The sequence below is a fragment of the Nocardia sp. NPDC055053 genome (genome assembly GCF_053608285.1).
The window spans coordinates 1-55,690 of record NZ_JBSGVD010000027.1 but is presented as its reverse complement, the minus strand read 5'-3'; the positions used below and the strand labels follow the sequence as shown (position 1 = coordinate 55,690).

Annotated in this window: 55 protein-coding genes (1 of these 55 cut by a window edge); 28 read left to right on the top strand and 27 right to left on the bottom strand. The window is 69.2% G+C overall.

What is annotated here, in order from left to right; all coding sequences use genetic code 11:
- Together ACWF82_RS24765 and ACWF82_RS24760 are read right to left on the bottom strand one after the other, a co-directional pair.
- Positions 1-1,319 carry the 5' portion of a hypothetical protein gene (locus tag ACWF82_RS24765; RefSeq protein ID WP_452504800.1) on the bottom strand. It extends 193 nt beyond the left edge of the window, so 1,319 of the gene's 1,512 nt are visible here — the first part of the coding sequence; it begins with the start codon at positions 1,317-1,319; its stop codon lies beyond the left edge, outside the window.
- Positions 1,316-1,531 (bottom strand): hypothetical protein, encoded by a 216-nt coding sequence (locus ACWF82_RS24760; protein WP_452504798.1) that lies wholly within the window; start codon positions 1,529-1,531, stop codon positions 1,316-1,318. Before ACWF82_RS24760 ends, ACWF82_RS24765 begins: the two co-directional genes overlap by 4 nt.
- A gap of 332 nt (positions 1,532-1,863) precedes the next feature.
- On the opposite strand from ACWF82_RS24760, the gene ACWF82_RS24755 reads away from it, so the two are divergent.
- The 3 genes from ACWF82_RS24755 to ACWF82_RS24745 all read left to right on the top strand — a co-directional run bounded on the left by ACWF82_RS24755 (position 1,864) and on the right by ACWF82_RS24745 (position 3,942).
- Positions 1,864-2,535 (top strand): TetR/AcrR family transcriptional regulator, encoded by a 672-nt coding sequence (locus ACWF82_RS24755; RefSeq protein ID WP_452504796.1) that lies wholly within the window; start codon positions 1,864-1,866, stop codon positions 2,533-2,535.
- Positions 2,536-2,876: 341 nt separating this feature from the next.
- Positions 2,877-3,593, top strand: a complete 717-nt coding sequence (gene gntA, locus ACWF82_RS24750) for a guanitoxin biosynthesis heme-dependent pre-guanitoxin N-hydroxylase GntA (RefSeq protein WP_452504794.1) — start codon at positions 2,877-2,879, stop codon at positions 3,591-3,593.
- A gap of 118 nt (positions 3,594-3,711) precedes the next feature.
- Positions 3,712-3,942 carry a hypothetical protein gene (locus ACWF82_RS24745; RefSeq protein WP_452504792.1) on the top strand — a complete coding sequence of 77 codons (231 nt, stop codon included), beginning with the start codon at positions 3,712-3,714 and terminating at the stop codon, positions 3,940-3,942.
- A 909-nt stretch (positions 3,943-4,851) separates the two neighbouring features.
- Here the strand turns inward: ACWF82_RS24745 and ACWF82_RS24740 are convergent.
- The 3 genes from ACWF82_RS24740 to ACWF82_RS24730 all read right to left on the bottom strand — a co-directional run bounded on the left by ACWF82_RS24740 (position 4,852) and on the right by ACWF82_RS24730 (position 6,998).
- Positions 4,852-5,466, bottom strand: coding sequence for an NERD domain-containing protein (locus ACWF82_RS24740; protein ID WP_452504790.1), 615 nt, complete (start codon positions 5,464-5,466; stop codon positions 4,852-4,854).
- Positions 5,467-5,625: 159 nt separating this feature from the next.
- On the bottom strand, positions 5,626-5,898 hold the full coding sequence (locus tag ACWF82_RS24735; RefSeq protein WP_452504788.1) for a MoaD/ThiS family protein: 273 nt from the start codon (positions 5,896-5,898) through the stop codon (positions 5,626-5,628).
- Positions 5,899-5,900: 2 nt separating this feature from the next.
- The gene (locus ACWF82_RS24730; RefSeq protein WP_452504786.1) at positions 5,901-6,998 is read right to left on the bottom strand and encodes an exo-alpha-sialidase; all 1,098 of its coding nucleotides are present in this window, start codon (positions 6,996-6,998) and stop codon (positions 5,901-5,903) included.
- Between the two features lie 280 nt (positions 6,999-7,278).
- Between ACWF82_RS24730 and ACWF82_RS24725 the strand changes: the two genes are divergently transcribed.
- Positions 7,279-7,824 carry a hypothetical protein gene (locus ACWF82_RS24725; RefSeq protein ID WP_452504784.1) on the top strand — a complete coding sequence of 182 codons (546 nt, stop codon included), beginning with the start codon at positions 7,279-7,281 and terminating at the stop codon, positions 7,822-7,824.
- Between the two features lie 46 nt (positions 7,825-7,870).
- On the opposite strand, the gene ACWF82_RS24720 is transcribed toward ACWF82_RS24725, so the two are convergent.
- Both ACWF82_RS24720 and ACWF82_RS24715 read right to left on the bottom strand, forming a co-directional pair.
- Complete coding sequence (locus tag ACWF82_RS24720) at positions 7,871-9,220, bottom strand: lipase family protein (protein WP_452504845.1); 1,350 nt, start codon at positions 9,218-9,220, stop codon at positions 7,871-7,873.
- Positions 9,221-9,402: 182 nt separating this feature from the next.
- Positions 9,403-10,026 carry a TetR/AcrR family transcriptional regulator gene (locus tag ACWF82_RS24715; RefSeq protein ID WP_452504782.1) on the bottom strand — a complete coding sequence of 208 codons (624 nt, stop codon included), beginning with the start codon at positions 10,024-10,026 and terminating at the stop codon, positions 9,403-9,405.
- Positions 10,027-10,204: 178 nt separating this feature from the next.
- Here ACWF82_RS24715 and ACWF82_RS24710 point away from each other — a divergent pair, with 178 nt between their 5' ends.
- Entirely contained in the window at positions 10,205-10,939 is a 735-nt protein-coding gene (locus ACWF82_RS24710) for a glucose 1-dehydrogenase (RefSeq protein WP_452504780.1), read from the top strand.
- Positions 10,940-11,067: 128 nt separating this feature from the next.
- On the opposite strand, the gene ACWF82_RS24705 is transcribed toward ACWF82_RS24710, so the two are convergent.
- The 5 genes from ACWF82_RS24705 to ACWF82_RS24685 form a co-directional block, all read right to left on the bottom strand.
- Positions 11,068-13,029 (bottom strand): UvrD-helicase domain-containing protein, encoded by a 1,962-nt coding sequence (locus ACWF82_RS24705; protein ID WP_452504778.1) that lies wholly within the window; start codon positions 13,027-13,029, stop codon positions 11,068-11,070.
- A 116-nt stretch (positions 13,030-13,145) separates the two neighbouring features.
- Positions 13,146-14,567: a WGR domain-containing protein gene (locus ACWF82_RS24700; RefSeq protein WP_452504776.1), complete on the bottom strand. Its 1,422-nt coding sequence runs from the start codon at positions 14,565-14,567 to the stop codon at positions 13,146-13,148.
- A gap of 573 nt (positions 14,568-15,140) precedes the next feature.
- Positions 15,141-16,043, bottom strand: coding sequence for an aminoglycoside phosphotransferase family protein (locus tag ACWF82_RS24695; protein WP_452504774.1), 903 nt, complete (start codon positions 16,041-16,043; stop codon positions 15,141-15,143).
- Positions 16,044-16,113: 70 nt separating this feature from the next.
- A complete protein-coding gene (locus tag ACWF82_RS24690; protein ID WP_452504772.1) occupies positions 16,114-17,436 on the bottom strand; it encodes a cryptochrome/photolyase family protein in 1,323 nt (440 codons plus the stop codon).
- A complete protein-coding gene (locus ACWF82_RS24685) occupies positions 17,433-17,981 on the bottom strand; it encodes a lipocalin family protein (protein WP_452504843.1) in 549 nt (182 codons plus the stop codon). The genes ACWF82_RS24690 and ACWF82_RS24685 overlap by 4 nt, the downstream gene beginning before the upstream one ends.
- 137 nt (positions 17,982-18,118) lie before the next feature.
- On the opposite strand from ACWF82_RS24685, the gene ACWF82_RS24680 reads away from it, so the two are divergent.
- From ACWF82_RS24680 to ACWF82_RS24655, 6 genes are all read left to right on the top strand, one after another.
- Entirely contained in the window at positions 18,119-18,499 is a 381-nt protein-coding gene (locus ACWF82_RS24680; protein ID WP_452504770.1) for a hypothetical protein, read from the top strand.
- A 35-nt stretch (positions 18,500-18,534) separates the two neighbouring features.
- Positions 18,535-19,377: a MerR family transcriptional regulator gene (locus ACWF82_RS24675; protein ID WP_452504768.1), complete on the top strand. Its 843-nt coding sequence runs from the start codon at positions 18,535-18,537 to the stop codon at positions 19,375-19,377.
- A gap of 89 nt (positions 19,378-19,466) precedes the next feature.
- On the top strand, positions 19,467-20,777 hold the full coding sequence (locus tag ACWF82_RS24670) for an NAD(P)/FAD-dependent oxidoreductase (RefSeq protein ID WP_452504766.1): 1,311 nt from the start codon (positions 19,467-19,469) through the stop codon (positions 20,775-20,777).
- Complete coding sequence (locus tag ACWF82_RS24665; RefSeq protein WP_452504764.1) at positions 20,774-21,496, top strand: DUF1365 domain-containing protein; 723 nt, start codon at positions 20,774-20,776, stop codon at positions 21,494-21,496. Before ACWF82_RS24670 ends, ACWF82_RS24665 begins: the two co-directional genes overlap by 4 nt.
- Complete coding sequence (locus tag ACWF82_RS24660) at positions 21,493-22,734, top strand: class I SAM-dependent methyltransferase (protein ID WP_452504762.1); 1,242 nt, start codon at positions 21,493-21,495, stop codon at positions 22,732-22,734. Before ACWF82_RS24665 ends, ACWF82_RS24660 begins: the two co-directional genes overlap by 4 nt.
- A gap of 61 nt (positions 22,735-22,795) precedes the next feature.
- The gene (locus tag ACWF82_RS24655) at positions 22,796-23,788 is read left to right on the top strand and encodes an SDR family NAD(P)-dependent oxidoreductase (RefSeq protein WP_452504759.1); all 993 of its coding nucleotides are present in this window, start codon (positions 22,796-22,798) and stop codon (positions 23,786-23,788) included.
- Positions 23,789-23,848: 60 nt separating this feature from the next.
- Here ACWF82_RS24655 and ppnP read toward each other — a convergent pair whose 3' ends face one another.
- From ppnP to sucB, 6 genes are all read right to left on the bottom strand, one after another.
- Positions 23,849-24,160 (bottom strand): pyrimidine/purine nucleoside phosphorylase, encoded by a 312-nt coding sequence (gene ppnP, locus ACWF82_RS24650; RefSeq protein WP_379307253.1) that lies wholly within the window; start codon positions 24,158-24,160, stop codon positions 23,849-23,851.
- A 73-nt stretch (positions 24,161-24,233) separates the two neighbouring features.
- Positions 24,234-25,256 (bottom strand): lipoyl synthase, encoded by a 1,023-nt coding sequence (lipA, locus tag ACWF82_RS24645; protein WP_452504757.1) that lies wholly within the window; start codon positions 25,254-25,256, stop codon positions 24,234-24,236.
- Positions 25,253-26,005, bottom strand: coding sequence for a lipoyl(octanoyl) transferase LipB (gene lipB, locus ACWF82_RS24640; protein ID WP_452504755.1), 753 nt, complete (start codon positions 26,003-26,005; stop codon positions 25,253-25,255). The genes lipA and lipB overlap by 4 nt, the downstream gene beginning before the upstream one ends.
- Before the next feature lie 53 nt (positions 26,006-26,058).
- Entirely contained in the window at positions 26,059-26,562 is a 504-nt protein-coding gene (locus ACWF82_RS24635; RefSeq protein WP_452504753.1) for an N-acetyltransferase family protein, read from the bottom strand.
- Complete coding sequence (locus ACWF82_RS24630; protein WP_452504752.1) at positions 26,562-27,467, bottom strand: TIGR01777 family oxidoreductase; 906 nt, start codon at positions 27,465-27,467, stop codon at positions 26,562-26,564. The genes ACWF82_RS24635 and ACWF82_RS24630 overlap by 1 nt, the downstream gene beginning before the upstream one ends.
- Positions 27,468-27,485: 18 nt before the next feature.
- Complete coding sequence (gene sucB / locus ACWF82_RS24625; RefSeq protein WP_452504750.1) at positions 27,486-29,237, bottom strand: 2-oxoglutarate dehydrogenase, E2 component, dihydrolipoamide succinyltransferase; 1,752 nt, start codon at positions 29,235-29,237, stop codon at positions 27,486-27,488.
- A 258-nt stretch (positions 29,238-29,495) separates the two neighbouring features.
- Between sucB and ACWF82_RS24620 the strand changes: the two genes are divergently transcribed.
- Positions 29,496-29,840: an oxidoreductase gene (locus ACWF82_RS24620; RefSeq protein WP_452504748.1), complete on the top strand. Its 345-nt coding sequence runs from the start codon at positions 29,496-29,498 to the stop codon at positions 29,838-29,840.
- Here ACWF82_RS24620 and ACWF82_RS24615 read toward each other — a convergent pair whose 3' ends face one another.
- Both ACWF82_RS24615 and ACWF82_RS24610 read right to left on the bottom strand, forming a co-directional pair.
- Complete coding sequence (locus ACWF82_RS24615) at positions 29,841-31,352, bottom strand: leucyl aminopeptidase (RefSeq protein ID WP_452504746.1); 1,512 nt, start codon at positions 31,350-31,352, stop codon at positions 29,841-29,843.
- Positions 31,353-31,361: 9 nt separating this feature from the next.
- Entirely contained in the window at positions 31,362-32,174 is an 813-nt protein-coding gene (locus ACWF82_RS24610) for a TetR family transcriptional regulator (RefSeq protein ID WP_452504744.1), read from the bottom strand.
- A gap of 89 nt (positions 32,175-32,263) precedes the next feature.
- On the opposite strand from ACWF82_RS24610, the gene ACWF82_RS24605 reads away from it, so the two are divergent.
- The 7 genes from ACWF82_RS24605 to ACWF82_RS24575 all read left to right on the top strand — a co-directional run bounded on the left by ACWF82_RS24605 (position 32,264) and on the right by ACWF82_RS24575 (position 40,350).
- Positions 32,264-32,875, top strand: a complete 612-nt coding sequence (locus tag ACWF82_RS24605; RefSeq protein ID WP_452504742.1) for a GNAT family N-acetyltransferase — start codon at positions 32,264-32,266, stop codon at positions 32,873-32,875.
- Between the two features lie 207 nt (positions 32,876-33,082).
- On the top strand, positions 33,083-33,874 hold the full coding sequence (locus ACWF82_RS24600) for a hypothetical protein (RefSeq protein ID WP_452504740.1): 792 nt from the start codon (positions 33,083-33,085) through the stop codon (positions 33,872-33,874).
- Positions 33,871-34,956, top strand: coding sequence for a hypothetical protein (locus ACWF82_RS24595; protein ID WP_452504738.1), 1,086 nt, complete (start codon positions 33,871-33,873; stop codon positions 34,954-34,956). The genes ACWF82_RS24600 and ACWF82_RS24595 overlap by 4 nt, the downstream gene beginning before the upstream one ends.
- The gene (locus tag ACWF82_RS24590) at positions 34,953-36,434 is read left to right on the top strand and encodes a hypothetical protein (protein ID WP_452504736.1); all 1,482 of its coding nucleotides are present in this window, start codon (positions 34,953-34,955) and stop codon (positions 36,432-36,434) included. Before ACWF82_RS24595 ends, ACWF82_RS24590 begins: the two co-directional genes overlap by 4 nt.
- On the top strand, positions 36,431-37,732 hold the full coding sequence (locus ACWF82_RS24585; RefSeq protein ID WP_452504735.1) for an AAA domain-containing protein: 1,302 nt from the start codon (positions 36,431-36,433) through the stop codon (positions 37,730-37,732). The genes ACWF82_RS24590 and ACWF82_RS24585 overlap by 4 nt, the downstream gene beginning before the upstream one ends.
- Before the next feature lie 231 nt (positions 37,733-37,963).
- Positions 37,964-39,973 carry a nitrate- and nitrite sensing domain-containing protein gene (locus ACWF82_RS24580; RefSeq protein ID WP_452504733.1) on the top strand — a complete coding sequence of 670 codons (2,010 nt, stop codon included), beginning with the start codon at positions 37,964-37,966 and terminating at the stop codon, positions 39,971-39,973.
- The gene (locus ACWF82_RS24575) at positions 39,970-40,350 is read left to right on the top strand and encodes a DUF742 domain-containing protein (protein WP_452504731.1); all 381 of its coding nucleotides are present in this window, start codon (positions 39,970-39,972) and stop codon (positions 40,348-40,350) included. The genes ACWF82_RS24580 and ACWF82_RS24575 overlap by 4 nt, the downstream gene beginning before the upstream one ends.
- Here ACWF82_RS24575 and ACWF82_RS24570 read toward each other — a convergent pair.
- A complete protein-coding gene (locus ACWF82_RS24570; protein ID WP_452504729.1) occupies positions 40,347-42,302 on the bottom strand; it encodes a GMC family oxidoreductase in 1,956 nt (651 codons plus the stop codon). The two genes, ACWF82_RS24575 and ACWF82_RS24570, sit on opposite strands and share 4 nt — an antisense overlap.
- A 110-nt stretch (positions 42,303-42,412) precedes the next feature.
- Positions 42,413-42,841, bottom strand: a complete 429-nt coding sequence (locus ACWF82_RS24565) for a carboxypeptidase-like regulatory domain-containing protein (protein ID WP_452504727.1) — start codon at positions 42,839-42,841, stop codon at positions 42,413-42,415.
- A 210-nt stretch (positions 42,842-43,051) separates the two neighbouring features.
- On the opposite strand from ACWF82_RS24565, the gene msrA reads away from it, so the two are divergent.
- Entirely contained in the window at positions 43,052-43,567 is a 516-nt protein-coding gene (gene msrA / locus ACWF82_RS24560) for a peptide-methionine (S)-S-oxide reductase MsrA (protein WP_452504725.1), read from the top strand.
- A 75-nt stretch (positions 43,568-43,642) separates the two neighbouring features.
- Positions 43,643-44,500 carry a hypothetical protein gene (locus ACWF82_RS24555; RefSeq protein WP_452504723.1) on the top strand — a complete coding sequence of 286 codons (858 nt, stop codon included), beginning with the start codon at positions 43,643-43,645 and terminating at the stop codon, positions 44,498-44,500.
- A 52-nt stretch (positions 44,501-44,552) separates the two neighbouring features.
- Here the strand turns inward: ACWF82_RS24555 and ACWF82_RS24550 are convergent, their stop codons facing one another.
- The gene (locus tag ACWF82_RS24550; protein WP_452504721.1) at positions 44,553-45,644 is read right to left on the bottom strand and encodes a DUF1152 domain-containing protein; all 1,092 of its coding nucleotides are present in this window, start codon (positions 45,642-45,644) and stop codon (positions 44,553-44,555) included.
- A gap of 82 nt (positions 45,645-45,726) precedes the next feature.
- Here ACWF82_RS24550 and ACWF82_RS24545 point away from each other — a divergent pair, with 82 nt between their 5' ends.
- The 4 genes from ACWF82_RS24545 (at position 45,727) to ACWF82_RS24530 (ending at position 49,065) form a co-directional block, all read left to right on the top strand.
- Positions 45,727-46,470 carry a GntR family transcriptional regulator gene (locus ACWF82_RS24545; RefSeq protein WP_452504719.1) on the top strand — a complete coding sequence of 248 codons (744 nt, stop codon included), beginning with the start codon at positions 45,727-45,729 and terminating at the stop codon, positions 46,468-46,470.
- 169 nt (positions 46,471-46,639) lie between these two features.
- Positions 46,640-47,506 carry a hypothetical protein gene (locus ACWF82_RS24540; RefSeq protein ID WP_452504717.1) on the top strand — a complete coding sequence of 289 codons (867 nt, stop codon included), beginning with the start codon at positions 46,640-46,642 and terminating at the stop codon, positions 47,504-47,506.
- Entirely contained in the window at positions 47,500-47,709 is a 210-nt protein-coding gene (locus ACWF82_RS24535) for a hypothetical protein (RefSeq protein ID WP_452504715.1), read from the top strand. Before ACWF82_RS24540 ends, ACWF82_RS24535 begins: the two co-directional genes overlap by 7 nt.
- Positions 47,710-47,964: 255 nt before the next feature.
- Positions 47,965-49,065: a hypothetical protein gene (locus ACWF82_RS24530; protein ID WP_452504713.1), complete on the top strand. Its 1,101-nt coding sequence runs from the start codon at positions 47,965-47,967 to the stop codon at positions 49,063-49,065.
- Between the two features lie 54 nt (positions 49,066-49,119).
- On the opposite strand, the gene ACWF82_RS24525 is transcribed toward ACWF82_RS24530, so the two are convergent.
- Complete coding sequence (locus tag ACWF82_RS24525; protein ID WP_452504711.1) at positions 49,120-49,371, bottom strand: hypothetical protein; 252 nt, start codon at positions 49,369-49,371, stop codon at positions 49,120-49,122.
- Positions 49,372-49,487: 116 nt separating this feature from the next.
- Here ACWF82_RS24525 and ACWF82_RS24520 point away from each other — a divergent pair, with 116 nt between their 5' ends.
- Positions 49,488-50,522 carry a hypothetical protein gene (locus tag ACWF82_RS24520; protein WP_452504709.1) on the top strand — a complete coding sequence of 345 codons (1,035 nt, stop codon included), beginning with the start codon at positions 49,488-49,490 and terminating at the stop codon, positions 50,520-50,522.
- 94 nt (positions 50,523-50,616) lie between these two features.
- On the opposite strand, the gene ACWF82_RS24515 is transcribed toward ACWF82_RS24520, so the two are convergent.
- The 3 genes from ACWF82_RS24515 to ACWF82_RS24505 form a co-directional block, all read right to left on the bottom strand.
- A complete protein-coding gene (locus ACWF82_RS24515; protein ID WP_452504707.1) occupies positions 50,617-51,246 on the bottom strand; it encodes a nucleotidyltransferase domain-containing protein in 630 nt (209 codons plus the stop codon).
- Positions 51,247-51,327: 81 nt separating this feature from the next.
- Positions 51,328-52,878, bottom strand: a complete 1,551-nt coding sequence (locus ACWF82_RS24510) for a phosphatase PAP2 family protein (protein ID WP_452504705.1) — start codon at positions 52,876-52,878, stop codon at positions 51,328-51,330.
- A 74-nt stretch (positions 52,879-52,952) separates the two neighbouring features.
- Positions 52,953-53,162 (bottom strand): hypothetical protein, encoded by a 210-nt coding sequence (locus tag ACWF82_RS24505; protein WP_452504703.1) that lies wholly within the window; start codon positions 53,160-53,162, stop codon positions 52,953-52,955.
- 123 nt (positions 53,163-53,285) lie between these two features.
- Here ACWF82_RS24505 and gcvT point away from each other — a divergent pair, with 123 nt between their 5' ends.
- Positions 53,286-54,386 carry a glycine cleavage system aminomethyltransferase GcvT gene (gene gcvT / locus ACWF82_RS24500; protein ID WP_452504701.1) on the top strand — a complete coding sequence of 367 codons (1,101 nt, stop codon included), beginning with the start codon at positions 53,286-53,288 and terminating at the stop codon, positions 54,384-54,386.
- Positions 54,387-54,412: 26 nt separating this feature from the next.
- Positions 54,413-55,510, top strand: a complete 1,098-nt coding sequence (locus tag ACWF82_RS24495; RefSeq protein ID WP_452504698.1) for a branched-chain amino acid aminotransferase — start codon at positions 54,413-54,415, stop codon at positions 55,508-55,510.
- Positions 55,511-55,690 lie beyond the last annotated feature (180 nt).

The window sequence follows — 55,690 nt, the reverse complement described above, 5'->3', positions numbered from 1 at the left end:
GCTCGGGCGGTGGGGTCTTGGCGGAGGACGATGCGGATCAGGGTGGTGGTGGAGCCGGTGGCGGGGGCCGCGGTGAGGGCGGCGTGGAAGTGGGGGGTGGAGAGGGTGGTGATGGTGGTGGCGAGGAGGTCGTGGGTGTGGGGTGGGAGGACGTCGACGAGGGGGAGGGCTGCGGGCCAGAGGTTGTGGGCGGCGGCTGTTGTGACGGCGGCGGAGAGGGTGTCTGGGCGGTGCATGATGGGGAGGGCGGCGAAGCGGCGGCGGGCGGGTTCGTCGAGGGCCAGGGCTACGGGGATGAGGGTGTTCCAGTGGTTGGCGGTGTGGGCCTGTTCGATGAGTGCGGTGAGTGCGTCGTCCGGCTCCGCGGAGATGCGGGCGGCGACGGTGTGGAGTTGGGTGGGGGTCAGGTGTTCGGCGAGGGGGAGTAGGTCGAGCCAGAGGTTTTGGGTGAGGGCGAGGTCGGCGATGGTGGTGAGGACGGCGGGGGCTTGCATGATCGGGCGTTCGGCAAGGCGTTGCAGGGCTGTGGGTTCCATGCCTGCGGCTACGGGGAGGAGGGTGTCCCAGGCGTCGAGGTCGGTGACGGCGGTGAGGAGGGCGTCGAGGATTTCGGGGTCCTGGTCGGCGACGACGTTGCCCAGGTGGGAGCGCTCGGTGGGGCCGAGGAGGTCGAGGAGGGTGATTGCTTCGGACCATTTGTTTTCGGCGGCGGTGGCGCGGAGCATGCCGGGGACGCGGTCGGTGACGATGGCCAGGAGGCGGTCGGCGGCGGCGGTTGCCTCGAGGTAGTAGCCGACGTGGAGGAGGTCGATGTCGGCGGCGTGGGGGAGGGCGGCGCGTAGGACTCGGTCGGGGACCGAGCCGGCGAGGCGGCCCATTGTCAGATAGTCGTCGCGAGCGATCAATTCGCGGGCGGTGGCGGCGGCCATGCGGTCGGGGACCTCGGCGATGAGGGCGGTGGCGCGGCGGGGGTCGAGGGTGACGGTGGCGTCGGCGAGGAAGCTGGGGGACAGGGCGCTCGCGATGGCGACGGCGCGGGAGGGGTCCACCGAGCCGGCGATCGCGGCGGCCAGGACGGGGCCGAAGGCGGCCTCGGTGATCTTGGCGGCGATGGGAGCGGGGATGAGTTTGGCGGCGGCGCCGATGCGTTGCATGCGGCGGGATTCGCGCTCGGCGATCAGGTCGGTGATCTGGTCGCGGAAGCGGCGGAGGGCGGCCGGTGGGAGTGTGGCGAGGAAGTCGAGGTCGGCGGGGTCTTGCCGGTCGAGGACGCGGGCGAGTTTGGCGAGCTCGGCGGTGTTGTGGTGGGTCGCGGTCACAGTCCGAGCACCTTCTTCACGGCGGGGCGGGCGAGGCGGGGGATCAGGCGCATGCCGGAGTTGACGGCGCCGTCGAGGGCGGCGCGGCGGGTGTCGAGCGCCGCGCGGACGTAGGCGTCGAGGCGGGCGAGCTCGTCGGAGGTGAGGGTGGCGAATTCCGGGGGCGGTGGGGCGCCGAGGGTCGTGGTGAGTTGATCCAGGGCATTCGGCACGGACCGGCTCCTTTGTGCTGGGTCGGCAGAACGTACTGCCGGTACGATTGGTGATACTGCCGGTCCGGAAAGTGAATGTAAAGGCCGCTCATCGACAAGTGCCGGACTTCCGGGCATGTCCGCGCTGCTTGGTCTGGCGATCGGCGGCACGATCACTTCAGGGCGTATCCAGTGTCTTTGGCACCGCCGAGTCCCGCGTCTGTCGCGGCGCTATCGGTTGATCGAGGTCCTGCTGATGCGCAGGTTCACACTGTTGGAGCAAGTCGCGGATGGATGTCTGGGCGGGCCGGGAACCAGCCATCTGTACCGGTAGTACGTGTATCGTATCCGACGTGACCAGATCGAGCCGCCGACCGCCGCCGGTGACTCGGAATGCAATCGTCGAGGCAGCGATCAGGGTGCTCGATCGGGACGGGCCGCGCGTCAGCATGGATGCCTTCGCCGCCGAGGCGGGTATCACCAAGCCGCGCCTGTATCGCCAGTTCACCGACAAGAGCGATCTCTACTCCGCCATCGGCAACCGCTTCGCCGATTCGGCGTTCGCCGCGACCGGCACCGACCTGACCTTGCTGCTCCAGCCGCCGCGCGAGGCCATCGCCCAGGCGCTCACCGATTACGCCACTGCGATCCTCGCCCATCCCGACGTGTTCCGGTTCCTGGCGCAGGCGCAGGCCGGAACGAGTCGGGAGGGTGCGACGGGGCAGTACGACCTCAGCAGCGCGGTCGCCGAACGCTTCACGAAAAGGGCGCGCGCGGTGGCGGATTCGATTCCACTCGACACCGATGGGATCGACTATCTCGCGCGGGCAATCGTGGGTGTGATGATCGCGCTCACCGATCTGTGGCTGACCGATACCGAACCGGAATCGGGTGAATTCGTGCGCAGGGCCGGGGAATTGGTGTGGGGGATGATCGATGCGTTTCTGCGGGGGCGTGGGGTCGAGGCGGCACCGGATGTGCCGATCTTCGTCACCTTGGCGGCGTTGAACGCTGAGCGGGAGTAGCCAGGCGCGGAGAATAGTGGAACTTCGCCGCAACGGGCATCTTGGTGCGTCGAACATCAGCGCGATCGACGCCTCTTCGTCTCCGGCCGAGCTGGCATAGCCTCGTGTACAGGAGCGTCGCGTGGTCGCTGGAGTGTCCGCGGACGTGATTTGCGGCACGTGCGCGTGTCCTTCTCGGCTCTCGAGCGGCGCAAATGCTCGTCGGCATCGATTCGATCGATTCGCGTAGGGGCTGGTCGGCTGACAGGCTCAGCCCCGCAGTGTGGGCGAGGTGGCGGCATTCGCCGAGTGAATCGGAGCGCACGCGCAGGTAGAGATGTGATGGGAAAGGAACGCCGGGGTTGACGACGGATGCGCGAGCTGAGCTCGGGAACTTTCTTCTCGGGGACCGGTTCGCCTGCCTGGCGGGTCGCTCCGCCTGGCGGCAGGGCGGAATCACCCATTGCCACTATGACGTGATGGGTGGCGAAGAGTCAGCTCGGACGATGGCCGCGGATCTCGCGGAGTTCGTCGGTGACGCGGACTGGAGTTCTCGCAAGTTCACCAGCTTCGTCGCGACCTTCGAGCAGCCTCGTGGCGTGGACGAGCTTCGCTTCGAAGAGTTGTTGTGGCAGCACCTGCAACTGCTGCACGAGGCGGACGCCGACCGGTTCGCCTGGGCGGCCGGGTGCTCCTCCGATCCACAGTCCGGTGAGTTCCGGTACAGCGTGGCGGGCCATCCGTTCTTCGTGATCGGACTGCACGAGACACATCGACGGCTCGGCCGGCGTCCACCGTTTCCGATGCTGGCGTTCAACTCCCACGAGCAGTTCGCGCGGATCAAGGACGACGGGATGTGGGACCGGTTGGCGGACAAGATCCGCAAGCAGGACATCATGCTGCAGGGGGATATCAACCCGAATCTGATGGAGTACGAGACGCTGTCCGAGGCGCGCCGGTACTCCGGTCGCCCGAAGCCTGCCGACTGGCAGTGCCCTTTCAGTGCTCGTGGTGCGGTGGCGGGGCATGAGCTGGCGGGTGTCAGCAGGCCTGACCTGGGCATGGGGCGAATCGTGTAGCACGCCGTCGAGCTACGAGGGCTGACCGGCCGCGAATGCGGGGGTGTCATCGAGTTGATTCAAGACGTCCCGCGGTGGGCTCATCACGTCCTATGCGACCGCCCAGTCGATCCACGCGTTGAACCAGGTGAACGCCGATGTGCGGCAACGAGTCAATCCAGGGACTGTATTCGACCTGATCTGCACCCAGCAGAGCAGCCATCACACCGATCCGCAGAACATCTCGGTGTCGAAACTTCCAGCTGTGCGGATGAACAGCAACGCGGGCGCGTTGGCTCTCACCTCGGGTCTGGCCAGTGGTCTCACGATCATCTTCCTGGCACTGATGTTCGACGAGGGAACTCTCTAACCGATCGGTAAGCCCGGTAGTCGCGCACTCATCTATTTGGGGTGACTGCCTTTCTATTTGGGGGGACTGCCTTCATTTCGATCGGGTTCTACGCCTGGCTCGCCACTCGCTTCCACAAATTCGCCCGCAGTCGAGCGGTCTCGCTGGTCGCGGCGATTTCACGGCTGGCGTGTTCCCGTTCCTTGCTTTCCTCCTGACCTGAGCCCGGGGGCTTCGAATCCGTGACGGTTCAAGTCAGTCGGAGCGGGGTGCTGCACGCCACGGTCTCCGGCCCTGCGGCCAACTCGCCGTACAGGCGTTCACCATCGACGTCGAGCGTGTTGGGGCCCGCAGTTGACGAGAAGCCCAGACAGAACGACACCGAGTACGGGTGGCTAGCGAGGGGAGGCAAATACTCTGTCGCCGACGGTCCTTCTGGGTGCTGTACTCGCAGTGGTAGCCGAACATGGACGGTGTCGCTGAGGGGCGATCCCGGTTCGATTCGGGATGCGAGTGGCGGTGGGAGTGGCGTCGATCGCGGCACGATGCAGTTCGGCGATCGGTAGATGAATTTCCGCTGGCTGATCTCCACGACTCCGTCGGAGCGAGGGACGATGAAATGCCGCTCGCGTGGCGGGGCCGAACCGGTGTCTTGCTGGATTCGGTTGATCGCGTAGACGGCACTGGGGCGGTTGTTGGTGGCCGTGTAGTGGATCGTCAGGTCAGTCGGCGATTGCTCTATGTCGACCGTCAGCCCAAGTCGTTCGTCCCATTGGGCTCGGGCGGGTTCGCACCACTGGATCTCGTTGCTCGTCGGAGGTTGCGGCGAGGTACTCGAAATCGCGGGAAATCGGGCGATCGATTCGCCGCGTTCCTCTGCGCATCCGGTGAGGACGAGCAGAGATGAAGCTAAGAGGACTCTACGTAGGTTCATGTGGGGCGGGCGAAAGTGGTCAGGGCGTCCGCGATGCGGGAGACCCGAGCGGGCGGCATGCGGTGGCGTGGGTCGTGGGTCGGGCGGGACAGGCGGCTCACCAGTTCGTCGATGGTGTGTACGTAGCGGCGGTTCAGGGTGGGCAGGTTCAGATGGATGCGGTTGTCGGTGAAGCAGACGCCGGTGCGCACTATCGCTGGCTCGCCGGCGTAGCGCAGTTGCTTCATGAGGAGCTTGCTCTTGAAATACGCGTGCTCCAGGACGTTTCCGTGGTCGATCCGCCGACCGGTGGGTGCGGTCTGGATCCAGTGGTCGTCCTCGGTGTCGACGGAGCCGGACCACGCCTTCAATTCGATCATGTGCAGGCCGCTCGGGGTGGTCAGCAGCAGATCGATCTCGAACGGCTTGCCGCCCACTCCGGGAAACTCGAAGTTGGACCAGGCCCGCCACGGGCTGGTCGCAGGGAGGCAGGCGATGATGGTGGCCAGGCCGCGCCGTTCGTGGACGTGTTCGGATTCTGTGATCGTCGTCCAATCCATGGTGGTTGGCGGGTCGGAGGACAGTGGGCGACGCTTGGGCATGGCGCCGGGATTCGGCCGCGGGGATTCCACCGGGGCGACAGCGGACGATGCCGAGTGCCCTGCCCTCGTCGCGCGGCGGTCTGAGAGTGGTGGGTCGGCGGCTGCCATATTTCCTCGCATATTCGTCGCGTTCGAATGCGCGAAAAGTAGCAGGGCGCACCGACATCGAAGTGCCATGCGAAGCAAGAGCTACCCGCCGGCCACCGCGGGGATGATCATCAGTTCCGTGTTGGCGGACAGTGGGGTGTCCAGGCCTTCCAATGTTCGGCATTCGTCGCCGTCTATGTAGAAGTTGACGTAGCGGCGGAGGGTGCCTTGTTCGTCGCGGAGGCGGCGTTCGAGGGCGGGGGAGTGGTCGCGGAGGGTGTTGAGGGCTTCGCGGAGGGTGGAGGCGTCGATGGTGAGGGATTTGGCGCCGTCGACGTAGGGACGGAGTTGGGCGGGGAGGAGGACGGTGGCCATGGTCAGCCGATGACGGCGGCGCGGACGCAGAGGACGTCGGGGAGTTTGTCGGCGACGAGGTGCCAGTGGTCGCCTTCGTCGGGGCTGCAGTAGACCTCGCCGTTGCGGGTGCCGAAGTAGATGCCGGTGGGGTCGGCGTTGTCGGCGGTCATGGCGTCGCGCATGACGGCGGCCCAGAACGGGACCGTCGGGAGGCCTTCGGTTTTGGGTGACCAGGTCTGGCCGGCGTCGTCGCTGCGGTAGACCGCGCAGGTGGCGTCCGGGGGGAAGCGGAAGCGGTCCATGTCGGCGACGAGGGGGAAGGTGTAGATGACGCCGGGGCGATGGGGGTGGGCGACGATGGGGAAGCCGAAGTTGGAGGGGGGCAGGTCGGCGTCGATCGATTGCCAGGTGGTGCCGTCGTCGGTGGTGCGGAATACGCCGCCGTGGTTCTGGAGGTAGAGGGTGCTGGGGGTTTCGGCGTCGCGGGCGACCTTGTGCACGCACTGGCCCCAGTCGGGGAGTTCGCCGGGCAGGAAGTCGGCGGTGACGCCGTGGTTGGTCGGGTGCCACGACGCTCCGCCGTCGGAGGTCTGGTAGACGCCGCCGGTCGACATGGCGACGGCGAGGCGCTGGGTGTCGGTGGGGTGCGGGAGTACGGTGTGCAGGGCCAAACCGCCGCCGCCGGGCTCCCACCGCGGTCGGTGTGGGTGGTCCCACAGGCCTCTGACCAGCGTGAAAGTTCTTCCGCCGTCGGTGGAACGGAACAGGGCGGACGGTTCGACGCCCGCGTACACGACATCCGGTTCGGCATCGGTCGCCGGTGTGATCTGCCAGACACCTTGCAAGGCGGCATCGGTGTTGTCGGGGAAGGCCAGGGGGGCGTCGTCGGGCTCGGTCCAGGTGTCGCCCAGGTCGTCGCTGGCTACCAGCGTCGGGCCGAAGTGGCTGTTCAGGACGCCGACGAGCAGGCGTGGGGTCGGCCGTCTGGTATCGATCGCCAAGGCTTTGACATCGGCGATCGGGAACTGCGGCGGACGCACGGTCCAGCTCGCCCGGCCGTCTGTGCTGCGGGCCAGGAACAACCCTTTGCGGGTACCGATTCCGAGAAGTACGTCCATTGCCGACCTCCGGGCCGTCGCACCGTACGCGGATGAAAAAGAGCGTACTCCGCGGCGACGTTAGGGCCGCGAAATCGCGGTCGGTGAGGGATACTGGTCCGATCGTGCGCAACCCGGTGCGCGAGCGTGACTTTTCCGCGACCATTTCGTAATGTAATGGTGACTTTGTTCTCGACAGTAGCTGGTGATCGATAAAGTGCCTGGTCAACATCGCACCCCTGCGCCTCCCACTGGGCGTACGTCTCTGGCTGTGTGCAGCCTCGCGGCGACGGTTCCCGGAATGCTGTGGATGGCGTTACGGCCCGCCACTGCCGATGTGGAGCAGGTCGCGGCGGTTCAGCCGCACACGCCGTCGGCGATCGAGATCGACACGCTGCCCCAGTTGCCGCACGACGAGCCGACGATCGCGCCGGAACCCGTTGCTGTCGACGACGAGCTCGCGGCCCTGTCGGCGGGGAAGCTGAAGTACCTGTGCTCGACGGAGTTCAAGGGCACGCAGCCGCACGTCGCGCAGGTCAGTCACATGATCCAGAAGATGTTCGGTCTGTCCGACATCGGTGGCGCGCACGGACGTTACGACGGTGATCACGGCGCGGGACTCGCCCTCGATCTCATGACGGCGAATCCGGCGCAGGGTGATGCGATGGCCGCGTTCATCCTGGCCAACAAGGCGCGCTTCGGTGTCACCTATGTGATCTGGCAGCAGCGCTACAACGACGGCAGTGGCTGGTCGTTCATGGAGGACCGGGGCGACCCGACCCAGAACCACTACGACCACGTGCACGTGTCGTTCGCCTCGTACGGCGCGGCGAACCTCACCTGCTGATCCGCCGCAGGCCCGAAGACCTGCGGCGGCGGCGGCGGAAGTCGCCTCAGTTGCCGATCGGTGCTCCGAACAGTCCGGCGAGGGTCTCGCCGACGATCGATACCCATTCGGCCCAGGTTCGCTGATCGAGTGTCATCGAGCCGACATCGTTGAGCGTGCAACCGGAGGGGGCGGGCACGCCGGCGAAGCGGTCGCGCATCCACATCATCACGCTGGGCACGGCGATCGGCTCCAGCGAGAGGTGCTCGCTGAGATGGTCGCGGGTGTAGGTGATCCGGGCGGCGGGGTCCTGGCAGTAGGTGCCGTACAGCGTGTTGACCGGGCCGACCGGAACCAGCCAGTCCATGTTGGCTTGGTAGAGGTAGACGGGCATGGTGGGGGTGGTCTTGCCCATGCGGGTGCGGTCGAGAACCTTCTTCGCCTCGGGAGCGTCGAGTGGGTCGCCCGGAGTGTTGAGCAGGCCCTTGATATTCATGAACGGCAGCGTGAGTGCGTGGTAGGTCACGCACATGCGGTCCTTGGCGTCCAGTAGCGTCTGGGCGAGTGGGGTGCCGTTTCGGCGGAGGAAAGCGTTGAATTCGGGTTCCTCGTGGGCGAGTCCGATCATGCCTGCGAACACGAGGCCCGAGGCCGCGTTGTTGTTGGCCAGGTTCACCAGGGCGCCGAGGTCGGCATCGGTGCCGCCGGATGCCGCGCCGACGATGTTGAGCTCGGGAGCGTAGGTGGGGGCGAGTTCGGCGGCGTGCATGGTCGGCACGGATCCGCCTGAGTAGCCCATCATGCCGACCTGGGTCGCCGCACCGCTCAGCCCGAGCGGAGTGAAATTCTCCGCGGCCCGGATGCCGTCGAGGGCGATGCGCCCGGCGAGCGGTCCGTGCGCGAACGCGGCGTTCGGTCCCTGATGGTCGGGGATGACGACCGCCCAGCCCTGCTGGAGCGCGACCTGCACCTCCAGGAAGGAGATCGGCGCCACCGCCTGGCCGGTGATCTGGCCGGGAATCGACCACTGCTGCACCGCGTAGGACGACGCGCAGTACTGGCCGGTCGAATCCTCGGCCATGTGGTACGAGAGCAGATTCCGGGTGCCGGGGGCGACCTCACCGCGTGGCTTCAACACGGTCGCGACGGCCGGGATCGGCTGGTCGTAGCTGTTGTTGGAGCGGAAGGACACCTGCCAGGCGTCGACGTTGACCGGCAGCAGGGAGAAGTTCGCGACCCGCACCTCGCGCGCGGCGATGATCTCGCCGGGCTGCTTGGCCGCGACGAGTTCGGCGGGCGGGCGGTAGAACCCGTCGAACTCCGGGATCGCCGGTGAGCTGAAGAACGGCGGTGCGGGCTGCACCGGGCCGTCGTAAGGATCGGCGAATGCCGGTGTGCCGCTGAGGATCAGCAGCATGCCGAGCGTGGCTCCGCCCGCTGTGGTGAGGCGGCGGAGCAAGCCTGCCCGTCCTCGGTAGTCGGATCTTTTTCGCGTACGGAGCACGCGGCACCCCTTCGATCAAGTTTTAGACGCCAACGTCTAAAGTGTGCCGCACGTTACAGCGCGCCGGGGCGGTTCGGCAAATAGCCCGGTGGGAGTCAGGGCAGGGTTAGGGCGACCAGGAAGCGGGTGAGGACTTCGACGAGATCGTCGAAACCGGTGCGGGGTTCGGTGCTGCTCCACTGGTGCACCAGCGCCATCAGCGCGCCGATGAATCCTGTTGCCGCCGTGCGATACCCGCCGACGGGAGTGAAGTCCTTGCCGAGCGCGAGCCGCAGTTCCGTAGCGAAGAAATCGGCCCATACCTCGCGCTGCTCGATCCGGTGACGCTCGAAATCGTCACTCACGCCGACACATTCGACGAAGGAGACGCGCGCGCGATGGACATCGGAGCCGACCGACTCCGCGTAGGCGCGCATCGCGGCCCGCGCGCGGGTGACGAAATCGTCGGCGGCGGTGTCGGCGACCGCGGCGGCGACGGCCTGGCGCGCGTCGACCTGCACCGCCTCGTATACCGCGAGCAGCAGTTCTTCGCGGTTCGCGAAGTGCTCGTAGAACTGGGCGCGGGCGAGTCCGGCGGCCTTGCAGATGCTGGTGATGGAGCTGTTGCGGTAGCCGGCTTCGCCGAAGACGGCGAGTCCGGCGAGCAGGAATCGGTCGCGCCGCTGGGCTCGCCGGTCGTCGACTCGGCTGCTCGAGCGGGAAGAACTGGGGACCGTCACCGCCGTCAGGATAGTGAACCGGCGGGCGACGCATCCTGGGCGGGTGATCACCAGGCCGGATCGGGTGGATTCGCCGGCTTTCCTGTGAGTCGACCGTTCATTTAGGCATATCCCCACGCGGAACGGGGCCTCGCTCCTACGGTGAGAGTGGCTCAGTTCTGGTGAGAGGAATGTGAACATGGGACGGTTGGCGGGCAAGGTCGCGGTGATCAGCGGCGGAGCGCGGGGGATGGGGGCGGCGCACGCGCGCCGGTTCGTCGCCGAGGGCGCGTCGGTGGTGCTGGGTGACGTGCTCGACGACGAAGGGGCTGTCGTCGCGAAGGAGCTCGGGGACGCCGCGATCTACCAGCATCTGGATGTGCGGGAGCCCGAGCAGTGGGCCGCGGTCGTCGCGGCGGCGGTCGAGACGTTCGGCGGGCTGCACGTGCTGGTGAACAACGCGGGGATCGTCAACGGGAATCTGCTGGTCGACTTCGCGCTGGAGGAGTGGCAGCGGATCATCGACATCAACCTGACCGGGACGTTCTTCGGGATGCAGGCCGCGGTGCCCGCGATGACCGACGGTGGCTCGATCGTGAACATCTCCTCGGTCGAGGGCATGCGCGGCAGCCCGGGGCTGCATGGTTACACCGCAACGAAATTCGCGGTCCGTGGTCTCACCAAGTCGGCGGCGCTGGAGCTCGCCGCCCAGGGGATTCGGGTGAACTCGGTGCATCCCGGTCTGATCAGCACGCCGATGACCGAGGGGATTCCGGCGGACTTCCTGCAGATTCCGGTGAAGCGGGCGGCCGAACCCGACGAGGTGTCGGCGCTGGTCGCCTACCTGGCGTCGGACGAGTCGTCGTATTCCACCGGTGCGGAATTCGTCGTCGACGGTGGGCTCACGGTCGGGGTGCCGCACAAGAGTTTCTGAACAGGACGAGGTCGGTGCCGGGTGGCACGGACTCCGGGTTTTTCGACCGGTCCGTGGTGCACGAACCGACCAGTGCGGGTCGGCGGCGGGCTTGCGCCGCCGGCCCCGCCACTAGGGACTGTCCCGGATCACTGATCGGTGATGTACGCCAGCCAGGCGTAGTCGCGCGCCCGGGTGACGGCCACGAGCTTCTGCCGTGCGGCGAGTTCCGCGCGATCACGGGTGGCGCCCCGTACCGTCGCGAAGGTCGCCGGTTCGGTGGTGATGTGGAAGACCGCGGCGAAGTCCATGCCTTTGGCACGGTGCACGGTGCCGATCTTGATCTCGGCGAGCTGCGTGCCGTTGTAGTCGTCGAGCGCCATCGTCGGTAGGCCGGCCGCGTGGAGAAGGTCGCGAAAGTGCTTGGCGTCCCTGTGCGTATCCACGATCACGGCGATCTCGCCCACGGGGATACCACAGTCTTGGACGGCTTGCAGGAAGGCGGCATCGAGCTCGTCACGGCGCAGACGGACGTTCACGGCAGCGCCGTCGGGGAGCGTCCCGTCGCTGTCGCGCAGGACGAATCCGCGCCCGCCGTCCAGGTCGTCGACCGTATTGCCAGCCTCGAGCTTCTTGGCCAGATCCAGCACGGCGGCACGATTTCGGTAATTCGTGCGCAGCACACGGCCGCGACCACCCGCCAGCGGGATCCCGGCATCGGAGAGTCGCCAACCGCCCGGATAGACCTGCTGCTGTCCGTCGCCGACCAGGAGGAGCTGGTCCTTGTCGGTGCCTCCGGCGATGCGATGGACCAACCGGAGCTCCATCAGTGTGCAGTCCTGTACCTCGTCGACGACCACCATCGAGTAGCGCTCGTCGTCGTCGAACGGGCTCTGGCGAAGTTCATCGATGGCCAGCGCGATGACGTCGTTGAAGTCGTGCGTCTGTTTGTCCGTCAGTCGTTGCTGATAGGGCAGAAACAGGTTTTCCCAGATGTATTCACGTTGGCGGCCGTTGAGGCGCAACCCGTCGCGTCCGGATCGTTCGATGGCGCGGTATTCGTCGAGCGTGGTCAGGCCGCGACCCTTGATAACGCGTTTGATCTCTTCTTCCCAGTAGGTGAAATCGGTCCCCGCATAGCCGTCGAGCCTGTCACGGACACCGATCCACGTTCGCGCCATGGCGTCGTCGGCCGCGTCGACATCGAGGTGGAACGTGATATTGCGGGATTTGAGAAATCCGGTCGCCCACGCGTGGAGGCCGATGAAGTCCGTGCGGTCGACCGCGGTCGGGGCGATCCGGGCGAATCCGGACTGGTGATAGGTGGGCAGGGTGCGAACGAAGGTCGTGAACAGCAGCCGGCCCGGGTTCCGCTTGGCGAAATGGGCCATGCGGTGGAGAGCCACAACGGATTTGCCCGTGCCCGCCGGGCCGCTGAATCGCGCGGGCCCGGTGAAATTGGCGTGGACGAGTGCGAGCTGTTCGGGGTCGAGGAAGGTGATCCACTCGCGAAACGGGCGGGCCAGATAGGCGGACCTGGTGTCGTTGTCGAGATCCGCACCGTCGAACAGGCCGTCCGTGGCGACCGTTTCCGGTGTCGGCGCGTCGTCGGTGCTGATCCAGTTGTAGCTCCCGCTTACCCGCGCGGCGACCGTGGCCGCGATGGTTGCGGCCCGGCTCGGGGACAGCAATCGTTCACGCGTGAGCACGGTGTCGCGGATCGTGGATTCGTCGGCGGTGAGGAAAGGATCGTGTGCCTTCGCGGGCACCCGCCGTCGCATGAGCAGCACCAGTTCGAGGGTGTGGGGGACGAACTGCGCCCGGTCGAAGAGCAGGTTCGCGAACATCTCTTCGGCGGTGCGGCGGATCCCGCGCATGACCTGGCCGGTCGGCACCGTGTCGGTGAAGACCAGCGCGAACACCCCGGACCGGCCGATCGCGAACGCGGCCGCCCGGTCCGGCGTCGGCGCTGCCGTGTCGAGCAGAAGGTGCCATCTCGGTTCGATCAGGATGGCGGAGAGGAAGCGGCGTTGCGATGCGGTGAGCCGCGGGTGTGCGGCGAGCTGCCGCTCCGCCCAGTGGACGCGGCGATGCCTGCTGATGTCGGACATGATCTCCCCCGATGCGGTCCGTGGCATTAGGTCGTAATGCCTTGTCTGACAAGATAGTTCATGTCAGGCAAGGAATCCGGTCATCGGGGAAGAGGGGTTCGGCTGACCTGTGCCGGTCAGCTCAGGCGACGGATGTCGCCGCGGACACGGTAGAAGCCGCCGCGGGCGGATTCGGTGACGGCGTCGACGACGTAGCGGGTGCCCGCCTGGCGGATATCGCGGGGGAACTGGACGTTCCAGCCGCGCTCGTAGCCGGGGCTGACGACGTGCACGCGCAGGGAGCCGCCGTGCTCGACACACTCGACGACGATGCCGGTGCCCGCGTCGGTGGTGACCTCGACGGTGCTGGAGGCGGTGACGGCGGAGATCTCGGGCGCCTTGACCGAGACGGTGCTGGGGAGTACGCCCTGGTCGGCGTCGCGGACGGCGGCCTCGCTCACGTCGAGGCAGGCCAGCGCGCCGGAGGTGGTGACCAGGTACAGCTTCTCGTCGTGGTACTGCATGGAGTAGGCCGAGCCGCAGCCGGTGGCCAGCTTCCACAGGCGGGTGCCGGTGGCGTCGAAGCAGTAGACCGAGGAGTGTGAGTCGCCGGCGAAGACGTAGCGGCCGTCGGGGGAGGCGGCGCAGGAGAAGACGGCGGCGTCGCACTGGTAGGCGCGGGTGGTGACGCCCTGCTTGGTGATCTCCTCGACGCGGTTGGCTCCGGTGCCCGCGTAGACGTCGGAGGTCTCCTGCCAGCCGAACAGGACGGAGCCGTGGGTGGGTGAATGCCATTGGGTGGCACCGGTTTCCAGGTGATACTTGGTGACGCCGTTGCTGTGGCCGTGGTAGACGCCGGTGGCGTCGAGGCGCACCATCCAGCCGGACGAGCCGGTGCTGCGGGCCGACCACAGGGATTCCTCCTCGTGGTCGATGACGGTCAGGCCGCCCGCGGCATCGGAGGCGGCGAGGATGCCGTCGTGGATGTCGAGCCAGTAGACGTCGGTGGCCGAGACGTCGTAGGCGGCGCGCGGGACCTTGCCCGACAGGTCGTAGACGCGGCCGTCGTCGCAGCCCGCGTAGATCCAGAAGTCATCGGCCACCAGGCATTTCACGCCGTCGGGCAGCTGGTAGCGGTTGGTCACCACGCCCTCGGGGGTGAGGGTGAAGACCTCGCCGTTCTCGTTGCCGACCCAGCAGCGCTGCTCGTCGACGAAGATGCCGAACGCGGCGGCGCCGGAATCGAAGCGCCACAGGACCGGTGCGCTCTTGGCGGTCGAGCGCTGGCTGGTGATCACGCGGCGGGTCACCGCGCGGCGCTGGCGCCCACCCATCACGGCGGGCGCGTAGCCCTTGCGGACCTTCTCGCCGATCTTCTTCTGCGCGGCCGACTTCGCCTTCTCCGCCGTGGCGAACGAGCTCGCCTTGGACTGACCCTGTTCGCCGATCCGGCCGAAGCGGATGTTCACCTGGGTGCCGGTGACGATCACCTCGTAGAACTTGTGCGAGGAACCGGTGTCGTCGGACAGTTCCAGGTAGGTGGTTTCGGCGGTCGTCATGGATCCTCGCTGAGCTCGTGCGGTGTGTCGAACGAGCGAAAAGTAGCAAGGCACACCGACATTGCGGAGAACCCCGCGATAGCCCGCGCGTTCACGCAGGTCGCGGGGTCCGCACCGACTGGCGGAAATCAGCGGCGCTGTCCCGGCGCGGGGTGTCGAGCGGATTCCAGCGGACCCATCGGTGTTCCGCTCGACGTCGCCGCCGCGGACTGCCCCAATGCGAAGACGATCGCGGCTTTGCTCAGTTCATCCCGAAGCTCGGGATCCTCGACTCTGGTCAGCAGGGTCCGGGCGTGCAGGAAGGGTGGCGGACTCCGTCCCGGTATCTCGTACGGTCAGTGGAGACGCCGGAACGAACACCGTCGGAGTCGCTCTGTGCCGGCTGCCTGACGCCATGCCCGTTCCCATGGCTCGTCGTCCGAGACATCCATGGCGCGGACCAGTTGGAGCAACTCGCGTTTCGACAGCGACATCTCTCCGCGGTCGAGCTGCGCGAAGTCGTCGCGTCCGGATTGCTCGGTGGCACTGTGGTCGCGGAGTAGTCGGACGTGCTCGGGGATGGTCAGGTCTGAGCTAGGTGAGGATGTCGACAAGCTGGTCCGTGGCCTGTATCAGCCAGTCGGGGTCGTGGTGTCGGCGTCCCCAGAGCGCAGCCTTGATCGCGCGGACCTGTGCCCAGCGCCGGGCACGGTCTCGGTCGATGTCTGCCGCGTCGCAGAACAGGTCCAGGCCGCGTGACAGACCCGGTTCGGGGTCCGGTGCGAACAGCAAGGGCGCGAAGCGGATGCTGCGGATCACGGTGATCGTGTCGTAGGCCCGGTCACCGACATAGCCTTTCGGGTCGATCGCAAGCCAGGGTTCGCGCCCACCTGGCAGGACGTTGGCGTCGTGGAGGTCGCCGTGCACCAGGGTGTCGGGTTGGTCCGGGCCGAGCTCCCGCACAGTCGCGATGGCCGCGTCGATGGCTCGGCGTGGCAGCGGATCACCGAGTTCGGCTGCGGTGGTGAGAATCTCGCTTTCCCACCCGGCAACCAGGTCGCTGAGTCTCGGCAAACCCGCCGGTGCCTCGACAGCGAGGCGTCGAGACAACTGGCCCAGCGTGCTGACAGCCTGGTCGAAGTCGGTGACATCGGCCAGCGTTCCGCGCCCTGCCCGTTCCAGCAGCATGGCGAAGTGTTCATCGTCGCGGTCGTAGATGTGCACCGCTCCGCGGCCGCTCCAGGCGCTGTACGCGTCCGGTTCGAAGACGTTGCCCGGATGCGGGAACGACACTTTGACGACCGCGGGAGGTAGGTCTGCGTGGCGCACCGGCACAACGATGCCGACGCATCCGTGCAAAACCGGTCCGTCCGGCACACAGTCCCAGCGTTGCAGGAGTTCATCGACCAAGCCCGGAAGCGCTGCTATCCATCTCCTACCGGAATCTCCTTCCCGGAGAACGGCCTCGCGGGCGAAATTATCGGGAATCTCGATCACGTCCCGACTGTAGGCGCGTCCGGCTCGGGCGCGACGGCAAGATTCACCCGGGTCTCGGGAGCGGGTTTGCTTACATGCCCGCGACGTCGAGCAGCGGTGGGGGATAGACGGCGTGGGGGATCTCGGCGCGCCAGGGGCGGTGGATGGTGGGGCCTTCGAGGTGGGCCAGTTCGGGGAGCCAGGTGCGGGTGTAGGTGCCGTCGGGGTCGTAGCGGTCGGCTTGGCGGAGGGGGTTGAGGACGCGGTTGGGGCGGGTGTCGGTGCCGGTGCCCGCGGCCCACTGCCAGTTGAGCTGGTTGTTGGCGAGGTCGGCGTCGACGAGCCAGTGCAGGAAGTGGGCCGCGCCGATGCGCCAGTCCAGGCGCAGGGATTTGGCGAAGAAGGAGGCGGTGATCAGGCGGGCACGGCCGGGGAGCCAGCCGTCGGTGACGATCTGGCGCATGGCGGCATCGATGATCGGGTAGCCGGTCCGGCCCGCTTTCCAGGCGGCGACGGCGTCGGGGTCGGTGCGCACGGCGAACGGGCCGGGGCGGTAGCTGGTCCAGGCGGTGTCGGGGCGGGCCGACAGCAGCTGGTGGTGGAAGTCGCGCCAGGCGAGCTGGCGGGCGAAGGCGTGGCCGCCCGCGTCGGACAGGTCGGTGCGATGCACGATCTCGACGGGGGACAGGCAGCCGAAGTGCAGGTGCGGCGAGAGGTGGGAGGTGGCGTCGGCGGCGAGGTCGTCGTTGCGGTCGGCGTAGTCCTCGATCGGGCCGGCGAGCCACTTGCGCAGCAGGGCCCGGCCGCTGATCTCGCCGCCTCGCGGACAGTTCGGGGACGGCTCGCCGGTCGACAGGTCGCCGGGTGCCGGCAGGGGTTCGCTCGCCACGTCGGGAACCGACAGGCTGCGCGGAGTGCCGAGTGGGTGGCGCTGGTTGGCATCGACCCAGCGCCGGAAGTAGGGGGTGAACACGGCGTAGTGGTCGCGGCCGGTGGCAGGGGTGAGGACGGCGGGGTCGGCCGCGGTGACGACCGCGCTGTGGGTATGGACCGCGCAGCCTGTTCCGGCGAGGCGGTCGCGCAGTGCCTGTTCGCGGCGGGTGGCGTATGCGCTGACGTCCTCGGCGAGATGTACTGCGCCCGCACCGGTCTCGGCGACGAGCCGGGCGAGTTCCTCGGTCAGTTCGCCGCGGCGCACCACGAGCCGGCCGCCGATGCCGCGCAGGCGTTCGTCGAGCTCGGCCAGCGCGGTGGCGAGGAAGACGGCGCGATTGGGCGGACAGCGGTCCGGGACGATGCGGTCGTCGACGACGAAGACCGGGACCACGGCGTCGCTCTCGCGGTGGGCGGCGGTGAGGACCGGGTTGTCGGCAGTGCGCAGGTCGCGGGTGAACAGCGCGATCGAGACGCTCATCGGGCGCACACCGGGGTGATGTCGGAGCGGCCGCCCGCGGTCGGGGTCGTCAGGTAGACACAGGTGTTCTGGCCCGTGGCCACGATCGCGGCGTCGATGTCGTCCCAGGTGGCGGCGTCGACGGCGGGGGTGCGGGACAGGACGAAGCCGGACAGGCGGCTGGGGTCGGTGACGACCGCCCACGAGTAGTCCGGGCCGAGGGCGGTGACGATGTAGTTGGGGCCGCCGGTGCGCTGATCCTGGCCGGGGACGCCAGGGAAGGAGACGTGCAGCTGGGCGCTGGTGACGGGATCGGTCACCGTCGCGGTGCCCCGGATCTCGTTGGTGCCGCCCGACCAGGTGCGGCAGCGGTTGTAGACGCCGACGTCACCGGCTTCGTCGAGGGTGTAGGTGGCGGTGGTGTCGCCTGCGCAGTCGAGGCTGAACGGGGCCGGGATCGCGGCCAATTGACGCCAGACGCCCAGATATCGCTCGACGTCGAGCGACGGGACCGGCGCCGGGGGCGCGGCGGAGGCGGCGGCCGGCACCAGCGCCACGGCGGCCATCGCCGCGCAGGCGAGCAGCGGCAGGCGGAGCGGAACGGAGGAACGGGCGATACGCACGAGAACTCCTCGGATCGTTGGTACTGACAGACTACCAACAAACGATGCATAATCGTTTCATCCGGCGAGAGGAGTTTCCGATGAAACGGGAGTGGCCGTTCCGTCTGCTCGGGCTGGCGACCGCCGCCTATGGCGTGAGTGTGGCCGCCCGCCCCGAGGTGCTGCTGCGGCCGTGCGGTTGGGAGGTCGACCGGTCGGGCAGCCGGGCGCTGGCCCGCATGGTCGGTTGCCGGGACACGATCTCCGGCGCGGCCATGGTGCTCGCGCCGGACGCCCGCGTCGCGCGGGCCGCGGCGGGGGTGCGCATCGCCGCCGACCTCACCGACGCGGTGGTCCTCGGCATGGCGGTCGATCCACGTCTACGGCGTACCGCGATCGCGGTGCCGCTGGTCTGGGGCCTGATCGGGGTGGGGAGCACGGCGCTGGCGTGGCCGTGGCGACCCGCCGCCACCCGGCCGTGACACGCGGGCGGGGCGGCGTCGGTCAGAATGGAGCGATGCGCGCCGGTTCCGCCTCTGTCTCCGACGCGGCCGGGTACACGGTGCGCGCGGTCGCGGATCGTCTCGGCATCCCGACGGCCACCCTGCGCAGCTGGAATCGCCGCTACGCCATCGGACCCGCGCAAGACCGTCCCGGCAGGCATCGGCTCTACACCGAAGCCGATATCGCCCTGCTCGAGCGCATGCTGACGCTGATCCGCGACGGCGCGAGCCCGGCGGGCGCCGCGGCGGCCGCGCGGGGGCCCGCGGTGCTGGCGGGCGACCGCGCCGAGCTGCTCGACGCCGCGTTCGCGCTGGACTCCTCGACCTCGGTCGGCCTGGTCGAGGCGCACGTGCGCGCCTACGGCGTGATCCGGACCTGGGACGAGCTGTGCCGTCCCGCCTTCGCCGACATCGTGGCGCGCCAGGGCGTGGGGGAGAACTGTATCGATGTCGAGCACCTGCTGTCGTGGTCGATCGCGGCGGTGATGCAGCGGGTGCTGACCGCGCCGGTCGTCGCCGATCGGACCGTCGTCCTCGCCTGTACCGGCGGTGAGACCCACTCGCTTCCGCTGGAAGTGCTGCGCGCGGCACTGGCCGAGCAGGGCGTGGGCGCCCGGATGCTCGGCGCCGATGTGCCGACCGTCGCGCTGGTCGGAGCGCTGGCCCGGCCCGGGGGCCCGACCTCGCTGCTGCTGTGGTCGCAGCGGGAATCGACCGCGCTGACCTCGGCCGTGCTGGCCGGTCTCGACGCGGGCGCGCGGGTCTGCGTCGGCGGCCCCGGCTGGGACGCGGCGCTGCTGCCGCCCGCGGTCGCGCGGATCGCCTCGCTCGCCGGCGCGGTCGAGGCATTGCGCTGACGGCTGGCCGCCGCGCACCAAACGATGCATAATTGATTCAATTCGGGTGGATCGGCCATCCGTAGTCCGGGGACGACCGGAGGAATCGCATGAACGCATCGAACGGGCATCGACGGGTCGCGGTGATCGGCAGCGGAGTCGCCGGGCTGACGGCCGCCTGGGTACTCGCCCGCTCGGCCGAGGTCACGCTCTACGAGGCCCAAGGCCGCCTCGGCGGGCACGCCGACACGCACCGCGTGGTCGCGGGCAACGGTGAAACCCTCGGTGTGGACACCGGATTCATCGTGCACAACGACCGCACCTACCCGACGCTGCGGCGGCTGTTCGGCGAACTCGGCATCGCCACCGGGGAGACCGACATGAGCCTGTCGGTGCGCTGCGACGGCTGCGGGCTCGAATACGCCGGAGCGCGCGGGCTGCCGGGTCTGTTCCCGCGTCCCGGGCAGCTGGTGCGGGGGCGGTATCTGCGGCTGCTCGCCGAGGTGCCGCGATTCCACCGCCTGGCCCGCGCCGAACTCGCCACGGCCGCGGCCGAACGCACGGTGGCCGAGTTCCTGGCCGACGCCGGATTCTCCGTCTACTTCCGCAGCCACTTCCTTGCGCCGCTCATCGCGGCGGTCTGGTCGTGCGATCCGCGCACCGCGCTGCGCTATCCGGCCCGCTACCTGTTCACCTTCCTCGACCACCACGGCATGCTGACGGTGTTCGGCTCACCCACCTGGCGCACGGTCACCGGCGGATCGGCGACCTATGTCGCGGCGGTCGCCGAACGCCTGCACCGGGTCCAGGTGGCCACCCCGGTGCGGGCGCTGCACCGGCATCCGGACGGGGTCACCGTCCGCACCGCCGACGACGGCGTCGACGAGTTCGACGCCGCGGTGGTCGCGACCCATCCGCAGGAGGCGCTGGCCCTGCTCGCCGAGCCGACCGCCGCCGAACGCGACATCCTCTCGGCGATGCCCTATTCGGTGAATCACACCGTCCTGCACACTGATTCCCGCCTGCTGCCGCGCGCCGCCGGTGCCCGCGCGTCCTGGAACTACCGCCTGCCCGCCTGCGCCGCCGAACCCGACCGCGTCCTGGTCACCTACGACCTCACCAGGCTCCAGCGTCTCGATGACACCGGCGACCGGCGCTTCCTGGTCACCCTGGGCGACGGCGACCGGATCGATCCCGGCGCGGTGCTGGACACGATGACCTACGAACACCCGCTCTACACCCCGGAATCGGTGGCCGCCCGCACCCGTGCCGGGGAACTCGGCTGCGCGCGAACGGCTTTCGCGGGCGCCTATCACGGGTGGGGTTTCCACGAGGACGGCGCGCTGTCGGGACTGCGCGCCGCCGAGCGGCTGGGCGGGCGCTGGACGGGACCGGTGCCCGAGCTGGTGGCGGCCTCGTGACCGCGCGCCTGATCCGCACCGACATCCGGCACACCCGGCTGGCGCCGATCCGGCACGCCTTCCGCTATCGCGGGCACAGCTGGCTCGTCGATCTGGACCGGCTGCCCCGGGTGCCATGGTGGCTGCGCCTGTTCGCGGGCTTCGACGCGGGTGACCACCTGGGCGAACGCGGCGGCTCGCTGCGGGCCACCGTCGACGGGTACCTGGCGACCCAGGGCATCGATCTGCGGGGTGGGCGGGTGCTCATGCTGACCGGCGCGCGTTCCGTCGGGTACGCCTTCGATCCGCTGACGCTGTACTGGTGCCGTGACCGCACCGGCGCGCCGGTGTGCGTGATCGCCGAGGTGCGCAACACCTATGGCGGCGCGCACCGCTACCTGCTGCGGCCCGACGAGAACGGCCACGCCCGGGTCGGCAAGGAGTTCTACGTCTCGCCGTTCAACCCGGTGGCGGGCGAGTACCGGCTGCGCGTGCCCGAGCCGGATTCCGCGCTGCGGGTATCGATCACGCTGGTGACCGACCGGCCGATCTTCGTCGCCACCGTCGTGGGCCGGTGCGTGCCCGCCACCACCGGCGCGATCGCGCGCGCCGTGCTGACCGATCCGATTCCGCCGCTGCTCGTGGCCGCGCGTATCCGCTGGCAGGGCGTGCTGCTCTGGGCGCGGGGACTGCCGGTCGTGCCGCGTCCGGTGGCCGTGCCCGAGGAGGCGCTCCGATGACGACCGTGGACACCACCGCGAATCCCGCTGTGCCGGAGCGGGACCGGTGGCCGGACCTGGCGGTGCCGCGCGGCCTGCGGGCAGGTGTGTCGGCGATGGCCGTCGACCTGCTGATCCGCCGCCTGACCCGGCGGCTGCCGTTGGCCGTGCGCTATCCCGACGGCACCGTCGTCGGCGCGCCCGCCGGGGTGCCGTGCCTGGTGCTGCGCCGGCCCGGCGATTTCGCCGCCCGGGTCGGCGCCGCCGGACTCATCGGTTTCGGTGAGTCGTACATGGCCGGTGACTGGGACGCGCCCGATCTCGTGGGCGTGCTGACCGTGCTCGCGACCCACATCGACGAGCTGGTACCGAGTCCGCTGGCCCGGCTGCGCCGCCTCTACGTCGCCGGACATCCAGCCGCCGAACGCAATTCCGAGGACAACACGCGCGGCAACATCGCCCGGCACTACGACCTGTCCAACGACTTCTTCGGGCTGTTCCTCGACGAGACCATGACCTATTCGGCCGCGTTGTTCACCGGTCCGTCGGACGATCTCGCCACCGCCCAGCGTGCCAAGATCGACCGCCTGCTCGACCGCGCGCACGTGCGATCCGGCACCCGGTTGCTCGAAATCGGCACCGGCTGGGGCGAACTCGCGGTCCGGGCGGCCGAGCGCGGCGCGCGCGTGCACACCGTGACGCTGTCCACCGAACAGCGGACGGCGGCCCGGACCCGGGTGGCGGCGGCCGGACTGGCGGAGCGGGTGCGGGTGGACCTGCTCGACTACCGAAGGGTGCGCGGCACGTACGACGCCGTCGTCTCGGTGGAGATGATCGAGGCGGTCGGATACGAGTACCTCGACACGTATTTCGACACCATCGGCCGGGTGCTGGCGCCGGGCGGCCGGGCCGCGATCCAGGCCATCACCATGCCGCACGAGCGCATGCTCGCCACCCGGCACACCTACACCTGGATCCAGAAGTACATCTTCCCCGGCGGATTCCTGCCGTCGGTGCGGGCCATCGAGGAATCCGTCGCGCGCGGTACGGATCTGCGTGTGCGCGAGGAGTTCTCGATGGGCGCGCAGTACGAGCGCACTCTGCGAGCGTGGCGGGAACGGTTCGAGGGCGCGCGGGCGGAGGTCGGCGCACTGGGATTCGACGAGACGTTCGTGCGGATGTGGCGGCTGTATCTGGCGTACTCGGAGGCGGGTTTCCGGTCCGGGTACCTCGACGTCGGGCAGTTCGTCCTCGCGTAGTTCGGTTCAGCGGCCGAGAGTTGAAACGTTTATGCATCGTTTAGCGCGGTAGTCTGGGAATATGACCGTGAAAACCGGGAAAAACGATGCGAGCTTCGAGCCGTCCTTCGTCGACGCGCTGCTGGACCGGACGGTACTGCCCGGCTACAGCAGGCTCGGGATCGCGCTACGGCGACGCTCCTGGCCCGCCGCCGATCCGGCTCCCGACGCGCTCCGTGGGCGGCGCGCCGTGATCACCGGGGCCAACAGCGGGATCGGGCTGGCCGTCGCGGACGGGCTGGCGGAGCTGGGAGCCTCGGTGGTGCTGGCGGTCCGCAGCACACGGCGAGGCGAGGACGCGGCGGCCGGACTCCGGCGACGGCATCCCGGCGCGGCGGTGACCGTGGTGGAATGCGATGTCGCCGAACCTGATTCGGTGCGGCGCTGCGCCGGCGAACTCGGTGAGACGCCGATCGATGTCCTCGTGCACAACGCGGGCGTGCTCTCGGCGCAACGCCGGGAGACCAGCACCGGGCACGAACTCACCTTCGCCACCCACGTGCTCGGGCCGCTGCTGCTGACCGAGCTGGTCCGTCCGCTGCTCGCGGCCGCGCACGGGGCCCGGGTCGTGCTGATGTCCTCGGGTGGGATGTACGCCCAGCCGCTGGTGACCGACGACCCCGACTACCGGCGCGGCGAATACCGGGGCGCGCGGGCCTACGCGCGCACCAAACGGATGCAGGTCGCGCTGACCCCGCTGCTGGCCGCGGAGTTCGCCGAGGAGCGGATCGGGGTGCACGCCGTGCACCCGGGCTGGGTCGACACCCCCGGCATCGCGGACGCGCTGCCCCGGTTCCGTCGCCTCACCCGGCCGCTGCTGCGGACCCCGGCCGAGGGCGCCGATACCGCGATCTGGCTCGCCGCCACCGCGCGGCCGGTGCCGTCGGGCCGGTTCTGGCACGATCGCCGGGTCCGCCCGCTGCACCTGCGGCGCCGCACCCGATACACCGAGGCCGAGGCCGCCGCGCTGTGGCGGGACTGCCGGGCGATGATCGGCGCGCCGGAGCCGATGTGACCGGCCGACACGACGAAGGGCGGCGGCTCCGCTGAGCCACCGCCCTTCGCGAGGTATCGATCAGCCGAAATGGCAGACGTAGTGCAGGGTTTCGACGACCTCGATGTCGAAGGCGCTGTTGCCGGGGACCGAGAACGACTCGCCACCGCGGAAGGTCTTCGGCTCGGTCTCGCCGGGGAGAGTCACCTTCGCCTCGCCCTCGATGAGCTCCATGATCTCCGGGGCACCGGTGGTGAAGGTCAGGGTGGCGGGCAGGATCACGCCGACGGACTTCGAGGTGCCGTCGGGCAGCTCGATGTTGTGGCTGACGCACTTACCGTCGAAATAGACGTTGGCCTTCTTGACGACGGAGACGTTCTCGAACTTCGACATGGGTCCTTCCGGGGGTGAGGGGACCCTTAGTCTACTGAGGGGCCAGGGCTCACCGAGCCCTGGCCCGGCGTGGTCAGCTGCCGTAACGGGCCAGGACCGAGCTGGCTTCCTGGGAGGCGGTGCCTTCCTGGGCCAGGTGGGCCATCGCCTCGGGGATCTCGCGGCCGTGGTGGGCCATGGCCTGGGCGTAGAGGCGGCCCGCGCGGTAGGAGGAGCGGACCAGAGGGCCCGCCATGACGCCGGCGAAGCCGAGGTCTTCGGCGACCTTGGAGTGTTCGACGAACTCCTCGGGCTTGACCCAGCGGTCGACGGGGTGGTGGCGGGGGGACGGGCGCAGGTACTGGGTGATGGTGAGGATGTCGCAGCCTGCTTCGTGCAGGTCGCGCATCGCTTCGGTGACCTCTTCGGGGGTTTCGCCCATGCCGAGGATGAGGTTGGACTTGGTGACCAGGCCTGCCTCGCGGGCGGCGGTGATGACGGCCAGGGAGCGCTCGTAGCGGAAGGCGGGGCGGATGCGCTTGAAGATGCGCGGCACCGTCTCCAGGTTGTGGGCCAGGACCTCGGGGCGGGTCGAGAAGACCTCGGCGAGCTGGTCGGGGTCGGCGTTGAAGTCGGGGATGAGCAGCTCGACGCCGGTGCCGGGGTTGAGTGCCTTGATGGCGCGCACGGTTTCGGCGTAGAGCCAGGCGCCGCCGTCGTCGAGGTCGTCGCGGGCGACGCCGGTGATGGTGGAGTAGCGCAGGCCCATGGCCTGAACGCTCTCGGCGACGCGGCGGGGCTCGTCGCGGTCGAGGGCGGCGGGCTTGCCGGTGTCGATCTGGCAGAAGTCGCAGCGGCGGGTGCACTGCTCACCGCCGATGAGGAAGGTGGCCTCGCGGTCCTCCCAGCATTCGAAGATGTTGGGGCAGCCCGCTTCCTCACAGACCGTGTGCAGGCCTTCGCGTTTCACCAGGCCCTTGAGCTCGGTGTATTCGGGGCCCATGGTGGCGCGGGTGCGAATCCACTTGGGTTTGCGCTCGATCGGGGTCTCCGCGTTGCGCGCTTCGATGCGCAGCAGCTTGCGTCCGGCGGGGGCAGAGGCGTCTACGGAGGTCACTGAACCGACTCTACGCTCGGGGCCACGGCGTCCGCGGCGATGGTGGTGCGATCAATATCATGCGGCTGAACGGGAATTTCGCCGTCGAGAGCGGAAACAATAGCGGTCGCGACGAGAGGCTTGATTTCGGCGACGGTGACTTCACGGCCCAGTTCCCGGGTCAGCGTGGTGACGCCGGCGTCCTTGATGCCGCACGGCACGATCGCCTGGAATCCGTCGAGCGCGGAATTGCAGTTCAGCGAGATGCCGTGCAGGGCGACGCCGCGCTGCACCCGCACACCGATCGCGGCGATCTTGCGCTCGGCGAACCACTCGGTGGCGGGCAGCCACACGCCCGAGCGGCCCTCGATCCGGCCGCACTCGATCCCGAGGCCGGACACGACCTGGATCAGCGCCTCCTCCAGGCGCCGGACGTACTGCACGACGTCGACCGGCTCGGCCAGGCGGATGATCGGATACCCGACCAGCTGGCCCGGACCGTGCCAGGTGATCTTGCCGCCACGGTCGACCTGCACCACCGGACTACCGTCGATCGGCAGGTCCTCGGCCTCGGTGCGGCGGCCCGCGGTGTAGACCGACGGATGCTCGAGCAGGAGCAGCCGGTCGGCGCCTTCGCCTGCGGCGCGCTCGTCGGCGATCTGCCGTTGCAGCTCCCAGGCGGCGTTGTATTCGATGAGTCCGAGATCCTCGACCACGATCGGGGTCGAATCGAATCGAGCGGACGCGGTGGGGCGCGTGTCGTTCACCATCCTGACGTTACGCCCCGGGGCCGACGGCGGCGCAGACCGGTCGTCGCCGCCGGTCACGGCTCGACCGGGAAGTTTCGCTGCATGAGCGTCAGGTCCATCCAGCGGTCGAATTTGCGGCCGACTTCCGGGAGCTCGCCGACGGTGCGGAAGCCGAAGCGTTCGTGCAGGGTGATCGACGCGGCGTTGCCGGATTCGATGGCGGCGATCATGGCGTGCACGCGGCCGGAATCGGTGGCGCGGGCGATCAACTCGGTGAGCAGGGCGGTGGCAACGCCGCGGCGCTGGAAGCGGTGGTCGACGTAGACGGAGTTCTCGACGGTGAAGCGGTAGCCGGATTTGGGGCGCCACTGGCCGTAGGAGGCGTAACCGGCGACCTCGCCGTCGATCTCGGCGATCAGGATCGGCATGCCCGCGGCGGTGCGGTCGGCGAACCAGGTGATGCGGTCGTCGAGGTCTACCTCGTCGGTGTCCCAGATCGCGGTCGACTCGGCGATATTGGTGTTGTGGATCGCGAGAACGGCGGGGAGATCGGCCTTGTCGGCGTCGCGGATGAACATCAGTGCGCTCCGGTGCGTGCGACGGTGGCGGCCAGGGCGGCGCCGATCGTCGGGTGCTGGAAGGTGTAACCGGCCTGCTCCAGCGCGGCCGGGATGGCACGGGGACCGTGCAGGATCGCCTCGTCGGCGAGCTCGCCGACCAGCGCGCGCAGGGCGAAACCGGGGATGATGAACGGGGCGGGGCGGTGCACGGCGCGGCTCAGGGCCCTGGTGAATTCCGCGTTGGTGACCGGGGCGGGGCCCGTGAAGTTGATCGGGCCGGAGATCTCGGGATGGGTGAGCGCGAAGGTGATGGCGCCGACCTCGTCGTCGAGGGAGATCCACGGCGTGTACTGGCGGCCGCTGCCGAGGCGTCCGCCCAGACCGAGCCAGTACAGCGGGTGCAGCATGCTCAGCATGCCGCCGTTGCGAGCCAGCACCACCGCGCTGCGCACCAGGACGGTGCGCACCCCGGCGGAGGCGGCCGGTTCCGTGGCGGCTTCCCAATCGCGGCACAGGGTCGCGAGGAAACCGGTTCCGGCGGGCGATGTCTCGTCGACGACCGTGTCACCGGTGTCGCCGCCGTAGTAGTGCACGCCGCTGGCGTTGACCAGCGTCGGCACCCCCGCGGCGGCGACCGCGGTGGACAGTACGTCGGTGGGGGTGATGCGGCTGTCGCGCAGCTCCTGCTTGTAGCCGCCGTTCCAGCGACGCGCGCCGATGCTCGCGCCGCAGAGATTCACCGCCGCGTCGGCCCCGCGCAACGCCCGCTCGTCGAGCCGGGCGCGTGCGGGATCCCACGCGAATTCGTCCGGCCCGCCGGGGGCGCGGCGCACCAATCGCGACACCTCGTGCCCGTCGCGGCGCAGAGCCGCGACGAGCGCTGTCCCGATCAGCCCGGACGAACCGGCGATCACCACCTTCATAACTGTCGAATTCCTCGACTACAGACCGAGATCGGCCTCGAACGCCGCCTCTTCCAGCCGATGCTTGATGGTGGTGAGGAAGCGACCGGCGTCGGCACCGTCGATGAGACGGTGATCGTAGGTCAGCGGCAGGTACACCATCGAGCGGACACCGATGGACTCGCCACCGGCCTCGTCGGTCACCACCACCGGGCGCTTGACGATCGCGCCGGTGCCGAGCATGCCCGCCTGCGGCGGGAGCAGGATCGGGGTGTCGAACAGCGCGCCCTCGCTGCCGATATTGGTGATGGTGAAGGTGCCACCGGCCAGCTCGTCCGGCTTCAGGCCACCGGTGCGGGCGCGGTTGGCGATGTCGGCGATCGCGCGGGCCAGCCCGGCCAGCGACAGGTCGCTGGCGTTGTGGATGACCGGCGAGAGCAGACCCTGCTCGGTGTCGACCGCGATACCGAGGTGCACCGACGCGTGGTAGGTGATCTCCTTGGTGTCCTCGTTGTAGGAGGCGTTCACGTTCGGGTGCACACCGAGTGCCTCGACGACGGCCTTCGCGAAGAACGGCAGGTACGTCAGGTTGACGCCCTCACGGTTCTTGAACGAGGCCTTCGCGAGCTGACGCAGATGCGCGATCTTGGTGACGTCGGCCTCGTGGACCTGGGTCAGCTGCGCGGTGGTCTGCAGCGATTCGCGCGTCTTGGTCGCGGTGATCTGCCGGATCCGGTTGGCCTTCTGCGTGGTGCCGACCAGACCGGCCAGCTTCGGCGCGGCGGCCTGCTTGGCCGGAGCGGCGGGCGCGGCAGCGGCCGGAGCCGGAGCCGCGGCGGGCGCCTTCTTGGCCTCGGCGGCGGCGAGCACGTCCTGCTTGCGGATACGGCCGCCCACACCGGAACCGGTGAGGGTCGCCAGGTCGACATTGTTCTCCTCGGCCAGCTTGCGGACCAGCGGGGTCACATACGGCGAGCTGCCGTTGGCGGAGGACGCCGGAGCGGGGGCCTTCGCCGGAGCAGGCGCGGGGGCCGGAGCCGGAGCGGGGGCCGGAGCAGCGGCGGCGGGCGCCGGTGCCGGGGCAGGCGCGGGAGCCGGTGCCGGGGCAGGCGCGGGAGCCGGTGCCGGAGCGGGCGCCGGGGCAGGTGCGGGAGCCGGAGCGGCCGCGGGCGCACCGCTGCCGATCACACCCAGCTGGCCACCGACGGCGATGACGTCGTCTTCCTGCGCGGAGATCTCGAGCAGCGTGCCCGCGACGGGCGAGGGGATCTCGGTGTCGACCTTGTCGGTGGACACCTCGAGCAGCGGCTCGTCGACCGCGACGGTGTCACCCACGGCCTTCAGCCACCGGGTCACCGTGCCTTCGGTCACCGACTCGCCCAGCTCGGGCATCTTGACGGACGTGCCGGACGCAGCGGCGGCCGGAGCGGACTCGGGGGCGGCGGCCGGAGCCTGCGCCGCGGGGGCGGGCTCGGGAGCCGGAGCGGGCTCGGGCGCGGATTCGGCAGGTGCGGCAGCAGGCGCGGGAGCGGGAGCGGCGGCGGGGGCTTCGCCGGCGTCGCTGATCACACCGAGCTCACCGCCGACCTCGACGATGTCGTCTTCCTGAGCGACGATCTTCGACAGCACACCGGCAGTGGGCGACGGGATCTCGGTGTCGACTTTGTCGGTGGAGACTTCGAGCAGCGGTTCGTCGACCTCGACCGTGTCTCCTTCCTGCTTCAGCCACCTGGTCACCGTTCCCTCGGTGACGCTCTCACCAAGAGCCGGCATCTGGACGGAGAAGGCCATGTCCTCTGTCTCCTCTGACTGTTAGACGGGTAATACAACAGTGCTTCGACCCCGGCAGACACCCGTCGCGGGTCGCGGCGTACGTCCACCCCGCCGCAACGAGCGAGGCGTCCGGGAATCGTCGGTTTCTTGTTCCGGCAACCATCCTTGCACTCGCTCGCCGACGACGTAGACCAGGGCGGCAATCCGGGCAGAGCTGGCACCATGGAATGTGCGGCGGTGAGCAGAATTCCGTCGGAGCGCAGGAGGTTGTTACCGGTGGGTTTGCTGGATCGTTTCCGCGGCGCGCGCGGCAGGAGCAGGACAGTCGCCCGTGACAGCGCGTCGGAGATCGCCGCGCTCGGCGAGTGGGCGCGAGCGCGGCGCGGCGTCGAAGCGTTCGTCGAACCGAAAACCACTGTGACCGATGTCACAGCGGTTTTGGTGGCCGCGGACGGCGAATGGACGCGGCGCATCGTCGGTGAACGCGGCGCGCGACGACTGGCCGGTGCGCTGAAGATCCCGGTCTACGACGTCAATCGCACCGGCTATCCGCAGCGCATGCGCGACTACGACGCCCGCCGCCGCATCGAGCAGCGGCGGGCCCGTGAGCAGGAGCAGTGACTACTCCGCCCCGATCTCCTCGATCACCGTGATCAGGGTGCGCACCGGAACGCCGGTGCCGCCCTTGCCGATGTAGCCGAACGGTCCGCCGGTGTTGTAGGCCGGACCCGCGACGTCGAGATGCGCCCACTGCACACCCTCGGGCACGAACTCCTTGAGGAACAGTGCGGCCGAGAGCATTCCGCCCCACCGGTGCGCCGCGACGTTGGCCAGGTCGGCGACCTTGGAGTTGAGGTCGGTGCGCAGCTCGGCGGGCAGCGGCATCGCCCAGCCGTTCTCGCCGACCGCGCGCGAGACCGCCGCGACGCGATCGCGGAATTCGTCGGTGCCCATCACGCCGGGCGTGCGGGTGCCGAGCGCGACCATCTGCGCGCCGGTGAGGGTGGCGACATCGATCAGGTAGTCGGGCTCGTCCTCGGCGGCGCGCACGATCGCGTCGGCCAGGATGAGACGGCCCTCGGCATCGGTGTTGAGCACCTCGACGGTGGTGCCGCCGTACTGGGTGAGCACGTCGCCGGGACGCTGCGCGGTTGCCGACGGCATGTTCTCGGCCATCGGGACGGTCGCGGTGACGGTGACCGGCAGGCCGAGGCGGGCCGCCAGCAGGGTGGTCGCGATGACCGCCGCGGCGCCTGCCATGTCGGAGGTCATGTTCTCCATGTTGGCCGCGGGCTTGATCGAGATGCCGCCGGTGTCGAAGGTGATGCCCTTGCCGACGAGCGCGATCTTCTTCGGGCCGCCCGCGTAGGTGATGCGCACCAGGCGCGGCGGGCGTGAGGATCCCTGGCCGACGGCGACGATGCCGCCGTAACCGCCTGCGGCGAGGGCGCCCTCGTCGAGGACCTCGACCTCGAGGCCCGCGGCCTCGGCGAGCACGCGGGCCCGGTCGGCGAACTCGGCCGGGTACAGCGCGCTCGGCGGGGTGTTGACGAAATCGCGTGCGGTGGCGACGGCCTCGGCGACCAGCTGGGCCCGCAGCAGTTCCAGGACGCCGAATTCCGGCGTGGGCACCAACAACTCGACGCGCAGCACCGGCTGCTCGTCCGGCTTCGGCGCGCTCTTGGCGGACTTGAAGGTGGTGAAGGTGTAGGCGCCGAGGTAGAAGCCCTCGGCCGCGGCGGCCAGGTCGACGCCGGAAAGAGTGGTCGCCACCAGTTCGGTGCCGCTGAGCGCGCGCCCGGCCACCCCGGCGCTGCGGCGCACCTGCTCGGCGTCGATCTTCTCGGCCGCGCCGAGGCCGACCGCGAGCACGCTGGTCACGTCGGCCAGCGCCGCCGGTGCGGGCACCCTGGTCAGTTCCTCGGGCTTGCCCTTGGCGCCGACCGCGCCGAGGGCATCCAGCAGTTCGGCCCGAACCTCGGCGGTGAGCACGTCGCCGAACAGGTCGGCGGGGACGATGGCCGGTCCGTTCTCCGAGGACGTCAATCCGATCACCAGCACATCGGTGTCCGGGCTGATGGTTTCGATGCGCGCCAATTCCGGTCCGAGTGAACGATCTGCAAGAGCTGTCATCGCCCCAGATTATTCGGTCGACCTTCGGTGCCGCATCGCGACGCCGTCGAGCAGCAGCCCGATACCGGTGGTGAGCAGTTCGTCGAAGTCCAGGTCGGGTCCGTGCGGCTCGGCGGCGAACATCCGGTGCAGGACCGGGCGGGCGCGCGGGTCGAGGAGTTCGGCGAGTTCGGCGCGCACCGGGTCGGTGCTCGCGAACGATGCCGCGTTGATGCTGTCGCCGCGATCGGTGCTCCACATCAGCGCCAGTCCCTGGACCATGCCGGAGTAGGCGAGGTAGATCGTGAGCATCTCGGCGCTGGTCAGGTCGAGTTCGTCGAGCGCGGCGAAGGCGCGTTCCAGCGAGTCGAGCAGGGCGGGGCCCAGCGGTGGCCTGGTCCGGGCGAGCACGGTGAGTATCCACGGATGCCGCCGGTAGAGCCGCCATTCCCCGTCGGCCTCGGTCGCCAGGGCCGCGCGCCAGTGTGGGGCCGGCGCGGGTACGGGCGTCTCCGCGAGCGCCAGCTCCGTCATCGCGGCCAGCAGGGCCTCGCGGTCGGGGAAGTGCCGGTACAGCGCGGCGGTGGCGACGCCGAGCTCGCCGGCCAGGCGGCGCATGGTGAGGCCGTCGAGCCCGTCCCGGTCGGCGACCTCGATCGCGGTGGCGGCGATATGCACCGGGGTCAGCCGGGTGGGGCGCGCGCGGCGCACCGGTGGGCGCCGATCCCGGCGTGCCCGATAGGCCCGGCCCTGGCACGAGCGCGAGCAATAGCGGCGCGCGCGTCCGCGGTCGGCCTGTTCCACCTCGCGTCCACAGTGCACGCACAGCGTCGATTTCCGCACACCAACCAGTGTGACGAAATCTTCGCAGTCGTGCCGTCCCGCTTCTAGGTTGGCGATTGAGAACGCTGTTCACGCAGGAGGAGAGACCGATGAAACCGCACGTCAGACAGGCCGGACCCGACGAGCTCGCCGCGGTGGCCGACGCCTTCGTCGCCGCGAGCCTGGACGAGGTCGTCTCGGCCTGGATCCGGGCGGGCGACCCAGTGGTCGACGAGGCCTACCGCACCACCTTCGGCCCGCAGTTCGTCGCCAAGGCCATGGCCGCGGACGAGGTGTGGGTGGCAGGCGACGGCGAGGACATCTGGGCGGTGTCGCTGTGGCAGACGGTCACCTCCGCCGACCGCCTCGCCGCCGAGGCCGCCGAGGCGCGTGAGCTGCTCGCCGCGGCGCCCGAGGTGGTGCCGTTCCAGCGGATGGCGGCGGTCTCGAGCCTGGTCGGCGCCGCGCATCCGCGCGAATTCCCGCACCGCTACCTGCACGTCATCGTCACGGTGCCCGAGCATCGCGGCAAGGGCGCGGGCGGTGCCATCCTCGCCGACCGGCTCGCGGCCTTCGCCGATGCGGGAGAAACGGCGTTCCTGGAAGCCAGTACGCAACGGTCCTCGCGGCTCTACGCCCGCAACGGTTTCGCGCACGAGGGCGAACCGATCGAACTACCGGACGGCGGGCCGACCCTGCTGCCCATGTGGTTCCGCGGCTGACCTGCACCGCGTGACGCGCGGTCGTCGGCACAATCCCCGTGGCCGCGCGCCACAGGCGCTGGCCACGACCGAGGTGCGTCACACCTGCACGACCTGCCGACGCCAGGCAGCCCGGGAGATCCTCGAATCCATCCTCTCGGCACAGCCTCAATGCTGAATACTGGTATTCACTGGACAATACTGGTAGCTGTGGATACGCTCCGACACGTGACGGACTCGGCCGAGGAGCTGGAGGCGCGCATCAGCGGTTTGCGCGCCGAGGTGCGCCGGGCCGCCGCGGCGGGAGACCGGGCTGGTGCGCGGCAGCTCAGGGCGGAACTGCGCAAGGCCGAAACCGAGTGGGACGTAGTGGTTCTCGGCTCGATCTCGGAGGTGCCGGAGCCGTCGGCAGCGCCCGCGGTGCCGGTGCGCGAACACGTGCATCGCGCGCTGACCCTGCTGTCGGTGCCGTCGTCGCCGAAACTGGTGCTGGCCACCCATGACGCCTTCTTCTCGGGCGAACTGGTGCCCGCCCGGCTGACCAGCCTGCGCCGCGACGAGGAGCGCTCGTTCCGCTCGGCCCCGTACGCGCGCCCGTACTACATCTGCGCGGCCCTCACCACGGACCTGCTGTCCCCGGCGCGCGGGGTGATGGCCGTGAGTTCGTGGCCGCTGGAGCGCCGGATGGTCGGTCCGCTGAGTCCGCGCGTCGACCTGCTGACCTCGGCGATCCGGCTGGCCGAACATCTTTCGGCGCAGCCTGCCGTGGCGCAGCCGGGTCTGCGCGTACTGTGGCGGCTCGCCGTGTCGATTCCGGGCGTCGCGGGCGCGCCGGACGCTCTCGATCCGGCGCGGGTGATCGAGGCCGCCCGGCGGGAGCTGGCGGTCCATGAAGACGAGGACGCGCGGCAGCGGAAAGCGGCCGCGCGCCGGGTGGGGGAGCAGCTGGCCGATCCGGCCGCACAACTATTCGGTGTTCGGCTCGGGGTGGCCGATCGGCGACGAATCGAGGTGAAATGAGCACTCTCGCAGCACAGTTGGACCAGTTGCGCGGCGCAGCGCCCGCGACAAGGCACAATGCCCGCACCATCGCCGCGCTGACGGCCAATCCCGGATGCGCCCGGCGCGCCCTGCTCGACGCGGCCGCGGTGGACAAGACCGTGATCGCCCAATCGCTCGGTTTTCCACCGCAGTTCGGTCAGTCCCAGTTCGCCATCACCCGCGGCAATGCCTTCGAATCGATGGTGAAGGCCAACGGCTGCGCCGAACTGCTGGCCCTGCTGCGCGACACCCTCGGCCTCACGATCCCCGAAGTCGCCTATCACGACCTGAACTCGGTCGGCGAGAACACCGGCAACGCCGTGCGCTACCAGCGCACCAGGCAGCTGCTGAAATCCACGATCGCCGCGGGCGACGGCACCCTGTTCGACCACCCGATGTTGCGCCTGGACATCGCGGGCGCCACCGCCTATCTGGAACCGGACGTGGTCGCCGTGCAGCTCGACGGCAAGTTCCATGTCGTCGAGATCAAGGCGTTCCCGGTGATCGACGGGCAGGCCGATCCGGCGCAGGTCGCGGCCGCCGCGCGCCAGTCCGCGGTGTATGTGATCGCCTTGCGCGAGTTGATGACCGAGATCGGCGAGTCACCGGAGCTGGTGTCGCACAACACCATCCTGGTGTGCGCGAAGGACTTCACCAACCGGCCCACCGCCACGTTGGTCGACCTGCGCAAGCAGCTCGCCGTGGTCTCCCGGCAGCTGACCAGGCTCACCGCCATCCCCGAGTTGCTCGAGCAGCTCCCGCCCGAGGCCACCTTCGCGCCGGGCGAGGATCTGGAGAAGACGATCGCCGCCATCCCGTCCCGGTACGCGCCGGAGTGCATGTCGAGCTGCGAGCTCGCCTTCGCCTGCCGCGACGAGGCCAGGACCTGCGGTTCGGTGGACGCGCTCGGCCGCGGCGTGTGCGACGAGGTCGGCGGCATCGACAACATCCACACGGTCCTCGGCCTGGCCGATGGAACCCTGGAACCGGGGCCCGAGCACGCCGATATCACCGCCATGCTGCGCACCGCGCACCGGTTGCGGCTGGAGATCGCGGGATGAGTGTGCTGTCGGCTCTCGCCAAGGCCGAGGCCGTCCGGTCGGGGCGCGCGCAGCCCACCGCGGCGGTACGGCATCTGCATCTCGCCGATCGGCCACTGGTCGCGATTCCGCTGCGGCTGGCCGGTGAGGCGGCGGCGCCGCTGGCGATCATGATCGGCGCCTCGCCCGGTGACCAGAATGTGCTGATCGTGCCGCAGCCGCGCGACCGGGTGCTGCGGTTGCGATTCATCGAGCAGCTGGCCGATGTCGTGCTGCCCTATCTTTCGTCGTTCCTGGCCGACAGCGAAGAACTCACCAGCAAAGCGGGCGAGACCTACACCCGCTGCCTGGACGCGCCCCAGCTGTGGACGCCGAACCAGGGCGGGGTGAATTTCCTGAAACTGCTGGGCCGCTCGGTGCGTTTCCACCGCACCGACGGCGACAACCCGGTGCCGGCATCGATTCCGCTGCTCGGCCGCTGGCTGACCTGGTTCGGCGATCGCGCCGAGCATCCCGGTTCCGCGGTGCTGCCCGCGATGACCTCGGTGCTGTCGACGCACTGGGCCTCGGGCCAATCCTCCCTGGAGGACGGCAATCTCGCCGCCCTGCTCGGCTGGATCGACCCGCCACGCGGGCTCACCGGCGCCGCAGCCGCCGCCATCGCCGAAGACCCGTTGCAGTCACCACCCGCGGGCCCGGCCACCGACCCCGGCTTCGACAACGAAGAGCTCGCGCCGTTGATCACCGCCTATAATGCCGCCGCGGACGACACCGCGAGATCCGTTGCCGCCGAACGACTCGAGCGATCCCTGCGCGGCCAGCTCGAACCCACCTGGCAGCTGATGTGGCGGGCGATCGAGTTGCTGCGGGCCTTGCCGCCGGGCGCCAGCGTCGAGAACCGGTGGACCGACGATCGCGGCGCGTTCTCCTACTTCGCGGCCGAGGTGGCGGAGGGAACGCCGCAGGCCCGTCGCGATCCCGCCGTGCGCGCGGTGCGCAGGCTGCTGCAACGTGAGCGGGCGCTGGAAGCGTTGCAGGCGCAGTGCGCGTTCGACGATCCGCTGCTCATGCTCGAACACCGGGTCACCGGAGCGGCCTTCCGCGGAACCGTCGTGCACAGCGAACCGGACCGCGTCGACCGGTCGGGCGCGCGCCCGAAACTGCGCCCGCACATTCATATTCGCACCACGGATCCGTTCACCGCGGTCATCGGCGAGGAACTGACCTGCGTCGAGCGGCCGAAACAGAGCGGGGTGGTGGTCGAGATCGACGGCGACAGCATCGTTCTCGAACTCTCGGGCGGCATGGGCCGCAAACTCGTCGCCGAACCGGGGAGCGTGCCCGAGGACGGCGAGAACCTCGGCTTCGCCCGGTTCAAGCCGTCACCGTTCAACGGACAGCTGAATCTGCCTGCCCGCGAAGACACTCCGTGGACCCACGGCGGCCCGCCGCCGGAATGGACACCGCACACCGACGACGACGGGGAGGACCTGCAGTGACCACGCCGGACGAGGCCGTCGCGGGCATCCTCACCGATCTGCGCGACGACAGCCATCGCGCGATCGTCGTCGACTCACCGCCCGGCGCGGGCAAATCCACCCTCGTGGTGCGCGCCGCCCGTCAGCTCGCCGAGGACGACGACCAGCGGATGATCGTCGCCCAGACCAACGAGCAGGTCGACGACCTCATCGACCGCCTGGCCGGCGCCGACCCCGCGCTGCGCATCGGCAGGCTCTCCAGCACCGCGTATGTGACCAGCGATCGCGTCGATCAGCACGAGAACGTCCGCGTCGCGACGAAACCCGGTGACCTAGCCGACGCGACGATCGTCATCGGGACAGCCGCCAAGTGGGCCACCATCACCGACGGCAGCTGGTCGCACGCGATCATCGACGAGGCCTACCAGATGCGCTCGGACATGTTGCTGCGCATCGCGAATCGCTTCGACCGCGGCCTGTTCGTCGGCGATCCCGGGCAGCTCGATCCGTTCGCCACGGTCGAGACCGCGCGCTGGGCCGGACTCACCTGGGATCCGACGATGAGCGCCGTCACCGTGATGCTGGCCAACAACGACAACATCCCCATCCACCGGCTCCCGGTGTCCTGGCGGCTGCCCGCCACCGCGGCCCCGGTCGTCTCGCAGGCCTTCTACCCCTTCACCGGGTTCGAGTCCGGCACCGGATTCGGCGACCGCCGAATGGATTTCACCACCCGTGGCCTGGGCGGCCCGATCGACGCGGTGCTGGAGGAGGCGGCCGCGTCGGGGTGGGGCTGGTACGAACTGCCTGCCCGGCACACCCTGCGCACCGATCGTGAGGCGGTGCACGCGATCGCCGCGATCGCCGCCAGGCTGATCGAGCGTGGCGCCACCGCGCATTCCGAATCGGGCAGCCGAGCGGTCACCACCGACCGCGTCGCGATCGGCACCGCGCACCGCGACCAGGCCGACGCCGTCCGCACCGCGCTGCGCGGCACCGCGGCCGAGCCGGTCACCGTCGACACCGCCAACCGGCTGCAGGGCCGCGAATACGACGTCACCCTGGTGCTGCACCCGCTGTCGGGCCGTCGCGACGCCAGCGCCTTCCACCTCGAGGCGGGCCGGTTGTGCGTGCTGGCCTCGCGGCACCGGCACGCGTGCATCCTCGTCGGCCGGGCCGGTATCCCCGAACTGCTCGATGCCCACCCGTCGGCCGAGCCGGTGCACCTCGGCGTTCCGGTGAAGTTCCCCGACGGCTGGGAGGCGAATCAGGCCGTGCTGAGTCATCTGTCACGGCACCGGGTGCGCGCGGCGAGCTGATCCGGGCGTCCCTTCCCGCCGAACTGCGGGTGCGGAGGCCGGGCACCGCGGGTGCCGGTAAGCTGCGAGTTTGCTTGGGGTATCCGCTCTTTGGGTTCGTTCACAAACCCCGCACCGGCGCGGCGGGTCGGTTAATCTCTGCGCGAAGACAAGCGTGCCGAATCGTCGGTTTTCGCCGATACGGGCACGCAGCGGAGCGCCGGGGCGGCTCCGGGAGCGGAAAGATTCGGTGTGAAGATCAGGCGTAGCTCGGTGCTCGGGAACGTGCGGGGCGGGCGCGGTGTACGCGGCCGGGTGAGCGTGCGGACCCGGCTCCTATCGATCGTGCTCAGCTCCAGCGTCGTGCTCCTGGCCACCGGGGGTGGCGCGGCGGTGTACCTGGTGGATTCGGCGCGGGAATCCACCGAATGGGCCGATCTGGCCACCAGCACCACCGCGCCCGCGATCCTGATGGTGTCGGCGTTCCAGGAGGAACGCAGGCTGTCGCTGTTGCGACTGGCCGGTGATCCGCCGTCCACGCCTGCCCTGGTCACCGCCCGCCAGCGGTCCGACGAGGCGCTCGCCGCGGTGATCGCCAAGGGTGACGCCGCCCGCGCGCTCAACCCGGACGGCTCCAGCGAAGACATCGAGGGCTACAACAAGCTGTTCGCCATGGTGCCGACCGTGCGCGGTGGCGTCGACACGATGCAGATCCCACCGGCCGACGTGTTCACCGTCTTCACCCAGGTGATCGGCACGATCGTCGCCGCGTCCATGCTGGCGGCCCGGGTGGCGCCGGAGGCGAAGATCGGCATCGAATTGAGTTATGCCGTCGAACAATTGCGTGCCGCCGAAGCGCTCTCGCAGGCCGACACCCTGGGTTCGGTGGCGTTGACCAACGGCCGGATGTCAGCCGCCGAGCTGCTCGACTTCGGTCGCCGGGTCGGTGAGTTCCGGGGCGAGGTGGCCTATTCCGCCACGGTGCTGAAGGGCACCCGGCGCGCCCAACTCGACGCCGTCACCGCGAGCCAGGACTGGCAGCAGGTGGTCTCGATGCAGGACGCGCTGCTGGAGCGCGGTCCGGTCACCAACGATCGCGGTGACGCGGCGCTACCGTTGAGCCTGGCGGGGTGGCAGGACGCCTCGCGCCACGTGAATCTCGCCTTGCAGAAACTCTGGCAGGACCAGAGCGCCGACGCCCATGTCATCGCCCGGCAGCAGGGCGAAACCGACAGCCGCAACGCGCTGCTCGGCGGCGCGGTCGTCGCGTTGCTCGCGGTGGGCGCGTTCCTGATAGCGCTGGTCCTGGCCAACCGGTTCATCGCCCGCATGCGGCGGTTGCGCCACGACACCCTGGAACTGGCCGACGAGCGGATGCCCGATCTCATGCGCAGGCTCGCGGCGGGGGAGAAGGTCGAGGCGAAGCAGGAGACCTCCCGGCTCGACTTCGGCTCCGACGAACTCGGCCAGGTCGCGGCCGCGTTCAACCGCGCCCACCTCGCCGCGGTGTCGGCGGCCGTCGCCGAAGCGCAGACCAGGGCGGGCATCAACACGGTGTTCCTCAATATCGCCCACCGCAGCCAGGTGGTCGTGCACCGTCAGCTCGCCCTGCTCGACCGCGCCGAACGCGACGAAGGCAATGCCGACCAGCTCGAACTGCTGTTCCAGCTCGACCATCTCGCGACCCGCTCCCGCCGCAACGCCGAGAACCTCATCATCCTCGGCGGCGAGCAGCCGGGCAGGCGCTGGCGCAATCCGGTGGCGCTGCTGGAACTGGTGCGCGGCGCGATCGCGGAAAGCATGGACTACACCAGGATTCAGACCAAGCAGATGCCCGAGGTGCGCATCGCCAGCCACGCTGTCGCCGATGTGATCCACCTGCTGGCCGAGCTGATGGACAACGCGACGGCGTTCTCGCCGCCAGAGACGCAGGTCATCGTGTCGGGGGTCGTGGTCGGGCGCGGGGTGGCCGTCGAGGTCATCGATCAGGGCCTCGGGATGTCGGAAGCCGAACTGGCCGAACGCAATGCGGTGCTGGCCGACCCACCGGAGTTCAGTGTGGCGACACTGTCCGGCAATTCACGGCTCGGACTGTTCGTGGTCGCGAAACTGGCTGGCAGGCACAATATCTCGGTGCGGCTGGCCGAATCGGTCTACGGCGGAGTGCGTGCGGTCGTACTGATCCCCTCGGCGCTGGCCGAGGCCGCCGATCAGTCCTCGCCGATCTCCGGTCAGTTCCCCGCCGTCTCGCCGCGCGCATGAGCGACGAACGCGAACACTGGTACGAGGAGGACGCGGGCCCGATCGTGCGCCTCTACGCGGTGACCCGTGGGCGCGGCCGGACCGAGCGCGACGAACTCGACCTCACGACGCTGCTGGTCGACGCCGGTGCGGGCACCCGCCTGCGGCGCACCGAACCCGAGTACGCCGCGATCGTCGAACTGTGCCGGACGCCGATGGCGGTCGCCGAGGTGTCGGCCCACCTCGGGCTGCCGTTGAACCTGGCCAAGGTGCTCATCGCCGACCTCATCGACGAGGGCAGGCTGGTCGCCCGCGCCCCGCAGCACCGGACGGTCGGCAGTGCCGACCTCGACGTGCTGCGGGCCGTCCTCGCGGGGATCCGCCGGGTAGACAGCTAGGCGAGCTTGGCCGCCAGCCGCTTGGCGTTCATGTAGCCGATGGCCTCGATGGTCACCATGGGGTTCACGCCGGGCGCGGTGGGGAAGCTGGACCCGTCGGCCACGACGATATTGTCGACCTCCCAGGTGGCGCCGTCCGGGTTGGTCGCCGACAGTTCCGCCGTGCCGCCCATGCGCGCGGAGCCCATGATGTGCAGGGCGCCCATCGAGCACTGTCCCGGCCCGTAACCGGCCTTCTTGCAGGCCGCGTCGAACTCCGCGAGCGAACCGCGCACGCCGGGTTCGAACGAGACGCCCGCCTGATGGCCGGAGTAGATGCGTTGCGCGCCCGCGGCTTCCAGGACCGAGGCGGCGCCGACGATGCCGGTGTGCAGGTGGTTGGCGTCGTAGTCGGACAGGCGGTACTTCACCACCGGTTCGCCGCTGCCGTCGATCGACACGGTGCCCGGATCACGGTCGCGGGTGATCACCCCGATCGAGTTGGTGCGCGCGAAATCGAGCATGGTGGCGCGATGCTGCGCCGCGCCACGCCAGCTCATGAACCCGGTCGCCAGGCCGGGGTGGATCGGCCCGGTCTCGTAGATGACGCCGTAGCCGTTTCCGTCGAGGTCGGCGTGGTGCCTGCTGATCCGCGCCTGCAGCGCGCCCTCCCACGGCCGGATCTCCTCCTCGAACACGCCGAACACCGCGGCGGCGGGATGCAGGCGCAGATGGCGGCCGATGTTCTTGTTGCGCAGGCCCGATCGCTGCAGCAGCGCGGGTGTCTGGATGGCGCCCGCCGCGACGACCACCGCGCGCGCCCGCACGGTGATCTCGACGCCGTCGGAGGTGCGCGCCGACACCGATTCCGCCTTGCCCGCTGTCACCGTGATCGAGCGGACGTCGGCGTCGACCACCAGCCGCGCACCGTGCTCGGCGGCGTCGGCGAGCCAGGTCTTGGTCACCGACTGCTTGGCGCCGAGCCTGCACCCGTACCCGCAGCGACCGCATTCGACCGCGGCGTCGCAGGCGTCGCCGACATTGCGCGGCAAGGTGTCGACATCCCAGCCGAGCGCCTTGGCGCCGCGTTCGAGAATGCCGTCGCGCGCCGAGAGCGGGGACTTGTTTCCGGTGACGCCGATGCGGCGCTGCACCGTGTTCAGCGCGTCGCCGAATTCGTCGTCGGCGAACTGGGGGACACCCGATTCCGCCCACTCCTTGCGTACCCCGTCGGGGGTGGGCAGCGAGGTGCTCCAGTTGACGACGGTGCCGCCGCCGAGGCAGGTACCCGCAACCAGCGTGATCTGGCCCTCCGCCGACGCCGCAGGCCCGGGGGCGTAGAGGCTGGTCAGCGCGTCGAGCTCGCCGTTGCCGAAATCCTTGTCGTCGTAATAGTTTCCGCGTTCGAGCACCACCACGTCGAGACCGGCTTCGGCCAGTACCGCCGCCGCGGCGCCGCCGCCCGCGCCCGAGCCGACCACGACGACATCGCAGTCCAGGGTGGTCGATTCGGTGAACCGCTCCGGGGTGAGCGCGGGCGTGGGCGCGTTCGCCGACGGGCCGGTCGGGGCCGGATAGCCGATCTGCTCCCACAGCGGGTTCGTCCCGGTCGGGCCCGGGGTCACGTTGTAGGCCAGCAGCGAGGCCTGCTTGAGTGCCTGGAACACCGCCCTGGCCGGCGCAAGCCCGGAATCGGCAAGCCGTAGCAGCGCGGCCTCGCGCCGCTCCTGCGACAGCGACGAGAACCGGCGGAAACCGCTGCCGGTCACCAGGCCGAAAGCTCGGGAATCCCACAGCCCCAGCAACATCGCGAGCTGCTTCTTGTCCGCCTCGCGCGGGTTGCGGCCCAGGATCCGGAAGATCGTGTCGACCGCGCCCAGCTCGGTCGCCGCCGGTAGATCGAGCCCGTCACCGGGCAGGAATGTGTCACAGATCAAACCCAGCGCTGCCCGCTGTTCGGCTGTTGGCTCCATACGGAAACCACCCCTTCTCACTCTGGGGTGAGTTGTATCACGGTGCGTCCGACCGCGCTGGGTGTCAACGGGTTTCGGGCCGGGCGGTGATCACCCGGCCCGAGCGGCCGCTAGCCGTGACTCGGCGAGACCGTGAACTGCAGGGTTTTCAGGGTCGGGGTGAACAGCTCCACGGCGGCCGTGGACTGCGACTTCTTCACGCCGGGGTAGGCCGTCACCTGATAGCGGCCCGGCTGGAGCCCGCGAAAGCTGACCTGGCCGTCGGTGCCGGTCGACAGGTGCCGGTGGATGGTGTCACCGCAGGTGTCGCTGCCGGTGAGCAACACCTTGCCGCCCGCGATCGGGGCGCGGGTGGTCGAGGCGATGAGGACGGCGTCGATCTGTCCGGTGGCGGACGGGTTGGGCGCACGTAGCTTGTGGTTTTTTAGTCTCGATTGTCCGATTTCGCAGTTCGAGGTCTGTGCGACCGTGTCGTCGCTGCCGGCGGGGTGGGCTCCCGCGCCGCTCACCGCGCCTGCTGTCACAGCTGCTGCTGCCAATCCGATCGTCAAACTCCGGGCAACGACGCTACGTGGCATTTCGCCGAATTCCTCCTGTTTCCTCGGTGACTCTGGGACACGCTGGGATGTTCATGAGGTATCGCTTGCGCGGCGAGCTTACTGGTGGGAATTCCCGGCTCGTCAGCGGAGTTCCATAGAGGCGGTTGTGGCACTTCTGTGCGACCGTGGAGGCTCTACCAAGGAGGACGCGTGACCGAAACCCGTAAGGCGATTCTGGCCGGTGGATGCTTCTGGGGCATGCAGGATCTGATCCGCAGGCAGCCGGGAGTGCTGTCCACCAGGGTCGGCTACACCGGCGGCAGCAACGATCACCCCACCTACCGCAATCACCCCGGCCACGCCGAGGCCGTCGAGATCGAATACGACCCGGCGCGGACCGACTATCGGGCCCTGCTCGAGTTCCTGTTCCAGATCCACGACCCCACCACCAGGGACCGCCAGGGCAACGACATCGGCTCCAGCTACCGCTCGGCCATCTTCTACCTCGACGACGACCAGCGCCGCACCGCCCTGGACACCATCGCCGATGTCGACGCCTCAGGCCTGTGGCCGGGCAAGGTCGTCACCGAGGTGACTCCCGCGAGCACCTTCTGGGACGCCGAACCCGAACATCAGGACTACCTGATCCGCTACCCCGACGGCTACACGTGCCACTTCCCGCGCCCGGGATGGAAGCTCCCCAAGCGGGAGAACGCGGACAAGTAACCCCACCACCCGATCGCCCCGGCTCTCTCACCGGGGCGCTCCGGTTCTGTCCGCGTGGCCGGTAGGTTGGTCGGCATGTCCAGCGACGAGCTGCCTGCCGAAGTCGGGCGGAGTGTGCGGGTGTTTCTGACCGCTGTCGACGAGTTGGCGCCGGGGCTGGTCACCGGGTTCTATCTGGTGGGATCGGTGGCCTTGGGCGACTTCCAACCTCGTGGCGCCGGGCGCGGTCGACTCCAGACGGCCAGCGATATCGACTTCGTCGCGGTGATCGATCGTCGTCTGGAGGAAGGATCTCCGGAGATGGCGGCGTTGGCCGAGGCGCACGCCCGAACGGTGGCCGCCTTCCCGATGCCGAATTTCGATGGTGCGGTTCTCACTTGGGCCGACCTGGCCGCCGGGCCGAGCGGCTGCCCGGAAATCCCCTGTGCCCAAGAGAATCGGTTCACACCCGCTGGGCGGTTCGGCCTAAACCCGGTGACGTTCTGCGAGCTGGCCTGGCACGGGATCACCGTGCGCGGACCCCAGCCGACCGACATCGACCTGTGGGCTGACCGGAATGTCTTGCGCGAGTACACCATCGACAACCTTCGTGGCTACTGGCGGCCGTGGTGGGAACAGAACCGGCAGCTGCGCCCGCTGCCCCTCGCCCTCGGGGTCAGTCCGTGGTTCCCGGTCTGGGCCGTGCTCGGCGTGAGCCGGCTGCACCACCTTCTCGCCACCGGAACAATGACCTCGAAATCCGGCGCAGGCCGCTACGCCCACAAGACGTTCGATCCACGCTGGCAGCGCATCGTCGCCGAAAGCCTGCACCTGCGTACCAACGGCGTCGAGGGCCACCGCAGCTACCGCAACCCCCTGACCCGCCGCCGCGACACTCTCGCCTTCCTCGACGCCACCATCGACGCGGCGCTGACCTTGCCCGTCAAACCCTGACGCCACCACAACCCGATGGTGTTCTGCTTCATCGGCGGTAGCCGCGGCGGCGTCAGAGGGCAGTGATGTAGAGGGGCGGCTGGAAATTGTCCGGTCGTTGTTGCCGTAGCTGCTCGCGCATCGCGGTTGCCGACGATGGATCGGTCGCATCGGTGAGCTCGAGGACGCGACGGATGGTCAGGGCATCGGTCCCGCGGGCCGCAGCGTCTTTCACGTACTGGTCGAGGATGGCGATCGCGTTTGCGCTGGGGCTGCGGGGGTGGCTGCGTGTTGCCAGGCGTCGTCGTTCGATGTCGATATCGGTCGTTCCTCGGCGGTCGCGGACTCGGAGTTCGGCAGTGTCGAGGCTCGTGGTCGCGGCGAGGTCCGCAGCGATCGAGTCGCCTGCGAGCTTGTGGGAGTCGACCCGGAATACTGTGGTGCACCGGTCGTCGACGGTGATCGTGGTGTCGCGTTGAGATTCGACTTGTCCGCGCCACCCACCCGCCGCGACCGAAAGCAGTGCGTTCGCCTCCGAGGGATGCCATTCCCAGATGCCTTCTACGCCAACGGCATCCGCTGAGTGCAGGGTGACGACCTCGTCGGCGCCGAGGTCGATGAGCCGTCGGTCCAGTTCGTCGGCGGTGAGTTCGCCGTCGAGTCCGAGACCGGTGGCGAGAACGTCGGTCGGGAGCTCGGACTCGACGGCAGCCGCCAGCGCGAGCGAGTCTGCCAGCGGGCTGCGGAGGCCCGGCTCGTCTCCAGCGGCCAGTATGTCGCCGCCGACGTCGAGGACCAGAATCAGCTCGGCGGCGAACACCTCCGCTGCTTTTCGCAGTTGCCGGCTCAGCCCCTGTGAGCCCCTCCTGGGGTCGGCGAGCAGCAGTGGCATGGCCAAGTGGGTTGCAAGGCGGGGGAGCGTGGACTGCCCGCCGGTGGTCAAGAAGGCTGTGGACGGCACTTGGAAGAGGCCGTCACCGTGAGCGATCAGGCCCTCGAAGTCTCCGGCGGTGCGCGGGCCCGGCAAGGGATCCAGCAGTAGACGATCCCACGACCAGCTCACGATCGCCGACACCGTGATCTGTTCGGCGAGCGCGTGTGCGAGCACGGAGGCGGAGACGGCGTCGCCCCCTCCGCCGGCGGCGAACACCACCGCGTTTCTCATATGGCTGCCTGCTGTCATCGGGCGTCGAAGTGGCTAATGTGGCTAGTGGCCTAGGTTACTAGGTGGACCGAGAGGATTGGCAGTGTCGAAGATCGAGCAGGTCCCGCCGCCGTATCAGCAGATCGCCGGCGATCTGCGGGATCAAATCGTTCGCGGCGATTTGCGGCCCGGTGACAAACTGCCCTCGGAACGTGAACTGGCCAAACGCTGGGACGTGTCCCGGCCGACGGCGTCGAGCGCGGTCGCGGTACTTCGTCAGCAGGGACTCGTCGAATCACGCCAGGGATCGGGAACTATCGTCCGTGACGTGTCTGCCGCTCCGCGGGCACGTGAGCGGTATGAGCGCGCCGCCGCGCTGGGCACGATGTACAGCGATTCGGAAAGCGTGTCGTTCCCGTTCGTCGGAATCGTCGATGCGCCGGTGAATGTCGCGCGCTCGCTCGGAATCGAACCTGGGGCAGAGGTTGTGCGGCGATGTCGGCTCATCGCCAACCATCGCGGCCCGATCGAGTTCTCCACCAGTTGGTTCCCTGCCGAACTCGCTGATGTCGCACCGTCATTGCTGACAGCCGAGCGACTTCGGGGAGGGACCCTGCGGTATCTGGCCGAAACGCTCGGGTTGCGCGCCTCGTTCGCCCGGGATCAGGTCAGTGCCCGGTTGGCGACCGAGGCGGAATGCGTTGACCTGCAGCTCGATCCGGGGTCGGCGGTGCTCGTGTACTGGCTGGTCGCCTACGGCCCCGGCGAGAGGGCGTTGCAGGTCGACGAGGCGATCTACCCGCCGGAGACATGGGCGTTCCGTCAGGAATATCCGATCACCCTCTAGCTCGAATCTCGGAAATTTTCCGAACCTCTCTCAAGTGGCATAGTCCACTACGGGCGCTGTGTGCGTCCGCATCGACAGCCACCTCACGCTGGAGGGGACCAGTGAGCGAACGAGCAGTAGGCATCGCGGCGCCAAGGCCGTGGCGCATTCTCGAATCGAGGCCGCGGCGATGACCGTCATGATCGGCTACCTACGGTCCGCGCTGGTACATCCCGGTGACATCCTCATCGTGGAGCACCAGCTTCGGCAAGCGGCTCTGACCGCCGGCGCACCGTTGCGCGGAACGATCCGCCATGAGCCTGCGCCGCACCATAATCCGCTCTGGTCGCTGATGGAGTCGCTCGACCGCAGACATGACACCCTGCTGATCCGCACCGTGACCGATCTTGCCGCTCGTGACCGCGTAGATCTGCGTACGATGCTCGGCGGCCAAGCCAGCTTCCGCGTGCTGTGGGCCGCGGTGGAGGAGTTGCAGGCCGCAGGTGGCGGCTACTTGATCGTGCCGAGCATGACTCACCTCGACGGGCTGGTGATGCCCAGACAGGCACTGCTGCGGCAGATTTCGGAGATCCGCCCCGCAATCGGGGTCATGGACGCCAGCTCGACCGAACAGGTTGCCATCGACTCGGACATTGCGGTTATCGGGGAGTTTCAGGTGGCACCGGTTCCGCTCGCCGAGGACATCGTGCGGCTGAACACCCGCAATCGCCTGTCCAGGGCGGGGCTGGCGAGCATGGTCGATCCGCTGGACTCCCTGATGCGCGCGCTCGTGGGGACCGCGACCGAGGCCGACCATGTCAGCGGGCAGGATCACATGCTCACCATTCGCATCCACCGCGATCCGGCGGCGTCGATGCTGGTTGTGACTTGCCTCGACACCCGCGGTTTCGCCCGCATTCCGCCGCACCCTGCGGTAGTCGCCGCGTGTGGGCGGGTAGTCCGGTCACCGTGGGGCAGCGGTACCAGCACCCGATGCGAGCTGCCGTTACCGGCCGACGAGCGCACTGGCTCCGCCGGAGTAGCGGCGCGGTGGTGATCGGCGTGCAGGTGCACCTCGCGGTCGTGTTCCCCGTGGGAGCCACCGGCATCGTCGCCCTGGACTTCCGCGCCGAATCCGCGGTCGCGGAAGCCTTCGCCGCCGACATGAACCGGTGGCACGGCCATGCGCTGGTCACCATCGACCGGGCCGTGACCGCGACTATGCGTCTGTTGCCGTGCCACCAGCTCTATGAGGTCTGAACATCCATCCCACAGATTCGGGGAACAGGAAGCTGATTGATTCAGCGAATTCGAAATCGGCGCAACCTTTCTCGGAATCGAGGTAAACGACATGCTTGTCGACGGGATAACGCGGTTCGCGGGTATTGGTGTACGAAACCGGACTTGGGGTGGGTGGTGTGAAATGATCGGGGTGTCGGCGTGACCGTGGCGCCGGATCGGAAGACTCATATCGGCGGCTTTGGTCGTCGCACAAGGTGAGGGGATGCGATTCGGATGACGTATGGACAGCAGCAACCCGGGTATCCACCGGCGGGGCCGAAACTCGGTGTCGGCGACGCCATCGGTTACGGGTGGGACAAATTCAAGAACAATGCGGTGGTGTGGGTCGCCATCGTGCTGATCGCCTTCATCATCCAGGTGGCGATCAACTTCCTGTTCGGTTTGGGGAACACCACCGATACCGATGCCGACGGTGATTTCAGCATCGGATTCGGTATCTGGCAGTTCATCGGCACGGTGGTCAGTGCCATCATCGGTTATTTGATCTCCGCCGCGTTCGTGCGTGGCGCGCTGCACGAAACCGATGGGCGCAAGCCGGGATTCGGTGACTTTTTCAAGTTCACGAATGTCGGAGCGGTGATCCTGGCCGGCATTCTGGTCGGTTTGGCGACCGGTATCGGCTTGGTGCTGTGCATCCTGCCTGGCCTGGTGATCGCCTTCTTCACCTGGTGGACGATGCAGTTTGTGATCGACCGCGATCAGGACGCGATCACGGCGATCAAATCGAGCTTCTCGGCGATATCGAGCAATGCCGGACCGTTGCTGCTGCTGGCGCTGGCGCTGTTCGGTATCAATATCGTCGGCGCGCTGCTGTGCGGCCTCGGTCTGCTGGTGACGGTGCCGTTGACGATCATCGCCTCCACGTACGCGTATCGGGTGGTGACCGGCGGTCCGGTCGTCGGGGCGGCGGCCGCGCCGGAGCCGGGATACCCGCAGTACGGCGGGCCCGCAGGCGGATTCGGTGAGCCGGGGTATCCGCGTGAGCAGGGGTACCCGGGTCAGCCCGGTCAGGCGGGGTACCCGGGTCAGGGTCAGCCCGGCCAGTACCCGGGTCAGCCCGGTCAGCCCGGCCAGTACCCAGGTCAGCCCGGTCAGCCCGGCCAGTCGGGATATCCAGGTCAGCCGGGCCAGCCAGGATCCGGCGGACAACCTGGCTACGGTGGCCCCGGTTACGGCGGTCCGGCCGAAGGCGGCCAGGGCCAGGGTGGTCAGGGCTACGGCGGCCCCGGCCAGGGCCCCGGCTACGGAACACCTGGTGGCCCCGATCTCGGCAAGCCCGGCGAGGGCTACGGCGGCCCCGAAGAGAACCGCTGACCGAAACGACAAAGGGGCGTGCGATGACCACATCGCACGCCCCTTTTCTTGTCGCTACTCGCAACCGACGCCGTCGCCGTCCCGGTCGAGGCCGTACTCGTCGGGGCCGATCACCCGGACGCGTCCGGTGTAATAGGGACCGTTCCCGCTGCCGCCCTCGCAGTCCACGTCGCTGACGATGGGCACGCAGGGAGAGTAGGACTTGTGGCAGTTGCCGGACGGTTGTGCGGTGGCCACAGATGGTGTCGCGATGGCGAAGGCGAAAGCCGCGACGGCGGCGGATCCGAGGGTGACGGCGTATTTCATGGTGCTCCGATCAGTTGTACAGCGGCGCACAGTTTTCCACGGGTGGGCGGTTTGCCGGAAATCTGCCGGTCGGTACCTGCGGGTAGTCTCGGAGTCTCGAACGTCGGGGAGGTCTGATGCGGGGGAAGTGGCGAGGGTGGTCGTGGTGGGTGCGCGGCGCGGTGGTCGCGCTCGTGTTGCTCGTTGTGGTGTCGTTGCCGGTCGTCGGCGCGGTGACGTACCTGCTGGCACAGAACATCGGTGCGCAGTCCGACCAGGCGCGGACCAGGGGCAAGGACACGTTCTGGCTCGGGCACGCGTGGGTGGACGGGCGCAGGACCGACGCCGATGTCGACCAGTTGGCGACCATGCTGGCGGGCACCGGAATTCGTGACCTGTATGTGCACACCGGTCCGCTCGAGCACGACGGGAGTCTGCGCGACGATCTGGCGCCGCGGGCGCAATGGTTCGTCGACGCGGTGCACGCGAAGTTGCCCGGCGTCCGGGTGCAGTCGTGGCTGGGCGATGTCGTGCAACCCGAATTCGACGGCCTGGATGTGGAATCGGCGCAGTCGCGCGAGCGGGTGGTGGCATCGGCGCGGCGCGTGCTCGCCTACGGATTCGACGGGGTGCACTACGACCTCGAGCCGGTGCGGTCAGGATCGCCTGGGTTCCTCGCGCTGCTCGATGCGACCAAAGCGGTGACTTCGGCTGCGCGAGTGCCACTGTCGGTGTCGGCGCCGGTCATCGATCCGCTGCCGGGACTGCACTCGGTGGGCCTCGCGGTCGCCGATCACGGGAAGTGGTGGAGCCAAGCCTATTTCGCCGATGTGGCGCGCCGGGTCGACCAGGTGGCGGTGATGTCCTACGACACCGCCATGCCGACCGAGGCGCTCTACAGCGGGTACGTGGCGCAGCAGACCGAACTGGCAGCGGAGGTGACCCCGCACGAGGTGGATCTGCTGATGGGGGCGCCCGCGTTCTGGGCCGACGATCCGGGACATCACGGTGCGGCCGAGACAGTTGCCGCCGCGGTGCGCGGGATTCGGCTCGGGCTCACGAGCGCCGATGTCGACCGCGCGAACTTCGGGGTCGCCCTGTACGTGGATTTCGCTGCCAGGCCCCAGGATTGGGTGGACTATCGGCAGGGATGGTGTCGGCTGCCGGGCTAATTCGATCGTGTCAGGGCAGTAGTCGGCGGACCTCGAAACAGGCCCTAGGTGCCGGTCTCGCGCAGACCGGCGGGCCCCGGCTGAGGTGGTCGGGTCAGGCCGCGGTCCTGCTCAGCCACGGGTGATCGGGATGGACCCGCGTCAGCCAGGACGACAGCCGGGCGCGCCGGTCCTCGGACAACAACGGCAGGGCCCGCCGGAAATCGGCATCGTCCTTGGCGCGGTTGGCCTTTGCCTTGAACAGCAGGACCACCTCCGGGATCACGTACGGGATGCCGGACGGGGTGGTGAGGATCAGCTCGGCGTAGGGGAGGGTGATCGTCGGATCGCGCCGGCAGATCCAGGTGTCGCCGCGGTGCGGTTCGCGGAAGACGTCGAGGTGGAACGCGCCGGTGAACGGGTCGCGCAGCCAGGCCTGATGGAGGTCGGTGCGGTCGGCGGCCTCGGCGTAGGGCCAGAGGTGACCGTCGCCGACGATGTCCCATTCGTACTCGGGGAACGCGGCCGCGATCTCGGGGAAATCCGTTCGGGGGACGGCGATTTCGATATCGGCGTGGGCGCGGGAGATGCCGCCCGCGAACAGATCGATGGCCCAGCCGCCCGCTACCGCCCACGGCGCGGTGCAGGCACTCAGGCGGGCGGCGACCACGCCGGGAGTCCACGGGTCCCAGCGGCGATCGGCTTCGGTTGCGGTGATCGGACGTGCGCCGTCCGGCGAGCTCATGCCTCCATCATGTCCACCGGCGCGGGCCGCGCAAGGCCGTTGTGGCCGATGGTGATCGAGGTGAGACGGGTTCGTGAGGATTCAGCGACGACGGTCCATCAGCCAGGCCAGGGGGCGGCGGTGGTGCGGGCGGGCGCGGTTCTCCCAGCGCGGGTTGTCCTCGTCGCGGCGGTAGACCGCGACCTTGCCCGCGACGGTGAAGCGCAGATCCCGTGCGGTGCCGACCACTTCACCGTCCGCGGCCACCGCGACCGGAGTGTGCACGGCGACCGGCAACTCGTGCATCTGGCGTTCACCGTAGACCCGGCTGTGGCCGATCGCGGCCAGCATCAGCGCGATGACGGCGCGCGTGCGGGAGAACCGCACGTCGGCGCGCAGCCAGCGCACGTCGAGCAGACCCTCGTCGAGCCGGGAGCGGAACGCGGGGACGGCGCCGTGCGGGTGGTACGGGCCGTTGCCGACGAACAGGAACCACAGATCGTGCCAGCGGTCGTCGAGCAGGATCCGGATCGGCTCGGCGCGGTGCAGCGTGACGATCAGCGCGGCCGCGAACGCGGGCCACTTGCCCCAGCGGTCCTCCCATTTCTCCCGCAGGCGGACCAGATCGGGGTAGGCGCCGATGCTGGCGGTGTTGATCAGATAGTGGGTGCGCGGACCGTCGGGGGTCTCGAATTCCACTGCGGCGATATCGACTTCGACGGCCTCGCCCGCGCCGGTCGCGTCGGCGACCTCGCGCAGGTCGTAGACGCCGAGATCGCGGGCGAAGTGGTTGAGGGTGCCCGCCGGGACCACGACCAGCGGCAGGTCGTTACGCAGCGCCACGGCGGCGGCCGCGGCGATGGTGCCGTCACCGCCCGCCGCGCCGACCGCGAGGATCGACGGGTCGAGCGCCTCCTGCAACAGCTCGGCGGCGTCGCGATCGGGCTGGGTGTGCAGCAGGGTCGCCGCGGGCAGTGCCTCGGCGATGTCGGGGGTGGGGTCGTAGGTGGAGTCCCCGGAACGCGGATTGATCAGCAGCAGTAGACCTTTGCCGTCGACCAGCGCGGGGGCGTCGCGCACCACGTGCGCCTCGGCCTCGTCGGATTCGCGGATCGGCCACCAGCGGCGGGTGGCCAGCGCGACGCCGGTGCCGACGGCGGCGCCGACCAGGACGTCGGACGGCCAGTGCGCGCCGGTGTGGACGCGCGAATAGGCGACGGCGGCGGCCACCGGGGCGACGGCCAGCGCCGTGCGCGGGCTCTCCAGCGCGACGGCGGTGGCGAAGGCCGCCGCGTTGGCGCTGTGGCCCGACGGGAACGACGAGGAGAACGGCTGGTCGACCAGCCGCCGGCTGTGCGGCATGAGCTCGGCCGGTGGACGGCGGCGCGGGATCAGCGACTTGAGCACGAGATTCACCAGGAAACTCGACCCGGCCAGCGCGATCGCCCCGCGCAAGGCGGCGCGTCGCGGCGGCCCCGGCTTCACCGCCAGCACCGCCGCCGTCGCCAGCCACAGGCCGCCGGTGTTGGCCGACCTGGTCAGCCGCAGCATGCCGCGATCGGCCGCCGTCTCCGGGATCCGGGACACAGCCCGGCTCATGACGACGTCCATGCGGGCGACCCTGCGGAACCTGCGGCCGTACAACTCACTCACGGTCACGACCTTACAGCCGTTGCCGATCATCGGCTTTCGGCAAAACGGGCCCCGGTCATCGTTGCCGGAGTCGCTCAGGGCGCCGGAATCGTGGGCGGATCGCAATCCGCCGTTGGCGATTCACCGGACAGCGATTGCAGCAGGCAGCCGAGGTTGATCCCGCCGCCCGAGCCGGACGGGCCGAGGAAGTCGAGACTGCCGGTGTCGGCGTGGGCGACAGGACTCGCCAGGAGCAGGGTCGCGGAGACAAGCAGCGCACCCGCGCCGGCCGTACGTAGGTTCATGACCGCAGATCCTCGCACCGGCGACCGGTCGGCGGAACCCGTCACGATGCCCCCGATTCCTGGGGCTACCCGGCGAATCGGGAGGTTCGCGCGGCGCGGGGATCGACCGATAAGCTCGGGCCCATGACCGACAACGCGCTGCTCGAGGGCCCCATCCACGCTGTTCATGTCGAGCTCGGAGCCACCTTCGCCCCGTTCGGCGGGTGGGAGATGCCGGTGCAGTACGGCGGGACCGTCGGTGAGCACACCGCCGTGCGCACCACGGTCGGCCTGTTCGATGTGAGTCACCTGGGCAAGGCGACCGTCGCGGGCCCCGGCGCCGCGGCGTTCGTGAACTCGGCGCTGACCAACGACCTGGCCAGGATCCGGCCGGGCAAGGCCCAGTACACGCTGTGCTGTGCGGCCGACGGCGGCGTGATCGACGATCTGATCGCCTACTACGTCGGCGAGGACGAGGTGTTCCTCGTGCCGAACGCCGCGAACACCGCGGCCGTGGTGGCCGAGCTGCGGAAGGTGGCGCCTGCCGGGATCACCGTCACCGACGAGCACCGCGAGTACGCGGTGTTCGCGGTGCAGGGCCCCAAGTCGACCGAGGTGCTCGCCGCCCTCGGCCTGCCGACCGACATGGAATACATGGCCTACGCCGACGCCGAATGGGACGGCCGCCCCGTCCGGGTGTGCCGCACCGGTTACACCGGCGAGCACGGCTACGAGCTGCTGCCGCGCTGGAACGACGCGGAAGCGGTTTTCCGCGCGCTCACCGAGCAGGTGCGGGCGGCCGGTGGGCAGCCCGCCGGGCTCGGCGCGCGTGACACGCTGCGCACCGAGATGGGCTACCCGCTGCACGGCCACGAGCTGTCCCTCGACATCACCCCGAACCAGGCGCGCACCGGCTGGGCGGTCGGCTGGAAGAAGCCGGAGTTCTGGGGCAAGGCGGCGCTCGAGCAGGAGAAGACCGACGGTCCCCGGCGCACGCTGATGGGCCTGAAGGCACTCGATCGCGGCGTGCTGCGGCAGGGGCAGACCGTGCTGCGCGACGGCGAACCGGTCGGGGAGACCACCTCGGGCACGTTCTCGCCGTCGCTGAAGGTCGGCATCGCGCTGGCCCTGCTCGACACCACGGCGAAGCTGGAACCCGGCGACGAGGTGGAGGTCGACGTGCGCGGGCGCAAGCTGCGCTGCGAGGTGGTCAAGCCGCCGTTCGTCGACACCAAAACGAAGTAATTCCGCGCAATGGATAGGATCGCATCATGACAGTCGCTGCACAGTTCTCTCGTATTCCGCATCCCGCGCCCCGTTCGGCGCAGCAGCGGGAAGAGGTACTGGCGGCCCCCGGTTTCGGGCGGTTCTTCACCGACCACATGGTGTCGATCGACTACGCCGACGGCGAGTGGGGCAACGCGCGGGTCGAGCCGTACGGCCCGCTGTCGATGGACCCGGCGACGATGGTGTTCCACTACGGTCAGGCGATCTTCGAAGGGCTCAAGGCCTACCGTCAGCCCGACGGCAGCATCGCCACCTTCCGGATCGACGCCAATGCCGCGCGGTTCCGCCGCTCGGCCGCCAGGATGGCGATGGCCGAACTGCCCGAGGAACTGTTCGTCGAATCCGTGCGTCAGCTACTCGAGGTCGATGCCGACTGGGTGCCCGCGGCCGGTGGCGAGGAGTCGCTGTATCTGCGGCCGTTCATGTTCTCCACCGAGGCGGGCCTGGGCGTGAAGCCCGCTTCGGCCTACAAGTACCTGCTGCTGGCCTCGCCCGCAGGCGCGTACTTCCCGCGTGGCGTGAAGCCGGTGCGGGTGTGGCTGTCGACCGAGTACGTGCGGGCCGCGCCCGGTGGCACCGGTGAGGCGAAGGTGGCAGGCAACTACGCCGCCTCGCTGCTGGCGCAGGCGCAGGCCACGGAGAAGGGCTGTGACCAGGTCGTGTGGCTGGACGCCTGCGAGCGCGCCTACGTCGAGGAGATGGGCACGAACAACCTGTTCTTCGTGTTCGGCACCGGTTCCGAGGCCCGGCTGGTCACCCCGGAACTGTCCGGTTCGCTGCTGCCCGGCATCACCCGCGACTCGCTGCTGACCCTGGCCGCCGATTCCGGTTACCCGGTCGAGGAGCGCAAGGTCTCGGTCGAGGAATGGCGCAAGGGCGCCGAATCCGGTGAGATCAGTGAGGTTTTCGCGTGCGGAACCGCCGCGGTCATCACGCCGGTCGGCTGGGTGAAATCGGCCGAGGGCGAATTCAGCATCGGCGGCGGCGAGCCCGGCGCGGTGACGATGGCGCTGCGCGACACGCTGACCGGCATCCAGCGCGGCACCTTCGCCGACTCCCACGGCTGGATGCGCACGGTGTAATTGGAGCGCTGGCGCGCTCGAGGTCGCTGTGTTTGTTGGAGCGCTGGCGCGCTCGAGGTCGCTGTGTTTGTTGGAGCGCTGGCGCGCTCGAGGTCGCGGCCCCTTGTGTCCCGCCGGTCAGGCACCGTTGCTTGCTCCTTCGTCGCGTACGCAACGGCGCCTGACCGGCGGGACGGCCGC

What these genes read in the sequence shown, in the direction of transcription:
- ACWF82_RS24735 (WP_452504788.1), bottom strand. Translation starts at nt 5,898, where the DNA reads ATGGCCACCGTCCTCCTCCCCGCCCAACTCCGTCCCTACGTCGACGGC.
- ACWF82_RS24730 (WP_452504786.1), bottom strand. Translation starts at nt 6,998, where the DNA reads ATGGACGTACTTCTCGGAATCGGTACCCGCAAAGGGTTGTTCCTGGCC.
- ACWF82_RS24725 (WP_452504784.1), top strand. Translation starts at nt 7,279, where the DNA reads ATGCTGTGGATGGCGTTACGGCCCGCCACTGCCGATGTGGAGCAGGTC.
- ACWF82_RS24720 (WP_452504845.1), bottom strand. Translation starts at nt 9,220, where the DNA reads ATGCTGCTGATCCTCAGCGGCACACCGGCATTCGCCGATCCTTACGAC.
- ACWF82_RS24710 (WP_452504780.1), top strand. Translation starts at nt 10,205, where the DNA reads ATGGGACGGTTGGCGGGCAAGGTCGCGGTGATCAGCGGCGGAGCGCGG.
- ACWF82_RS24705 (WP_452504778.1), bottom strand. Translation starts at nt 13,029, where the DNA reads ATGTCCGACATCAGCAGGCATCGCCGCGTCCACTGGGCGGAGCGGCAG.
- ACWF82_RS24700 (WP_452504776.1), bottom strand. Translation starts at nt 14,567, where the DNA reads ATGACGACCGCCGAAACCACCTACCTGGAACTGTCCGACGACACCGGT.
- ACWF82_RS24690 (WP_452504772.1), bottom strand. Translation starts at nt 17,436, where the DNA reads ATGAGCGTCTCGATCGCGCTGTTCACCCGCGACCTGCGCACTGCCGAC.
- ACWF82_RS24685 (WP_452504843.1), bottom strand. Translation starts at nt 17,981, where the DNA reads ATGGCCGCCGTGGCGCTGGTGCCGGCCGCCGCCTCCGCCGCGCCCCCG.
- ACWF82_RS24680 (WP_452504770.1), top strand. Translation starts at nt 18,119, where the DNA reads ATGAAACGGGAGTGGCCGTTCCGTCTGCTCGGGCTGGCGACCGCCGCC.
- ACWF82_RS24675 (WP_452504768.1), top strand. Translation starts at nt 18,535, where the DNA reads ATGCGCGCCGGTTCCGCCTCTGTCTCCGACGCGGCCGGGTACACGGTG.
- ACWF82_RS24670 (WP_452504766.1), top strand. Translation starts at nt 19,467, where the DNA reads ATGAACGCATCGAACGGGCATCGACGGGTCGCGGTGATCGGCAGCGGA.
- ACWF82_RS24660 (WP_452504762.1), top strand. Translation starts at nt 21,493, where the DNA reads ATGACGACCGTGGACACCACCGCGAATCCCGCTGTGCCGGAGCGGGAC.
- ACWF82_RS24655 (WP_452504759.1), top strand. Translation starts at nt 22,796, where the DNA reads ATGACCGTGAAAACCGGGAAAAACGATGCGAGCTTCGAGCCGTCCTTC.
- ppnP (WP_379307253.1), bottom strand. Translation starts at nt 24,160, where the DNA reads ATGTCGAAGTTCGAGAACGTCTCCGTCGTCAAGAAGGCCAACGTCTAT.
- lipB (WP_452504755.1), bottom strand. Translation starts at nt 26,005, where the DNA reads ATGGTGAACGACACGCGCCCCACCGCGTCCGCTCGATTCGATTCGACC.
- ACWF82_RS24635 (WP_452504753.1), bottom strand. Translation starts at nt 26,562, where the DNA reads ATGTTCATCCGCGACGCCGACAAGGCCGATCTCCCCGCCGTTCTCGCG.
- ACWF82_RS24630 (WP_452504752.1), bottom strand. Translation starts at nt 27,467, where the DNA reads ATGAAGGTGGTGATCGCCGGTTCGTCCGGGCTGATCGGGACAGCGCTC.
- sucB (WP_452504750.1), bottom strand. Translation starts at nt 29,237, where the DNA reads ATGGCCTTCTCCGTCCAGATGCCGGCTCTTGGTGAGAGCGTCACCGAG.
- ACWF82_RS24615 (WP_452504746.1), bottom strand. Translation starts at nt 31,352, where the DNA reads ATGACAGCTCTTGCAGATCGTTCACTCGGACCGGAATTGGCGCGCATC.
- ACWF82_RS24605 (WP_452504742.1), top strand. Translation starts at nt 32,264, where the DNA reads ATGAAACCGCACGTCAGACAGGCCGGACCCGACGAGCTCGCCGCGGTG.
- ACWF82_RS24595 (WP_452504738.1), top strand. Translation starts at nt 33,871, where the DNA reads ATGAGCACTCTCGCAGCACAGTTGGACCAGTTGCGCGGCGCAGCGCCC.
- ACWF82_RS24590 (WP_452504736.1), top strand. Translation starts at nt 34,953, where the DNA reads ATGAGTGTGCTGTCGGCTCTCGCCAAGGCCGAGGCCGTCCGGTCGGGG.
- ACWF82_RS24575 (WP_452504731.1), top strand. Translation starts at nt 39,970, where the DNA reads ATGAGCGACGAACGCGAACACTGGTACGAGGAGGACGCGGGCCCGATC.
- ACWF82_RS24570 (WP_452504729.1), bottom strand. Translation starts at nt 42,302, where the DNA reads ATGGAGCCAACAGCCGAACAGCGGGCAGCGCTGGGTTTGATCTGTGAC.
- ACWF82_RS24555 (WP_452504723.1), top strand. Translation starts at nt 43,643, where the DNA reads ATGTCCAGCGACGAGCTGCCTGCCGAAGTCGGGCGGAGTGTGCGGGTG.
- ACWF82_RS24550 (WP_452504721.1), bottom strand. Translation starts at nt 45,644, where the DNA reads ATGAGAAACGCGGTGGTGTTCGCCGCCGGCGGAGGGGGCGACGCCGTC.
- ACWF82_RS24540 (WP_452504717.1), top strand. Translation starts at nt 46,640, where the DNA reads ATGACCGTCATGATCGGCTACCTACGGTCCGCGCTGGTACATCCCGGT.
- ACWF82_RS24530 (WP_452504713.1), top strand. Translation starts at nt 47,965, where the DNA reads ATGACGTATGGACAGCAGCAACCCGGGTATCCACCGGCGGGGCCGAAA.
- ACWF82_RS24525 (WP_452504711.1), bottom strand. Translation starts at nt 49,371, where the DNA reads ATGAAATACGCCGTCACCCTCGGATCCGCCGCCGTCGCGGCTTTCGCC.
- ACWF82_RS24520 (WP_452504709.1), top strand. Translation starts at nt 49,488, where the DNA reads ATGCGGGGGAAGTGGCGAGGGTGGTCGTGGTGGGTGCGCGGCGCGGTG.
- ACWF82_RS24515 (WP_452504707.1), bottom strand. Translation starts at nt 51,246, where the DNA reads ATGAGCTCGCCGGACGGCGCACGTCCGATCACCGCAACCGAAGCCGAT.
- ACWF82_RS24505 (WP_452504703.1), bottom strand. Translation starts at nt 53,162, where the DNA reads ATGAACCTACGTACGGCCGGCGCGGGTGCGCTGCTTGTCTCCGCGACC.
- gcvT (WP_452504701.1), top strand. Translation starts at nt 53,286, where the DNA reads ATGACCGACAACGCGCTGCTCGAGGGCCCCATCCACGCTGTTCATGTC.
- ACWF82_RS24495 (WP_452504698.1), top strand. Translation starts at nt 54,413, where the DNA reads ATGACAGTCGCTGCACAGTTCTCTCGTATTCCGCATCCCGCGCCCCGT.